The organism is Dietzia sp. 111N12-1, assembly GCF_001658045.1.
GTDB lineage: Bacteria > Actinomycetota > Actinomycetes > Mycobacteriales > Mycobacteriaceae > Dietzia > Dietzia kunjamensis.
The window spans coordinates 1-54891 of sequence record NZ_LSSV01000071.1; the positions used below are offsets into that span (position 1 = coordinate 1).

The window sequence follows — 54891 nt, forward strand, 5'->3', positions numbered from 1 at the left end:
TGTCCCACGCTAACGCCCCGCTGACTCCGACGGGAAGACTGCGTCTGGCTCGGTGTGTCGTCGAGGACGATTGGGTACCGCGGCGAGCGGCGGAGCGGTTCGGTGTCTCGGTCACCACCGCCCGCAAGTGGGCCCGCCGGTACCGGCAGCTGGGCAAGGACGGCATGGTCGACCGCTCCAGCCGCCCGCACCACAGCCCGACCCAGACGCCGCGGCGGCGGGAACGCCGCGTGCTCGGTCTGCGCGTATCCCGCCGGTGGGGCCCGGCCCGGATCGCCTACCACCTGGGCATGCAACCGTCCACGGTGCACAAGATCCTGTCCCGCTACGGCTGCGTCAGGTTGGCGTTCACCGACCCGGCCACCGGCGCGCCCGTCCGGGCGCACACGCGGCGCCCGCGTCGCTACGAGCACGAGGCGCCGGGGGATCTGGTGCATGTGGATATCAAGAAGCTCGGCCGCATCCCCGACGGAGGCGGGCACAAGGTCCACGGCCGCGCCAAGGGCAAACGTGACCGCAAACGCGGGATGGGCTACTGGTACATCCACAATGCCGTCGACGACCACTCACGCCTGGCCTACAGCGAGCTCCTAGAAGACGAGCGCAAGGAGACCGCCGCCGGATTCTGGCACCGGGCCCACGCCTACTTCGCCGACGCCGGGATCACCGTGCGGCGGGTGCTGACCGACAACGGCTCCTGCTACCGCTCCCACGCCTTCGCCGAGGCCCTCGGAGGCAATATCGCACACAAGCGCACCCGCCCGTACCGCCCGCAGACCAACGGCAAGGTCGAGCGCTACAACCGCACCATGCTCGAGGAATGGGCCTACGCCACCGCGTACGTCAGCGAATCCGACCGCGCGGCTCGCCTACCCGCATTCCTGCACCACTACAATTTCCACCGCGGCCACACCGCGCTACGAGGCGCCTCACCCGCAGACCGCGTACACAACCTGCGTGGGCAGTACATCTAGGTTCCGCACCGAGGGGCTGTACTCACCTGAGGCGGCGGGCCAACTGCGTGATGTCCGTGACCTCGAGGTCCGGGCTGGTGAAATGCTTCGGGTACATGCCGTGGGTGCGGTTGATCCATGCCGTTCGCATACCGATCCGGTGGGCGCCGTCGATGTCCCAGGGATGGACGGCCACGAGCATGGCGTCCGAGGGGGCAACGGCGCACTGCTCGAGTGCGAACTCGTAGGCAGGGGCGGCTGGTTTCCACGCGCCGGCGGAGTCGACCGACAGCAGCAAGTCGAAGTCGCGTCGCACACCGGCTGACGTGAGCAGCTTCTCGGCGACCTGTGTCGAACCGTTGCTGAGGGTGACCAATCGGATCCCCAGCTCCGTCAACGCCGAGACGCCGTCGGCGACATCGGGATGAGGATCGAGTCCGACGAACCCGCTCATGATGTGCTCGATCGCCTCGTCGAGAGGTCGGTCGAGCTCCACCTCCGACAGCATGACCTGCAGGAGCCCGGTGCCGATGTCAGCGAACGGGCGAGCGGCACCTGCGGCGGTGAGGGCGAAGCCGTCGCGCAGGAGGTCGGCGAACCACAGGGGATACATCGAGCCGGGTGCCCCGACGTCGGAGAACCGGGCCGCCATCGCCGTGGTGTCGGACAGGGTCTCGTTGACATCGAACACGATCACCTGCGGGCGGCGAAGTCCAGGCCCGTCGGCCTGGTGCTGTTCGGGATTGACTGGCGTCTCGGTCACGTAGAGACCTCCTGGTCACCGGGTTCGCACCATGCTATGCGCCAGCGGGCTGCGCGGCCGGAACACCTGGCTAGGGTGGGCGCATGGACGCCGACATCAACTTCTACTTCGACCCGGTCTGCCCCTTCGCCTGGATGACCAGCAAGTGGGTGCGCCAGGTGCAGGCGCAGCGCGACTACACGGTCGATTGGCGGTTCATCTCGTTGCGCCTGGTCAACGCCGGTGTCGACTACGACGCGCACTTCCCCCCTGAGTACGAAGCCGGCCACACCGCCGGGCTGCGGCTCCTGAGAGTGGCGGCTCGAGCGCGAGCCGAGCACGGCCGGGAGGCGATGGCGCCGCTGTACGCCGCCTTCGGGGCGCGCATCTTCGACACCGCTCCGGACGCCGGCGACGACCGCAGCGAAGGCGACGAGCGTGAGCGGCGCGGCACGAGCGAGTTCGCCAGGCTGGTCCTCGCCGACGCTGATCTGCCGCTCGAACTGGCGGACGCCGTCGACGACGAGTCGTGGGACGCCGAGATCCGCCGGGAGACCGACGAGGCGCTCTCGCTGACGGGCAAGGACGTGGGCACGCCCATCATCCACTTCGAACCGCCGACCGGCGTCGCCTTCTTCGGACCCGTGATCAGCCGGCTGCCACACGAGGACTCGGCGGCCGAGCTCTGGGACCACGTGGTGGGGCTCGCCCGCTTCCCGGGTTTCGCCGAGCTCAAGCGCAGCCTGCGCGAGAAGCCGCAGCTCGCCGCGTTCGGAGTCGACGCGGACACGGTCGGCACGCAGGAGGACTGGCACGGCGGAAGCCGTCGGCAGAAGAAATGATGATGGCCGTTCGCGCCACCGTCGCGGGACTGGCGGCGATACTCGCCTGATGGCTATCGATCCCCGCGGAAGAGGCCTCAAGCGCTACCTCGCCGACGACCCCGGCGGCCCGGTCGTGATGCTGAACCTGCTCCGGTTCGCCGATGGTGGGCGAGAGGACTACGCGAAGTACGCTGCGGCGCTGAACGAGACGTTCCTCCCCCGCTACGGCGCTGAGGTTCTCTACGCGGGTGACGGTTCCACAGCCCTGGTCGCCGAGACCGGCCAGGACTGGGATGCCGTTCTGCTGGTCCGATACCCCAGTCGCGCCGCGTTCAGCGAGATGGTCGCCGACCCCGGGTACCAGACCGTCACGGAACTGCGTACGAGCGCCTTGCAGGAAGCGGTGCTCCAGGCCACGACCCCCTGGGCCTGACTCCGACCCGCGGGGGCGGTCGATTCCGTCGCGCATGCCCGAGTGCGATCGCGCGCAGAATGCGGGACGCCGGGGCTACTGCTGGGCTCGTCGTCGTCGACCCGTGACGGCATGGAGCACCAACGCGAGCATCACTGTCGCGCAGCAGATCACACCCACGCCGAACGCCATGGTGATGCCCTCGTCGGTCGAGTACGCGGAGTCGGAGGGGTGCGCGGCGAGGACGGCGGCCGACAGGGCCGCGCCGACCGCGCCGCCGACCGTGCGGAGCACCTGGTTGAAGCTCACCGCGCTGCCGAGCTGGTCCACCGCCACGCTGCGGGCGATGAGCGCGGGCATCGCGGCGTAACCCGAGCCGATCCCGGCGCCGAAGAGGAACATGCCGATCGCCAGCGTCCAGAAGTCGCCGTGCCGCAACCACAACAGCACCGACGCCACTGTCATCACGGCCGCGCCGACGGGCAGGAACACCGCCATGTCGTAGCGGCGGGACAGGGCACGGACCGTGCGGTTGGCCACCAGGCTGCCCACCGACAGCGGCGCCATCATGAACCCCGCCCACATCAGTGGCACGGCCAGGCCGAAACCGGTGTCCGCGGGTGCCTGCGCCACGAGGCTCGCGATGGACAACCCAATGTACATCGCGGTGCCCAGGCCGATCGCGGTGGCGTTGGCCAGCAGGACCTCCGGCCGGCGGACCACGCGGAGGTTGACCAGGGGATGCAGGGTACGGATGCTGTGCACGATCCAGAAGAGCAGAGTGTTCAGCGCGACCACGAGGACGACGAGCGCCGTCGCGGACCCCCAACCCCAGGTCTGCCCCTCGGAGATCCACAGCAGCAACGCGGCCAGCCCGCCGCCCAGCAGCAGGGCCCCGCCGATGTCGAACGGCGTGCGGGGCGCGAGCGGATCGGGGCCCGCAGGGATGAAGCGCCAGACGCCGAACGCCGCGGTGGCCACGAACAGCGCCGCGAAGGCGAACGCGGCCCGCAGGTCGAACGTCGCCGCGAGGATGCCGGTGAGCGGATAACCCAGTCCCATCCCCACCGACACGGTGACCGAGAGCGTCGAGATGGTGGGCTGCGATTCGGTGTAGGTGAGGTGTCGGCGCGCCAGGGCGATGGTGATGGGCACCGTGCCGTAGAGCAGTCCCTGCAACGCGCGGCCGACGAGGAATACGGTGAAGTTCGGCGCGACGGTGGCGATGATCGATCCGAGGAAGATCACACCGAGGCTGGTCAGCAGCAGTTTCCGGGTATGGGGGCCGTCGGCGAGGCGGCCCATGATCGGGGTCGCGACCGCGCCGACGAGCAGGTTGGCCGTGAGCATCCACTGCGCCGTGCTCACGGGGATGCCGAACTCCGCGGAGACCGACGGCACCAGCAGCATGCCGAGGGAACTGACGATCGAGCTGGTCAGGGCGGCGTAGACCAGGGCCTGGACGAACCAGCGGGGCGCCGGGCGCCGGTGAGGGGTCACCGGGCGTCCTCGGAGTCGAGGCGGCGGAGCAGGGGGACCGCGGCCGCGAGACGGTCGCGCTCGGCGTCATCGAGGTGGTCGGCGATCGCGTGGGCCAGCCAGTCCTGGCCCGCGGCGCGCTCGGTGCGGAGCTGCTCGCACCCGCCTGCGGTGATGGAGACGAGGGTGCGTCGGCCGTCGGCGGGGTCCGGGCTGCGGGAGACGAGTCCGAGATTCTGTAGTTCGCGGACGGCGTTGGCGACGGCCTGGTGGCTGATCCGCTCGAGGCCCGCCAGGTCGGTCGCGGCCAGGGGTCCGCGATGTTCCAGGTGGGACAGGATCCCGACCTTGCCCATCGACAACGTCCGGTGGGAGTTGAACCGTCGCCACAGGGGGCGCAGCGCGTGGCGGAGATCGTCGGCCAGGGCGGCGACGTCGGGCGACGGGGTAGCGGTCGGGTCGGCGGGTGGTCCAGCGGGCGGGTCGGCGGGTGTCACTCCGACGAGTCTACAACCAGATTGCGCAATCTGCTTGCGCAAGGGTGGGGGTGCGCGGTGGGGCGCATCGACAAGAGCGTTCCGCACACCTGCCTCTCGGCGAATGTGTGCGGAACTGCCTTGTCGACGCCGGGCCCGGCGGGCCGGGCCCCCGGAGCAGTCGGCCTCAGTAGGTCCCGCAGTTGCTGGGCGCCGGGACGCCGCGCACGCGGTCGTCGAGGTACCGCAGGGTGCCCTCCAGGCCGGTGAGCATGGGTGCGGCGTGACCGATCACCAGGCCGGGCGCGACTGGGGGCATCGGGTCGATGACCATCTCCACGGTGACGCCCTGCGCGCACCAGTCGCGACCGAGCTGCTGGGACTGGTGGCCGGGGACGACGTCGTCGTTCACGGGCGAGAGAACGCGCACGGGTGTGGTGGGCGCGAGCCGGCCGATCCGCTGACGCTCGAGGAATCCCGTGAGTACCGGCTCGGAGCGCACGATGTCGCCGGCCGACCGGCCCGAGACCGTGTAGGCGGTGGTGCGCTGGTGGAAGAACTGGACGGCGGTCTCGCCGATGCACTGGTCGGCGGTGGTGGCGAGCATGGCCCGGCCCCGGTCGTTGAAGTACGGGTCGATCAGCGGGCCCATCTCCGGGTAGGCGTCGAGCAGGCTGTTGAGCGAGTAGCCGATCACGCCGGCGATCGCGGTCCCGTCGACCTGCTCGAGGGTGGCCAGCAGATCGGCCGGCGGAGAGCCCGCGGCGGTGCCGACGAGGTTGACCTCCGGCGCGTACTGCGGGTGCAGTTCGGCGGCCGCGGCGACGGCGCCACCGCCCTGGGAGTAGCCGGTGAAGACCGTGCGGGCGTCCGGGGCGATGTCGGCGCCCGGCACCGACGCCGCGACTCGCGCGAGGTCGAGGACGGCACGGGCCTGGGATTCGCGATTGATGTACGAGTGCAGGCCCGGCGTGCCGAGGCCCTCGTAGTCGGTCATCGCGACGGCGTACCCGCGGGCGAGCAGGGCGTAGGCCTGGATGAGCTCGTACCCGAACCCGACGCCCGGCGGGTCGGTGCGGACGGTGGCGAGGTTCTGGAACGTCTTGGATGGCGCGCAGTGGTCGGCCTGGCCCTGGGTGCCCGGCGCGACGACCGCCAGCGGACGCGACCCGGGTCCGGTCCACGGTGCGCGCGGCTGCAGGTAGGCGCCGGTGACCGCGATCGCCTGGCCGCGCGACCCGACGGAGGTGTACATGATGCGCTGCGCGTCGGTGGACAGCGGACCGGCGCCGTCGGAGATCGGTTCGGCGCCGGGGATCGGCGGGATCGCTCCGGCCAGCGGGAACGGCTCGGTCTTGATGAGCTCGCCGGAGGTCGCGGGCAGGTCTGCCGGCGGCTGGTAGAAGGCGGGCGCCGGGTCGTTGGACGATCCCTGCGCTCCGGCGGCGGGGGCGACCAGGGCCCCTCCGGCGACAGCGGTGGCGATGGCGGTGGCGAATGCGGCTGCGCGCATCGCGGTTCGACGAAGTGGCACGGTCCCCCCGGACTGATTGTGTTCTGGCTCACGAAGTTGAGCAGAGTCTAAGTGAATGCTGTGTGCGGCGGGCACTCCGGTCGTGCGTCGCCCGTCAGCGCGGTTGGTCACCGCGGCCGGGTGGCGGCGAGAATCACGTCGACCACCCGGTCCACGGCGTCCGGGGGCAGCGGGCGGCCGCTCATGAGCGGCGTCAGGAGTAGCGGTGCCACGAGCGTGGTCACGACGGTGTCCGGATCGAGGTCGGGGTTGAGGTCACCTCGCGCGCTCGCCAGCGACGCCATCTGCCGCCAGGCGTCCAGGGCGGGTTGGTAGCGCGCGGTGACCACGTCGGCGAGCTCGGGATGTGACCGAGTGGCGAGGAGCGCGCCCGTGGCGAGCTCCACCGGGTCGGCCGCGAACGCGGCCAGGGCGTGGGCGAAGTCCCGCACGTCGCCCTCCCAGTCCCCGGACGTCGGCACGGGAACCCGGAGGACGTGCTGGTCGAGGGCCTCGGCCACGAGGTCGGTGGTGGTCGGCCACCACCGGTACAGGGTCCGTCGGTTCACGTCCGCCCGTTCGGCGACCTCCACCATCGAGAACTGCCACCGCCCCTCGGCGAGGAGCGACAGGACCGCCTCCCCGACGGTGCGACGGACGCGGTCGCTCCGGCCGCCCTCGCGAACCCGGCGCCGTTCCGGTCTCGGCGCGGGCGGCCGGGTCGGCGGTTCCTGCTCCACGTTCGCGCCCCCGGATCCGGTCTGGTGGATTTCGATGAGACTACCTCGCCCTAAGTGCACACCGTGGTGACTTAAGTGTGATGCACTCACAGTAGTAGTCCACCCGCTCAACGACCTTCCAGGGGACCCATGACCGCCGATCCCACCTACGACCACATCGTCATCGGCGCCGGGCCGATCGGCGCCGCGACCGCCCGGCACCTGGCCGAGCGGGGGGATTCCGTCCTGGTGATCGGCCCCGAGGAGCCCGCGGGCTTCGCCGACCATCAGGGCACGTGGGCCGGGCACTATGACCAGGGTCGGATGTGCCACGTTCTCGAGATCCCCGTGGTCACCGGGATGCTCACCACGCGGTCGATCCGCCGGTTCCCCGAGCTCACGCGCCGCACGGGGGTCGAGTTCACGACCGGCGTCGAGTGCCTCTCGGTCAACCCCGCCGACGCCGCCGGTGACGCGGCCGGGGAGTGGTTCGACCGCGACGTCCTGGCCGCCAACGCCCGCGACCTGGGCGTCGACGTGCACCTTCTCGACGAGGAGGACCTACGTCGGCGGTACCCCGCGGTGCGGTTCGAACCGGGCCACGTGGGCGTGGTGCAACCCGGCGGGATGATCGTCAACCCGCGGGCGCTGGTCCGTGCCGAACTGGCCGCCGCGTCGGCGGCGGGGGCGGTACTCGTCCGGGACGAGGTGGTCGCGCTCGAGGGCGGCGCGGGGGGTGGCGATGACAGCGGCGATGACGACGACAACAACGACGACAACAACCACAACGACGACGACAAGGTGGTCGTCACGGCCGGGGGAGTGCGACTGCGAGGTCGGTCGATCGTGCTCGCGCTCGGCGCCGCCGTCAACGCCTCCGGCCTGCTGCCGCGGCCACTGCAGCTGTTCACCCTCGGGGCGACCGTCGTGCTGGTGGAGGTCGACGATCCGGGCGGGATCGACCTGCCCGCGACGATGTATCTCAAGCATCGCGACGGCGCGCAGCAGTTCGGCGGAGTGGTGATGTCGCCGGTTCGGTACCCGGACGGTCGCTGGTACCTCAAGGTCGCCGGCAGCAGTCTGCGCGAGACGCCCCTGGGCTCCGCCGAGGAGATCGCGTCCTGGGTGCGGACCGGCGGCGCCTCCGCGGACGTCGACGACGCGCTGGCGGTGTTGACCGATCTCCTGCCCGGCGTCCGCCTGGGGCGGGCGCACACGCGCCCGTGTCTGGTGTGCGCCACCAGTACCAACCACCCCTACATCGACCGTGTGGACGACCGCACCGTTCTGGCGGTCGAGGGAGAGCGGGGTGTCATGGCCGCGGACGAGATCGGCCGACTCACCGCGGATCTCGCCGCCACGGGGAGGTGGACGGATCCGCTGCCCCGGGACGTGTTCCGTGCCCGGTGGGCGGCGTAGCGGCGGGGAAGTCGTCGACTGTGGTCGGCCGGCGGGTCAGGCGTGCATGCCCACGGTGAACCACCGGGTCGCCTCGTCGACGATGTCGTCGATGCTCGCGCTGGTCTCGGATTGGAGCCAGGCGGTGATGAGCTCACCCAGGCCGCCCACCAGGAGGCGGGCGCTGATCTCGTCCCGGGGGGTGGGCAGGGCGCGGTCCCCGAACAGTGTCCGGGCCTGGGTCACGACGAGGGCCGCGAAGTCGCGGTACAGCTTGTGGCGGCGCTGGCGGAGGGTTGGGACGGTGGCCGACTCGATGATCGCGACCCGTCCCTTGCGGGGGTCGTCGGTGAGTAGTGCCGCGAAGGCGGCCAGGGCGGCGTGGGCTCTGGCCGCGGCGTCGCCCTCGGTGTCGGAGAGTGCGGCCAGGACGGAGGTGCGGACCTGGTCGGCGATCTCGTCGACGAGAGCGAGGAGCAGCTGGTCGCGGGCGGTGAAGCTCTCGTAGAAGTAGCGCTCGGTCAGGCCGGCCTCCGCGCAGATCGCCGTCATGGTCGTTCGCTCGACACCGCGGGTGCCGACGAGCTCGAGGGCCGCGTCGAGGAGTTGGCGCCGGCGGGATGCGCGCCGCTCCTCCGCGCTGACGCCTCGGTAGCGGCGCGGGGTCGCGTTCATCCCTCAATCTTGACAGGGCCCCCTGTCTGATTCAAACTCTATCCAAACTGACAGAGCCGTCTGTCAGACAGGTGGTGGGCCGTCCCGGACGGGCGTCTCCACCCGGAGGTCAGGGGATGCTCGTGACACGAACGCTGGCGAAGGCACCGACGGACAGTGGGCTGGCTCCGGTCCCGGGAGACGGTGGTCTACCGCTTCTCGGTCACGGTCTGGACTATCTGCGGGATCCCATGCGGCTGTGGGAGAAGCGCTACCACCGGTACGGCCCGGTCTCGTGGTTCCGCGCGTTCGGGACGAGGATCGTGGCGCTGCTCGGGCCGGAGGCGTCGGGAGTGGTCCTCCAGAACCGGGACAAGGCGTTCGCCAACGGCGAGGCGTGGCAGTTCCTCATCGGGCCGTTCTTCGACCGCGGCCTGATGCTCCTGGACTTCGACGAGCACATGGCCCACCGCCGCCTCATGCAGGAGGCGTTCACCTCCGACCGTCTCGCCAGGTACGCGGCAGCGATCGACCCGGCGGTCCGCTCCGCCGTCGAGCAGTGGCAGCCGGGGGAGCGCGTGGAGGTCTATCCCCGGCTCAAGCAGTTGACGCTGAACCTCGCGGTGGAGGTCTTCATGGGCGGCGCCCCCGGCGCCAGCCAGGCGCGTCTCGATCAGGTCAATTCCGCGTTCATCGACTGTGTCCAGGCGGCGACCGCTCTCGTGCGGTACCCCGTCCCGGGCGGGCGTTGGCACCGCGGCCTGGTCGGCCGACGTCGGGTGGAGGAGTTCCTCCGCGAGTACCTGCCGGCCAGGCGGGCAGGCGACGGCGACGACCTGTTCTCCGTGCTGTGCCGGGTGGAGGTCGACGGCGAGCGGTTCAGCGACGACGACGTCATCAACCACATGATCTTCCTGCTCATGGCCGCGCACGACACGTCCACGATCACCATCTCGACGATGATGCAGTACCTGGGCCAGCACCCGGAGTGGCAGCAGCGGTGCCGCGAGGAGTCCCTGGCGATTCCGGGCGACACGATCAGCTATGAACAGCTCTCGCAGTTGAGGTCGCTGGACCTGGTGATGAAGGAGTCGCTGCGCCTGGTGTCGCCGGTGCCCACGATCGCGCGCACGGCCGTCAAGGACACCGAGGTGCTGGGTCACTTCATCCCGGCGGGGACGATGGTGGCGATCGCCCCCTACTTCACCCACCACCTCGAGCAGTACTGGCCCGATCCGGGAGTTTTCGACCCCGGCCGGTTCTCCGACGAGCGCCGCGAGGACAAGGTCCACCGTCAGGCGTGGCAGCCCTTCGGCGGCGGCGTGCACAAGTGCATCGGCATGCACTTCGCCGGCGCCGAGGTCTCACTCGTGCTGCATCACCTGCTGCGCACCTTCGAGTGGCACGTCGACCCGGACTATACGGCCCCGATGGACATGAAGTCGCTGCCGTTCCCGAAGGACGGGCAGCCGATCCGTCTGCTGCGGCGGGCCGGAATTTCAGAGAACTCACAGCCGCAGGGGTAGCGAAAGGTGTCATATCAACATAGTCTGTGGTGTACCTCACATACCGCATGTGGGACAACACGGAAGGGTGATCATCATGGCTGCTCACGCGACCCACGCTCCCGAGCCGGTGGCCTCCACGGACGGCACGCCGGCCAGGAGGAAGAAGGCGATCCCGATCATCCAGAGCCGCATCGGCGCCCCGGTCGCCTTCGTCGGTCTGGCGATCGCCCTGCTCAGCCTCTACCTGCCGTGGGTGACCGGCGGCGGGCAGTCGCTCTCCGGCCTCGTGCTGCCCGAGGTGCTGGGGCTGAGGGAGATCACCCCGGTGAACTTCCTCGGCCTGGTGGCGCTGTCGTTCCTCACCGTGGTCACGCTCGTGGCCCGGCTCGGCATCTTCGCGATCCTCAACGCCGTGACGGCGGGGCTGGTCCTCATCGCCCACCTCGCGTTCATGTGGGTGCTGTACGGCTCCACGGGCACGGCGGACCCGATCCTGTCGGGGCTGTCCGCCGAGGCGTCGGTCGCCTATGGGCCGTACGTCGCCATCGTCGGATTCGTGCTGGTGATCGTGGGTTCCGCGGCGGCCGCCGTGTCGGCCGAGTATCTGCTGCCCGACCGTGCGGAGGCGAGGCACCGCGACCGCGACTGACGGGCGCGCCGTTCACGCCCCGGCGTGTTCGTGCTCGTCCCCCTCGCGATCGTCATCGCCGCGGCGCCTGACGGTGACCCACTGCGCGGCGAAGATCGCGAGGGCGACGCCCGCCGTCAGGGCGATGGTCAGCGGATCCGACCCCGCCTTGAGGGCGACGAAGGGGACCAGTACGGCCAGGTCGAGCACGATGGCGACGCACGGGATCCACACGGTGGCGTCGACCTCGTCCCGGAGTCGGCGGATGACGCCCAGGTGGATGGCGATGTCCATCGTCAGGTAGAGGATCGCGCCGAGGGCCGCGATCCTGGACAGGTCGAAGAAGGCGGCCATGAGGATCGCCAGGCCCGCGGTGATGTAGAGCGACTGGTGGCCTTCCCGGCCCGGCAGCCCCGGGGCCTGCCCCATGTCCCGGAGCATGTCGTAGAGCTTCGAGACGGAGAACAGGCTCGCGATGAGTCCCGACAGGGTCGCCACGACCGCCACGATCACGGTGAGGCGCACTCCCCACGGGCCGAAGAGCGGCGCGGCCGCTTCCGCGAGCGCGTAGTCACGGGCCTCGACGATCTGCGGCACGCTCAGGCTCCCGCTGACCGCGACGACGATCAGGAGGTAGAGCATCGTGCACAGGGCGATGGAGATGAGGATGGACCTGCCGAGGTTGCGTTCGGGCCTGCGCAGGTCGGCGCCGTGATTGGTGATCGTGGTGAAGCCCTTGTAGGCGAGGATCGTCAACGCCACGGCGGCCAGGAATCCGGCCCACCCGTGATCCGGCGGGGTGCGGTCACCGGCGTCGACCAGCCGGGACAGTGACCCCACGCCGGTGGCGAGGATCCCGGCGATGGCCAGCGCGGCGATCCCGCCGATCTTGACCGCGGCGGTGATCATGGCCGAGCGTTCCACCAGTCGGTTGCCCACCAGGTTCACGGCCGCGGCGGAGGCGATGGCGAGAACGGCGAGGACCGGCACCCATATGCCCGGGTCGCTGACGTCGAAGGCGCGCAGGAGGTAGGTGCCGAAGGTCCTGCCGAGGAGGGACTCGGCGAGGATCATCGACACGTACATGAACAGGGAGAACGAGCCGGCGACCACGCCGGGGCCGTACGCGGCCTTGAGCAGCATGGCGATTCCGCCGGACGACGGGTTGGTCGCCGAGTACCGGATGTACGAGTACGTGCTGAACAGCACGACCACCGCGCCGGCGAGAAACGCCCACGGCATCCACCCGCCGGCCAGCTCGCCGACCTGGCCGACCAGCGCGAAGATGCCGGCGCCGATCATGACCCCCGTGCCCAGCGCCACTGAACCGGTGAGTGAGAGTGATTTCCGGTCACTGGTGTGGTTCATTCTGTGGTCACATCCTCGGTGGGGCAGGGGCGGGGCGGTCCTCCTCCTGCCGGGCTCACGAGTCGTCTCGGCTCTCCCTCGTCTTCCGGTCGTTGGCCTTGCGCAGCGCCTCCACGAGCTCGTCCTTCGTCATGTCGGAGCGGCCCTCGATGTCGAGCCGCTGCGCCTGCTCGTAGAGGTGGTCCTTGCTGGCGTTGGCGTCCACCCCGCCCTTCGACTCTCCGGAGGGGTTCGGGCCGCCGCTCCCCCGAGCGTGAATCCGAGGGTCCCTTGCCGTCCTTGGGCTCCCAGTGGTCGCCCACCTTCTCGTGCGTGTGCTTGACGGCGCTCCAGGCGGTCCGCGCGACACGGGACTCGTCGCTGTACTCCTCCTCCGCCGAGTCATAGGCCTTGGCGAAGGTGTCCTTGGCCTTCTGATCGCTTCGCTGCAGCGTCGAGGGCAGCTCGCTGTCCTTCGCGTTCCCGTCGCTGTCTGTCTTCGGCATGGCGATTCCTCTCGTTTGTCAGCTCACCAGGATCTGGGTGGCGGTCTCTTTGAGCTTGGCCTGGGCCCATGTGGCCTGGCGCGTGGTCTGGGGTTGGCATTTCTCCGCGACTTCGAGAAGGTCGCGGTGCCGTAGGCCCTGCGCGGCCTGGGCGATGAGGAGCCAGTCCATGGCGACCCCGGAGGCCTCCATGTAGACGGTCCGTAGGTCCTCGAGCAGGAGCAGCTCCGGGGTGTGGTGTCTGCCGAGCAGTTCGCTGCCCTTCTCCCGCGCCCGTTCGGCCAGTCCGAGTTCGAGTCGGGGGGCGGGGTCGAGGTCCTGGCCGTAGTCGCCACCGATCCGGGCGATCTCGGCGAGGTGGCTGCGGGACCAGCCCACCAGGTCCCGTGCGACGTGGTAGATCTCATGATCGACCTTGTGGCGCTCGGAAACCTGCAGAAGTTTGTGCGCGAGCCCGACCTCGGAGCGGTGTAGTTCGCGGAGAACGGGTCCGAGCCTCATGTCGGGCCTCCTGTCGATACGCGTGTCGGGCGGCCACGGGAGGTGGTGTCGCGGTCGGCGACCCGGGCGATGCGTGCGGCGGCGGTCTTGAAGATCGGCTGTTTAGAGGCGGGGTCCCAGTCGGTGGGGGTGAGCTCGTTGGCCGCGGTCCCCACGGCGTCGCCCTCTGGTCCGGCACTGTCGCCGGTGTCCCAGTAGCCGTAATGGAACGGCAGGAAGATCACTCCCGGTCGGATCCCGGTGATCCGGGCGGCCGCCCGCACCCGTCCGCGGGGGGTGGCGATCTCCGTGAGGTCTCCCTCGGTGATGCCGGCGGCCGCGGCGTCGGCGGCGCAGATCTCCACCCACACCTGCGGAGCGGCTGCCTGCAACTCGGGGGCTCTGCCGGTCTTGGTGCGGGTGTGGAAGTGGTAGATGGTCCGGCCCGTGATCAGCTGCAGGGGATAGTGCTCGTCGGGCGGTTCGTGCGCGGGGAGGTATTCCGCGCCCTTGAGCATCGCCTTGCCCTCCGGATTCATCGCCGTGTACTCGGTGGCGTCCTTGGGGGCGCCGGTGACCAGGTCGCGACCGTAGTTCTCGCAGGAATCCGGGTCCGCCCAGAACTTCCCGTCCGAATAGAGCCGCTCGGTGCCGTCGGGGTTGTCGTCGTTGCACGGCCATTGGATACCGGAGCCGCCGCGCAGTCTGTCGTAGGTCAGCCCGGTGTAGTCGCACGGCCGGCCGGCGGTGCAGTCCTTCCACGCCTCGAAGGCGGATTCGGGGTCGTGCCACTTGATCAGCGGCTCGCCGTCCTTGTCCTTGAGCCCCAGGCGGTGGGCGAAGTCGATGAAGATGTCCAGGTCGGCCCTGGCCTGGCCGGGCGGATCGACGGCCTTCTCCGACAGGTGCACGGTCCGGTCGGTGTTGGTGAACGTGCCGGTCTTCTCGCCCCATGTGGCGGCCGGCAGGACGACGTCGGCGAGCCTGGCGGTCTCGGTGAGGAAGATGTCCTGCACCACCAGTGTCAGTCGCTCCTGGGACAGGATCGAGCGGATGCGTGTGAGTTCCGGCAGGGAGACGGCCGGGTTGGTGCCGCTGACCCACAACAGCCGGATCGAACCGTCCTCCACATACCGCATCATCTGCATGGCGTGGGTGGGTGCCGAGTAATGCGGGATGTCCATCGGGTCGACGTTCCACACCCGGGCCAGGTCCTGCACGTGCGAGGTGTTGGACCAGTTCCGGAAGGCCGCCAGGTCACCGTCGGCGCCACACTCACGGGTGTTCTGGGCGGTGGGCTGGCCGTTCATCTGCAGCACGCCGCACCCGGGCCGGCCGAGCATCCCGCGCAGCAGGTGGATGTTGTTGACCTGCACAGCGGCCGCGGTGGCCTGGTTGGACTGGTAGAAGCCCTGCAGCACCGTGGACATCAGCCGCTCGGCGCCCCCGATGAGCCGGGCGGCCCGGCGGATCTGCTCGGCCGGAACGTCACAGATCTCGGCCACCCGCTCCGGCGGGTAGTCGGCGACCTGCTCGGCCAGTGACGAGTATCCGACCGTGTGCTGGTCGATGTAGTCGCGGTCGATGTGGCCGGCGTCGAGCAGTTCGTGGATCAGGCTGTTCATCAGCGCCAGGTTGGTGCCCGGCCTCGGTGTCAGATGGATAGTGGCGTGTTCGGCGACCGGGGTGGGGCGTGGGTCCACGCACAGGATCGCGGGCGGGTCGTCCCCGGCCAGGCGATCCAGGATCCGCATCCAGGTCACGCTCTGCGTCTCGGCCATGTTGTGTCCGTAGAGGCAGATGACGTCGGCGTGGTCGATGTCGGCGTACGAGCCGGGCTGACCGTCACATCCGAAGGACGCCTTGAGCGCCGCGGCGGCCGTCGCGGTGCACAGCCGGGTGTTGCCGTCGACGTGGTTGGTGCCGATGCCACCGTGGGCGATCACACCGAGGGTGTAGTACTCCTCGGCGAAGAGTTGCCCGGTGGTGTAGAAACCGATCGCGCTGGGGCCCTGCTCGTCCAGCAACTCGGTGGTCCGGCCGACGACCCGGTCCATCGCCGTGTCCCAGTCGGTCTCCACCAATACGCCGTTCTCGCGTACCAGCGGGCGGGTCAGCCGGTCCGGTGAGGAGTTCGCCTGCCAGCCGTAGAGGTCCTTGACCCCCAGCCGGCCCCGATTGACCCGGTCCTCTGCACGTCCACGCACCCCGCAGATGCGGCCTTCGGCGACGGCGATGTCCAGCCCGTCGCCGTTGGAGTGCAGGATCGAGGCCGTCTGCACCCACCGGTCGACATCCGCCTCGGCCATTCCGTCGGCCAGGTGGGTGTCCACTCGGACGGGCCACTGCTCGCCGGGGCCGTACGGCGTGCGTTCGCCCCACGGGTGAGTGACCCGATCGGGCGTCGAGTCGCTGCCGGGTGTCATGGTGCTCCTAGGCTCGGCGCGGCTGCCCGCGGTGGAGGAAGGACAGGGCGACCATGGCGAGGCCCAGGATCAGGTGCAGCCAGTTGTCGGCCGTGTTGAGCGGCACGAAGTTGGCCGCCGAATCGTGGCCGATCACCAGGCCATAGACCCACAGGGCCAGGTAGACGATGCCGCCGGCCAGTAGGTAGATACGAGCCTGTGGGGCGGTCCGGGACATCAGGATCCCGACGACGCCGTAGAGCAGGTGGACGATGTTGTGGAGGATCGACACCTGGAACAGGCCCAGCAGCATGGCCTCGGATTCGTGGCCGGCGAACTGCATGGTGTCGTACGCGGTGGTGATCCCGGGGATGAAGCCGGCGATCCCCACGAGCAGGAACACCACGCCGAAGGCGAGGGCTGCGTACTGGACGGGGGAGCGGTGCCGGGCCGGGCGAGCGGTCTGGGTCGTGTCCGTCATGAGTCCATTCCTTTCTCGACTGATCGACATCGGAAGTGACGCTGCCCCGACCATAAACAGCAGGGGCCGGATTGAAAACCGGTGCCGGGGGTCGGAGCGCTCGTCGGAGAACGCGATCCACCGTTGCGGCACTTACCCTAGGGGGGTACCGTATGCGCCATGGCCGAGCATGGATACACCCCGCATAAGGAGGACCACCTCAAGCGGCTGCGCCGCATCGAGGGTCAGGCCCGCGGGCTGCAACGGATGGTCGAGGAGGACAAGTACTGCATCGACATCCTCACGCAGGTCTCCGCCATGACCCGGGCCCTACAGTCCGTCTCGCTGAGCCTGCTCTCCGAGCACCTCGGACACTGCGTCGCCGGCGCCATCGAGAACGGCAGCCCGGAGGAAGCCGAGGCCAAGCTCGCCGAGGCCAACGCCGCCATCGCCCGCCTGGTCAGGTCCTGATCACCGCGCCGACCGATCGCGGGCCCCGACAGTCACCGCACACCCACCACCCGAACGAGGAGAACACCATGTCCGCCACTGCCACCTACACCGTCTCCGGCATGACCTGCGGCCACTGCGTCGCCTCCGTGACGGAGGAGGTCTCGGAAATCTCGGGAGTCACCGAGGTCGAAGTCGATCTGGAGTCGGGTCGCCTCGTCGTCGTCTCCTCCGACCCGGTCGATCCCGCGGCGGTCCGCGCCGCCGTGGACGAGGCCGGGTACACAGTCACAGCGCAGGAGTGAGCACACCATGACCACCACCGACAGCCGGGACACGGCGCCCTCCGCCGGGACCACCTTGGTCGAGCTGCAGATCGAGGGAATGACCTGCGCCTCATGCGCCAACCGGATCGAGCGCAAACTCAACAAGCTCGACGACGTCACCGCCGAGGTCAACTACGCCACCGAGAAGGCGCGCGTGCGGATCCCCGAGGGTCTGCAGCCGCAGCTGCTGCTGGACACGGTCGAGCAGGCGGGGTACCACGCACAGCTGCCGCGTCCCCGGAACACTCAGCCCCGCACGTCCGCGCCCGGCGCTGACGGTGCCGCGGCCGACGCCGGGCAGTCGACCGGCCACGCCGGCAACGCCACCGACGACACCGCCGCGCCCGACCGGGTCGACGAGCTGCGCCAGCGTGTCATCATCTCCGCCGTCTTGTCGATCCCCGTGATCGCGATGGCCATGGTCCCGGCGCTGCAGTTCACCAACTGGCAGTGGCTCTCGCTGACGCTGGCCGCCCCGGTCATCGTGTGGGGCGCGTGGCCGTTCCACCGCGCCGCCGCGATCAACCTGCGCCACGGCGCGTTCACCATGGACACGCTCGTCTCGCTCGGCACGTCCGCGGCGTTCCTCTGGTCGCTGTACGCCCTGTTCTTCGGCCACGCGGGCATGCCCGGGATGACCCACGGGTTCGAGTTCAGCCTCTCGCCCAGTGACGGCGCCGGCGACATCTACCTCGAGGCCGCGGCCGGGGTGACCACGTTCATCCTGCTGGGCCGCTACTTCGAGGCGCGGTCCAAGCGCACGGCAGGCGCCGCATTGCGATCACTGCTCGAGCTGGGCGCCAAGGACGTCGCCGTGCTTCGCGGGGGTGTTGATGGCGGGCGTGTGGAGACCCGCATCCCGGTGGAGGATCTGCAGGTCGACGACGAGTTCGTCGTCCGCCCCGGCGAGAAGATCGCCACCGATGGCGAGATCGTCGACGGTGCCTCCGCGGTCGACACCTCGATGGTCACCGGCGAGTCCGTGCCCGCCGAGGTCGGTCCCGGCGACGCCGTCGTGGGCGGCACCGTCAACGCCAGCGGCCGCCTGACCGTGCGCGCCACCCGCGTCGGCTCCGACACCCAGCTCGCGCAGATGGCGCAGATGGTGGAGGACGCCCAGTCCGGCAAGGCCGCCGCACAGCGCCTCGCCGACCGTATCTCCGGGATTTTCGTCCCCGTCGCCCTGGTGCTGGCCGTGGCGACCTTCGCGTTCTGGATGCTCACCGGCGGCGGCGCCGCCCTGGCGTTCACCGCGGCCGTCGCGGTGCTCATCATCGCCTGCCCGTGTGCGCTCGGCCTGGCCACGCCGATGGCGCTGATGGTCGGCACCGGCCGCGGCGCGCAGCTGGGCATCCTCATCAAGGGCCCCGAGGTCCTGGAGTCCACCCGCAAGGTCGACACGATCGTCCTGGACAAGACCGGCACCGTCACCACCGGTCGGCACGCGTTGGTCTCTACGACTGTCGCGGCCGGTGAGGATCGCGCCGAGGTGCTGCGCCGCGCCGGGGCCGTCGAGGACGCCTCCGAGCACCCCATCGCCCGCGCCATCGCCGCCGGCGCCCGCGAAGAGGTCGGCGATCTGCCGGGCGTGGCGGACTTCGCCAACCACGAGGGTCTGGGGGTGTCGGGGCGCGTTGTCGCTGGTCCCGGGCGCGCGGCCGCGGAACCCGCTGTCGATGGTTCCTCCGGGGCCGACGACGACGAGGTGGTCGTCGTGGGCCGTCCCGCCCTACTGGCTGAGCGGAACATGCCGCTGGCGCAGGAGCTGGACAGTGCGATGGCCGAGGCCGCCCGGGCTGGCCAGACCGCGGTCGCGGTGGGCTGGGGCGGGAAGGCCCGCGGGGTCCTCGTGGTGGCCGACCAGATCAAGGACAGCTCCGCCGAGGCCATCAAGAAGTTCCGCGAGCTGGGTCTCACCCCGATCCTGCTCACCGGGGACAACGCCGCGGTGGCCGCCTCGGTGGCCGCCGAGGTCGGCATCGACCCGGGCCCTCACACTGTGATCTCCGAGGTCATGCCCGCCGACAAGGTCGACGTGGTCCGCCGGCTGCAGGCCGAGGGGCGCGTCGTGGCGATGGTCGGCGATGGCGTCAATGACGCTGCCGCCCTGGCCACCGCCGACCTGGGCCTGGCGATCGGCACCGGCACCGACGCGGCGATCGAGGCCTCCGACCTCACGCTGGTGCGCGGGGACCTGCGCTCGGCGGCCGACGCGATCCGGCTGTCGCGCTCCACGCTCGGCACCATCCGGGGCAACCTCTTCTGGGCGTTCGCCTACAACGTCGCGGCGCTCCCGCTGGCCGCGGCGGGGCTGCTCAACCCGATGATCGCGGGTGCCGCGATGGCGTTCTCCTCGGTGTTCGTGGTGGCCAACAGCCTGCGCCTGCGGAGGTTCCGCGCGACCGTCTGACCGAACCCGCCCGGCCGCCCCTCCCCTCCAGATCCGCTACTCCGAATCGGCATCGGCTAGTCCAATTGGGCTCGCCGATCCGATTCGGAGTAGCCGATTTCGCGGCTGGGGGCGGCCGGGGTGCGTCGGCGACCGGCTGCACCGTCGGGTGTCGCGTGGTTCGGTGGAGTTATGAGCTCTCACATGACTCCCGCGAGCGACAGCCGGGCGAGCGGTAACCCCGCTAGCCGTGGCCGAGCGACAGGCCCCGGGCCCGCCGGTGTGCCGGGCGGGCCCGCCGACGCTGGCGGACCCGGTGAGCTGGGCGCCCCCACCGGCTGGGCGCTGCCCATCATCACCCTGCTGGGGACCGCCGCCGCGATCGTCGCGGCGTTCATCGGCAGCGGAGCGCTGGGCGGGACCCCGATCGCCGAGGCCGCCGGCGGGGTGCTGTCCGCCGACGCGACCCCGGTGGCTCCCGCCGGGTCGGCGTTCAGCATCTGGAGCGTGATCTACCTCGGGCTCGCCGCATACGCGATCTGGCAGCTCACGCCGGTGGCCCGCCGCTCGGCCCGGCAGGCGGCGCTGCGACCGTGGGCTCTGGCCTCGGTGCTGCTCAACGCCGCGTGGATCTGGTCCGTGCAACTGGGGTTGATCCTCGGCTCGGTGATCGTGATCGTGCTGCTGCTGGCGGTACTGATCCGCATCATGTTCATTCTTAGCGCGCCGCGCATCGGCGGGGTGGTCGAGACCGTTGTCACCGACGGCACGTTCGGCCTGTACCTCGGCTGGGTGTCGGTGGCGTTCTTCGCCAATATTTACGCGTGGATCGCGAGCGAAGGCATCGAGGTCGTGACCGAGGTGCCCTTCGGAATCGTCGGCATCATCGTGGCCGCGGCTGTCGGTATGGCTACCGCACTCATCAGCGGCGGGCGGATTCCGCCAGCGCTGGCCACCGCGTGGGGCCTGGCGTGGGTCGCGTACGGCCGTACCGAAGGCGCCCACGAATCGGCCGCGCTGGTGTGGACGGCGTTGATCGCGTCGGTCGTGGTGGTCGTCGTTGCCCTCGTCCGGCGACTCACGGTCCGCAAGCGTCAGCCGGCGGGTAGGGCCCCCGAGCGCACGGCCCAGTAGGCGGCGCCCACGACTGCGCCGATCACCATGGCCGGGCCGAACGCGATGCCGCTCTTGGCCCCCACCCGACCCGCGGCCAGGAGTACGAGCGCGACAACGGCATTGATAACGAACGCCGCCAGGGTTCCGGCGAGCACGGCTGGCCAGCCGAACCACCCCAGGAACGCCCCGAGCACGCCGGAGAGTTTGACGTCCCCCAGGCCGAGGCCGGACGGATTGATGAGCGCCAGCACGAAGTAGAACGCGAGCAGCGCGGCCGCCGCCGCCGCGGCCCGGCCGAACGAGCCCCAGACATCGAACATCGCCGCAGTCACGGCTAGACCGCCGAACACCACGGGGTACAGCGGCAGGACGATCTTGTCGGGCAAGCGAAAGACCGCGAGGTCGATCGCGATCAGTAGCGAGCACCCCACGGCCAGTGCAGCGAACGTCACCAGGTCGGCCCAGCCCAGAGCCAGGTACGCGGCGCCGAAGCCTCCGGCCGCCGCCAGCACCACATGCAGGCCGCTGCGCAGCCACTGTGAGTCCGACTCGGCGAGGGAGCGCATCCACCGCCCGAGCACCGTGGCCACGGCCCCGGAAACGACGGCCGTGGCCACGGCGATCACGAAGAGCATGTCAGGAGAACGCCTCCATCATGTTGATCGCGGTGGGTCCGAGCAGCACGATGAACAGTACGGGCAGGATGCAGACCATGAGCGGGAAGATCACCTTCACCGGAATCTGCTGAGCCTTCTCCTCAGCGCGCTGGCGGCGCTTGAGTCGCATCTCGGCGGCTTGGGTGCGCAGGACGTCGGCCACGGAGATGCCGTAGGCGTCGGCCTGGATGATCGCTCGAACGAACCTGCGCAGGTCGGGCACGTCGGTACGAACGGCGAGATTCTCATAAGCCGCGCGGCGCAGCTGACCGACCTGGATCTCCTGCAGGGTGCGGATCAGCTCCTGGGCGAGTGCACCAGTGCCGTTGCGACCGGCGCGTGCCATGGCGGCATCGAAGCCGAGGCCCGCCTCTACGGCAATGGTCATTTGATCGAGGGTGTCGGCCAGTTCGAGCTGAATTTGATCGTTGCGCTCCTGGCTGCGGCTGCTCAGGAGTAGCTCGGGCAGGAAGTAGCAGACGATTACCGTGCCGAGCACCATGAGAAGAAGCAGTGGCGCCGGATGAGCACCCAGCAGCATGACTCCAAGCAAGAGCGCAAGCAAAGGCAGTGCTAACTTGGCGACCACCAGCCGTTGAAGCGACCAACCCTGGGGCCGGCCCGCGCGAATGGTCAGTCTCTCGAGCCTGCGGATGGTCCCCGTCGGCGTCAGTCGGCGCGCGAACTCGTACAGGCGACTGCGGGAGTCGTCGTCGGCTACGCCGGTCAGGTCGATTGGCGCGGCGTACCCTTCGTCGATCCCCCGGCGGAGGTTGGCGACGGTGCGCGCGCGGACGGTGTCGCGGCCGGCGAATACAGCGAAGGCCAGCATGAACATCGAAGCTGTCAGCACGACCACGGCCACACCGGCGGGCAGTGAATTCACGCGGAGCTCCTTTCGAGGGGCGACGGAAATTAGGTGGAAAGGGGCAACCGGCCGGGGGACCGCGTGTCGCTGTCAGAACTTGATCTTTACAACCTTGCTTAGCCAAATTCCGCCGATGATCAGCATCACCACGCCGGCGGCGATCATCCCCCAGCCCAGCGGGCTCTGTGTGAGCACCCCGATATACGACGGGTTAGTCACGAATAAGAAGCCGCCGATGCCGATCGGCAGCGACATGAGGACGTACGCGGAAATTTTTCCCTCGGCGGCCAGGGCCTTGACCTGACGACGGATCTGGTTTCGCTCGCGGATGGTATGGCCGACGGCGTCGAGGACCTCGGCCAGGTTGCCGCCGACCTCGCGATTGATGGCGATCGCCTGGGTCACCCATACGAAGTCCTGGCTGCCCATCCGGTTGGCGGTCTCATCCAGCGCGGAGGCGAGGTCGCGTCCGACGCGGGTCTCGTTGATGATCCGTGCGAATTCCTCCGACGTGGGTTCCTCGGCCTCGCGGGCGACGGACGCCAGCGCCTGCAGCATGGAGTGACCGGCGCGCAAGCTGCTCGACATGAGCTGCAGGGAGTCGTCGAGTTGGTCGGCGAACGCGGCCCGGCGCCGGGCGGCGAGAACCTGGAGCAAGACATACGCACCCGCAGGGGCGAGGAGCGCCATAAGCACGCCCATCAGTGGACCGCTGATTAACAAGCCGAGCGCAAACGCGACGACTGCGGCCACGATGACGAGGAAGACGTAGTCTTGGGGCCCCATGCGGATGCCTGCGCGCTCGAGTTGGCTGGCTCCGGGGGTTCCGCGACGGCGCAGGAGGGAATCGATCGCCTCGGTGGCGGCGGTGGCCGCGCGGCTGATCGGACCGGGCCCCTCGGCCATGCCGGGCCGCCGGCGCTCGCGGGGGATCCGCCCCGGCACGGGGGAGAAGATGAGGTAGCCGCCCGTGAGCAGCGCGAGCGTGAGGGCGGCGATCGCGAACCCTGCGGGGGACAACAGCGTCTGGCTCATCGGATGGATCCGGGGTTCTCGGTGCTCGCGCCGAACACCCGTGGGGACAGGGTGATGCCGAGTTCGGCGAAGCGGTCGGTAAATCGGGGCCGGACGCCGGTGGCCTGGGGCTTGCCGAGGAACTTGCCGTCGGGACCGAGGCCGGCGGAGTAGTCGAAGAGGAAGGCGTCCTGCAAGGTGACGGTTTGGCCTTCCATTCCCTGCACCTCGGTGACGGCGGTGACGCGGCGGGTGCCGTCGCGGAGCCGGGTGAGCTGGATGATCACGTCGACGGCGGAGGCGATCTGCTCGCGGATGGCCCGCAGGGGGAGGTCCATGCCGGCCATAAGGACGAGGGTCTCCAGTCGGGCGATAGCGTCACGTGGCGAATTGGAATGGACGGTGGAGAGCGACCCGTCGTGGCCGGTGTTCATGGCCTGGAGCATGTCGAGGGTCTCCCCGCCGCGGACCTCGCCCACGACGATGCGGTCGGGCCGCATACGCAGCGAATTGCGCACGAGTTCGCGAATGCTGATCTCACCGCGGCCCTCGGTGTTCGCCGGGCGGGACTCGAGGCGGACCACATGGTCCTGCTGGAGTTGCAGCTCCACGGCGTCCTCGATGGTGACGATCCGCTCGCCCTCCGGGATGTAGGAGGACAGGACGTTGAGCAGGGTGGTCTTACCGGAGCCGGTACCGCCGGAGACGATGATGTTGAGCCGCGCCTCCACGCAGGCCTGGAGGAGTTCGGACATCTCGGGGGTGAGGGTGCCGAACCGGATGAGGTCGTGCACCTTGAACGGGTCCTTGGAGAACTTCCGGATGGTCAGCGAGGAGCCGTTGACGGCCAGTGGCGGGATGACGGCGTTGACGCGCGAGCCGTCGGCGAGTCGGGCGTCGACCAGCGGGGACGACTCGTCGACGCGGCGGCCGATGCGGGAGACGATCCGCTCGATGACCTGACGGAGGTGTTCCTCCGAGGCGAACCTGGAGGGATGGCGGGTGAGCTGGCCCGCGCGCTCGACGAAGATCATATCGGGGCCGTTGACCATGATCTCAGTGATCTCCGGGTCGTCGAGCATCTTCTCGAGCGGACCGTGACCCAGCACGTCGGCCTGCACGTCGGTGATCAGACGCACCCGTTGGTCGCTGGTGAGTGGGATGGTCTCATCCTCGACGACCTTGTTGAGCTCGCTCCGCACCATGGCGTGGAGCTGCTCCTCGGTGAGCGAGGGGTTGTTCAGGCGAGCACCGATGCGCTCGAACAAGGCGCTGGCCGCGCGTTCCTTGAGGGCGACCAGCGGATCGACAATGGGATCGTCGGCGGATGCGCTCCCGGCGGTCTTCGGCGACGGCGTGGTTGTGGCAGTGGCCGGCTTCGTCGTCGTCCCCGTTGGAGCGACTACGGTCGGCGTCGAAGGTGGCGCAGGGGGGGCCGACGATGCAGTGTCGGACGCGGTCGTGTCGGTGCCCGTGGCTCCTGGGGCGACGCGCGCAGCGCGGAGGCGTTCGGACAGGCTCATGCCTTCACCCGCTTCCGGCGGAGTCGGTGCCGACCACCCTCGGCGGTTAGTACGGCCGTCGCGGTGGGGCGCATGGGGGCCGGGGTGAACCGGTCAACTAGCTTGCGAAGTTGCTTGGCCATCGCATCGCGGCCGTCGCTCTGCAGGAGGGGGACCCCCTGGTTGACCGACACGAGAACCGCCTTGCTGCGGGGGAGCACCAGATCGACGCCGGTGCCGATGGTGGCCTCGACGTCGGCCTTGGTGAGCCCGCTGCGGGGGTCGGCGAAGTTCACCACGACGTGTCGCTTCTCGAGGTTCAGTCCCAGGTCGCGCAGGATGTTCAGCTCCTTGCGCAGCCCACGGACCCCGGGCACGTCGAGGCTGGTCAGCGTGACCAGTTCGTCGGCCTGGTCGATCGCGGCGAGGGCGTGGTCGTCGAGCCCGGGAGCCGTATCCACCACGACGTACCGGAATTCCGAGGCGAGGGTCTGCAGGAGCTGGGCCACATCGGCGGCGGTGATGTCATCGGCGTCGGCGGGCGAGGTCGGCCCGCACACGGCGTAGAGGCCGGTCTGGTGCTGCGTGAGGAAGGTCTTGAGCACCATGGAGTCCTGGACGGCCGGGCCGCGGACCACGTCGAGGAGGGTGTGCTCGGGGTCCAGGTTAAGGGCGCTGGCCACGTCGCCGAACTGGACGTCGAGGTCGACGATGACGGTCGAGAGTGGGGCTGTCCGGGCCAGGCCTACCGCCAGATTGGTGGCGACGGTCGTCTTGCCCACTCCACCCTTGGGTGAAACGACGCTGATGACGCGGCCGCGCGTGCTGGCGCTGCCGTTCATGGCGGGGTCACCAGGACCCTGAGGTGCGGTCGAGGCTGCGACCTGGGCGGCCCGTCCGAGCACAGCGGCGAGTTCGGCGACCTCGGCTTCGGGGTGCACCACATCGCACGCGCCGGCCCGGAGGGCGGCCAGGGCGAAAGTGTCGGGGTGCTCGCTCACCAGCACAACGGCCATGCCGGGGCACTCGGCGGCGAGGCGGGCCGAGAGCCCTAGTGCCTCGTTTCGGCCGGCAGCGACGTCGATCACCACGACCTGGGGGATGGCGACGCCCGGCCCGAGCTGCTGGAACAGCTGCGACGGACCGGTCGGCAGGGGGCTCCCGGCGATCACCGAGATCGGCTCGCCGGTGGCGGTGGCGACCCTCCCGCGAAGGCCGGCGGAATCGGTGGCGATCAGTATGCGGCTCATCAGTAGAAATCCCTTGCATCGACCCGGCCGGTGCCGTCCTGCGGAACGGTGGAATCCTCGAGGGACAGCCAGATGCTCCCGTGCTCGACTGAAAACGCGACCGTTTGGGCCTGGTCAGTGGTGAGCGCCATCGTGATCATGGCACCGCCCTCTGGGACGGGTGCCGCGTCGGGGTTCTCGACTCCCTCGTTCGGTTGAGTCGCACCGAGCCCGCCCTGGACGCGGGTGACGAGGATCTTCCGCAGGACCAAGTGGGTGGATCCGTCGCCGAGGGTGACGAACACGCCGACCGTGTCCCCGGGAGTGACGGTGCCGCCGACGACTCGCGGTGCCTCGAGGGGGATGGTCACCTGGTGGTAGCCCTCCGGGACCGGGATGCCTCCGAACCGCTCTAGCGACTGGCGGGTCACGAATCGGGCGCCAAGGACCTGCTCGCCGGGCTGGAGGTCGGTCGCGGCAACGCGGCCGGCCACCTCGGCGAGTGAGCGGACAGCATCGGGTCCGACCGCAGCCTTGGGCAGTCGCTCGGTGGTCACCAATGCAGCGACCTCTTCGGCAGGGGTCCCCTGGGCTATGGGTGCGGACACGACGAGGACCTCGATCGGGTCCATGTTCGCCATCGCGCGACTGTCGGCATTGTTGACGTAGCTGACGAGCAGGACGGCGCCGAGGATCGCGAGTACGCCGGCTGCGATGGCCGAGACAAGACGTCGGTTCATTGGTCTCTCACTAGTCGGGTAGTAGGACGACGGCGGCGGCGCCGAGATCGGGCCCACCCGGTCCGTAGTCGAAGTCAGGGTCTTCCTGCAGCATGGTGGTGAAGTAGCCGCTGATGCACCGTTCGCTTCCTCCGCATGGCGGGTTCCAGCTCTGGCCGGAGAAGTGGTACCCGGTCACCGTGAACGCCGCGTAGCCGTACACCATGTACCAGGCGCCTCTCCCTTGACCACCCTTCTCATCCGGGTCGGCGTCGTCGAAGATCGGCACGAGGATCGTTCGGTCGCGGATCGTCGAGAGATCGCAGTGCTTTGCGGTGTTGCCCGGTTCGCTCTCGGCTCGGGTGCCTATTCGCGTTGTGGCGTTGCAGCTCTTCTTGACGTCGGTCTCCAACCAACCGAAGCCGCCCGGGAGGTACGTGGGGGAGCCGTCCACAGAGTCTGTGCACGTTCCAGCCGGGGTTGTGACGATGACTTGTTCTTGCCCCGACGGGCGCCCGTCCACCGAGTACTTATTGAAGTCACACAGGGAGAAGATCATCGGCAGTGCTGATGTTCCTCCTGTGGGGGAACCCCAGCCTGCGGTGGCAGAGGTTGTGAGCTCTGTGGAATCGACCCCCAATACCGGAGCGAACCAATGTTGCCGAACCGCCGAGGTGCGAACGGTGACCCGCCCGGAGTCTTCTGTAGGAACCGGGTCGACGTCTGCCATGGCGGCCCCCGAGTTGCTGTTGAGCAAGGCAAATGATTGCGCAGTGTCGGCAGGCGCGCCGCAGTTCTTACGAGCGCAGTCCTGGGCGATCGCGAGCGCAGCAGCGTCCGCGCCGGTCTGGAGCTGCTGCCTCTCGGCATGGGTGGCTGCTATGTCGAGCGAGATGGCGGCGAACCCGAGTAGGGGGACCATGAGGATCGCGATTACAACGGCGATCGCGCCCTTATCGTCATTTATCCGAAGCACCGCATGGTCCCCTTCCCTGTGAGGGTGAAGGCGTCGATGGGAAAGAACCCGGAGACCAGGGAAAACGGGTACTCGATGGTGACCGACGCTAGTCCTGCGCCCGTCAGAGCTGACGAACAGCCCGTGGTCGGCGTGACGGTGATTCTGGCGCTGGCGAGGTTGAGGGGGCTAGCGGAAGTCTCAGCCGCTGCGATAGCAGCAGAGGCGCTGTCCTGCAGCGCCATCACTCGGACTCCGTCGCGGGCGGCGTTAGAGAGGGTGGTCTGAACGTGGTAGGCGCGTCCGAACTCCACTATGCCTAGGACTAGAAGGAGGAGGATCGGGAGTACGAGGGCGAACTCGACGGCTGCGGCCCCACGATCACGTGAGGGCGTGAGCATCGTGGTTCCTGAGGGGAAGAGTGAAGGTCGGGATATCGGGAGGAAAGAGCAGGGTCCTGGTGCGATGCCGTGATCAGCACCGCACCAGGACCCAAACCAATTACGGGGTGGTCGGCGCAGCGGGGGGCGTGGGGAGCTTGGCGTTGACGTCGGCGAAGAGAGCGTTCAGCTTGGGGCCGAGAAGAACGAGCGTTGCGATGATTGCCACTGCGATGAGGCCAATCATCAATCCGTACTCGACAGCCGTAGCACCGCGATCCTTGCGGTTGTCCAGACGCTCCGAGAAGAAGGCCTGGAGAGTGACATATGCGTAGTACGCCTGGTTCATGATGAACCCTTTCTTGCGAGGGATTGAGCCGGTGGCTCGAGGGGGAGGGACGCCCCCTCGGCTGTCGGAACAGTCTGTGATGGGGCTGAGAAGAGTATGCACCCGCTTCTCAGGTTGTGCAAGCGTTCAGATATGTTTGCGTGATGAACTTCATAGGAGGCGCGCATTTGCCGTGTTCGCGGGCCTGCGCCCCGCGAGATATTGACCAGCGCAACGGGTCTCGGATGCGCTGGTCTGCCCGCTCGAGCGCGGAATCAGGACGTCGGTCCGTTAGTGTGGCTGGGAGGTGAACGGCACCTGAGTAAGAAGTGCAAGTGACTTCTTACTTTGTGGTAGGGGCTGCCGGTGTGTGATCTGCCAGCGAAAACGCCTGCCGCATACGCGGTTGCGCGTCGGGTCCGCCTCGGTACCGTCACCCTCACGACGCCGTCCGAGGAGGTTTGTGATGACCGCACGCACCGTGTCCACCGCCCGCCGCGCCCGGAGGAGTTCGAGCTTCGTGGCCCTGTCTGCAACCGCGCTTCTGCTGGCCGCATGCGGAACCGGAGAGGACTCTCCAGCGGCAGGAGGTGACGTCACTCCCCAGGACGGCGCGGGCAACACGTCCGAGACCAGCACCTCCGACACCAGCACCTCCGAGACCACCACGCAGACGTCCGGGCAGAATGCCGGCGGCGAGGCGTTCGCGACCGCCGAGTTGGTGAACCCCGAGGGTGAATCGCGGGGTATGGCCGAGTTCGCCGAGGCCGATGGCGGCACGCTCGTCACCGTCAATGCGACCGATCTCGAACCCGGCTTCCACGGCCTGCACATCCACGGCGCGGGCCTGTGCGAGCCCGACAGTGAGAACCCCACCCAGCCGGGCGAGCGGGGGGCATTCCTCTCCGCCGGCGGCCACCTGGCAGGACCGGGCGGCGAAGCCGGCCATCCCGAGCACGCCGGGGACCTGCCGACCCTCTACGTGACCGAGGACGGCACGGCCCGGATCGTCACGCTCACCGACCGCCTGGACCGCGACCTGCTCCTGGACGAGGACGGCTCGGCCGTCATGATCCACGAGAACTCCGACAACCTCGCCAACATCCCCGAGCGCTACGCGCCCGAGGGAGCTGACGAGGAGACGCGCAACGCCGGCGACGGCGGGAGCCGCGCGGCCTGCGGGGTCGTCACCGAGCAGGGCTGACTACTTCTGCCGCGGCACCCGGCCCATGAGGTAGAACTCCGGGTTCGGGCGCATGTCGGTGGCGTTGGCCAGCCGGTTGCTCAGCCCGAACAGCCCGGTGATCGCGGCGATGTCCCAGGCGTCCTCGTCGTCGAGGCCGTGCTCGTGCAGGGCGGCGAAGTCGGCGTCGCCCAGTTCGTCGGAGTGCAGGTTGACCTTGGTCGCGAAGTCGCAGATCGCCCGCTCGCGCGGCGTGAGGTCGGCCTTGCGGTAGTTCACCGCCAGCTGGTCGGCGAGCATCGGCGCCTTCTTGACAATCCGCAGGATTGCCCCGTGCGCCACCACGCAGAACAGGCAGCTGTTCTGCCCGGAGATGGTCACCACGATCATCTCCTTGTCCGCCTTGGACAGGTTGCCCTCGCGCTCCATCAGCGCATCGTGATAGGCGAAGAACGCCCGCGACTCGGCGGGGCGGCGCCCGAACATCAGGAACACCTCGGGCACGAACCCGGCCTTCTCCTGCTCGGCGAGGATCCGCTCGCGCAGGTCATCGGGCAGGTCGCTGAGCTCGGCGAGGGGATAGCGGTCCGACATGGAGGTCTCCGGGGCGTAGACGGGCGAGGGGTCGACTCAGCGTAGGACGCGCGCCCCACCCGCGCTCAGGACTCGCGGAGCTGCCCCCACACGTGGACGTGGTCGATCTCCACCCACGCGTCCACGCGGGCGCGGTCGCGCACCGGGTACGGCTCGCCGGTGTAGTGCGTGCTCAGGGCGTCGATGCCGGACAGGTCCGGGTCGTCGGCGATCTCCACGACCCGCCCCTGGATGCTCGCGTGGGTGTACCAGTCCTCGGACGCGATGACGGACAGTGCCACCCGCGGGTCGCGCCGGAGGTGCTGCAGTCGCACGCGGCCGGCGTCGAGGTTGAGGTGGATCCGGTCACCCTCCACGAGTCGGTACCAGGTCGGCACGGTGACCGGGGAGCCGTCCTTGCGCAGCGTCGCCATGACGGCCGGGTTGGGTGCGAGCAGGACGGCGCGGGTGTCGTCGTCCAGGTGGGAATCGGTCACGGCGGGGATCCTTCCATCGGCGTTGCGGTCCGTTCCCAGTGTGCGCTGCCCGACCGCGACGGCGCACGAACCGACCGGTAGCCAGATACCCCGCAGGGTTTTACGGTGGCGGATGTACTAGTTCCCCCAAGGAAAAAGGACGCAGCACAATGCTTTTCGAACGCATCTATGACTACGACCTGGCCCACGCCAGCTACTTCATCGGCTGCCAGAGCAGCAGCGAGGCGATCGTCGTGGACCCCAGCCGCGACCTGCGGGCCTACTTCGACATGGCCGACCAGCACGGCATGAGCATCGTCAAGGTCACCGAGACCCACATCCACGCCGACTACCTGTCCGGCACCCGCGAACTGGCCGCCGCGACCGGCGCCACCGTCTACCTCTCCGACGAGGGCGGTGACGACTGGCGCTACGGCTTCTCCGGTGAGCGGCTCCGCGACGGCGACACCATCGAGCTCGGCAACGTCCAGCTCAAGGCCGTGCACACCCCCGGCCACACGCCCGAGCACCTGATGTTCCTCGTCACCGACGGCGCGTTCGCCGACGAGCCCGGCTACGCGCTGACCGGCGACTTCGTGTTCTGTGGTGACCTCGGCCGACCGGACCTGCTCGACGAGGCCGCCGGCGGCAGCGATTCCGACGGCGAGGAGACGCGCTTCGAGAGCGCCAAGCAGCTGTTCGCCAGCCTGCGCGAGCGCTTCCTCACCCTGCCCGACCATGTCCAGGTGTTCCCGGCCCACGGCGCGGGCTCGGCCTGCGGCAAGTCCCTGGGGGCCTTGCCGTCTAGCTCGGTGGGATACGAACGGAAGTTCGCGTGGTGGCCGACGTACGTGGAGAACGACGACGAGGAGGGCTTCATCTCCGAACTCCTCGACGGCCAGCCCGACGCGCCGGCGTACTTCGGGCGAATGAAGCGCGAGAACCGGGACGGCCCCTCCGTGCTCGGCAATCCCCTACCAGAGCTGCGGGAGCTGCCCGCCGAGGAGGTGGCCTCCGGCATCGAATCCGGTGACCTCGTCGTCGTCGACCCCCGCCCCGCCGACGACGTCCACGACGGCACCGTCGACCGCGCCATCAACCTCCCCGCCGGCCAGGCGGGCACCTACGCCGGCTGGGCGATCGACCCCGAGAAGGACACCCGCGGCCTGGTGTTCCTCGCCGAGGACGCCGAGGAGGCCGACGAGCTGCGGCGCCACGTCATCCGCGTGGGCGTCGACACCACGCGCGGGTACGTCACCTCCACCGACGGGCTGCCCACGTTCCGCCCGGAGACCGTGGACCCGAAGGACCTGGAGTCCCACGAGCACGCCATGGTGCTCGACGTCCGCGCCACCTCCGAGTACTCCGACGGCCACGTCCCCGACGCCACCCAGCTGCACGGCGGCCAGGTGATGTGGGAGCGCGACGAACTGCCCGACTCCGGAAAGATCGTCACCTACTGCCAGTCCGGCACCCGCAGTTCGGTGGTCGCCAGCTCACTGCGCAGCGTCGGCTACGACGTCACCGAGCTCGAGGGCAGCTACTCCGCCTGGGAGGACGCCGGGATGCCCACCGAGTGACCGGCAGGCCGTGGCGCCGCCATCGGGCGCGGTGCCACGGCCTCGCCCGAGGGCAGGAACCGGCCCGCCGCGAACTCCCGGCCGTAGCCCTCGGCGAACTCCCCGTTGCTCCAGACAACGCGGCCGCCGATGATCGTCGCCGCGACCGCACGGTCGTTGCGGTTGACCATCCGGCGAATTCCGCCGAACGCCTCCATGGCCTCCTCGTGGTACTCGAGGGACTCGCCGTCGAGGCCGGACGGATCGATGACCACCACGTCGGCGCGCGCGCCCACCTGCAGGCGCCCGGCGTCGAGGCGATAGAAGTCCGCCAGTTCGCCGGTCAGCTTGTGCACGGCCTCCTCGGTGGTGAGGAACGGCTTGCCGCCCAGCTGCGCCTGGTGGACGCGCTCGAGCAGGCGGATCCCGAAGTTGTAGAAGGCCATATTGCGCAGGTGCGCCCCGGCGTCGGAGAAGCCGATGGTCACGCCCGGAGTGTTGACCAGACGGTTCGCGACCTTCTCCCGGGCGTTGGCGATGGTGGTGGTCCAGCGGAAGTCGGTGCCGAACTCCACCACCAGGTCGAGGTAGGCGTCCGCCGGGTGGAGCTTGCGGGCGCGGGCCACGTCGCCGACGGTCTGCCCGACCAGCGACTCGTCGGGACAGGCCACGATGAGGGCGTCGTCGAAGTCGCGGTGCCACACGCGCGGGCTGAACCGCTTCTCAAAATCCTGCCGGAACCAGCGCCGGTAACTCTCCTGCTCCAACAGATCCGTGCGGGCCATCTCGTCCACCAGATGCAGGGCCTCGCGGCCGGAGCCGAACTCCTCAAACACGACCAGGTCGATCCCGTCGGCCCACACCTTGAACGTGGTGGGCAGGTGCTGCCACACGAACTTGCCCTTACCGACGGTGTTGGCCAGCCACGCGATCGGCCGGAAGATGCGGTGCACCCACGGCTCGGCGAGGGTGTCCGCGGCGGAGAGCAGCGAGACGCGCAGCGGCTTGCGGAACAGACCGGTGCTGGTCGCGGCGTAGAACGCCACGTCCACCTTGGTGTTGAGGTTGGGTACGCCCTGCAAAACCCGGTCACGACGACGAAGAAGTCGACTGATCCGACGGAATTCACCCCACGAGGCGTGCGTGGAGGGCAGGGTCCGCGAGCGGTAGCGGTCACCGTCCATCTTGTCCCACGGATTGGTCATGGTGGACACGCCCAGGAAACCCTCGTCGAGAGCAGCGTTGATGCGGCGGTCGATCTTCCGCAACTCGTCGCGGCTGGGGGACTGCTTGGGGTCGGTCGCCCGGCCCAACCCCATCACCGAGGCGCGGACGTCGGAGTGGCCGAGGAACGACGCGACGTTGGGCCCCAGCGGCAGGTTCTCGACCGTGCGCCGCCAGTCCGCCGGGCCCGACCAGGTCTTCTTCTGCTCGAGCGCCGCCAGCACCGAGTCGCGGGGCAGGGCCTCGACGCGGCTGAACAGGTCGGCGACGTCGACGGCGCCCGAGTACACGCCCGAGATGGAGCAGTTGCCCACCAGGACCGTGGTCACCCCGTGCCGGACGGATTCGCCCAGGCCCGGGGAGACGAGCAGTTCGACGTCGTAGTGGGTGTGGGTGTCCACGAACCCGGGCGTCACCCACCGACCCTCGGCTTCCACGACCCGCGTGCCGGAGGAGACGGGCAGCGGCGCAGGGCTAATCGCGGCCACGACGCCGGCCCGGATCCCGACGTCGGCACGGACGCCCGGGGCGCCGGTGCCGTCGAAGACCGTGCCCCCGCGGATGACGACGTCGAAGTCCGTCCCGCCCGGGCTGGCGTTCTCGGCGTTCTCAGCGCTCTCGGCGCGATCGGCGTTCTCGGTGATGCTCACGAGGAGCTCCTCTTGTTGTGATGTGTAACACAGCTACCCACAGGTTACTCGGACATTCGTCCACGTCCAGCCCAGGTTGGCGCCGGGCTGTGTCGGGGTCGCCGAGTAGCGTGGCCGCCATGACGACCCGCACGGAGCGCCTGGACGGCCTGCCGTTCACCCGCAAACACCGCAAGCTGCTGCTCGGCTCCGGCGTGGGCTGGGCACTCGACGCCATGGACGTCGGCCTCATCTCGTTCGTCATGGCGGCATTGGCGGTCCACTGGTCGCTCTCGCCCACCGAGCTGTCCTGGGTCGGGTCCATCGGGTTCGTGGGGATGGCGATCGGCGCCGCCCTCGGCGGACTGCTCGCCGACAAGATCGGTCGACGCCAGGTCTTCGCCGCCACCCTGCTGGTCTACGGCCTCGCCACCGGCGCGGCGGCCCTGTCGACCGGCATCGCCATGCTCATCGTGCTGCGCTTCATCGTCGGCCTGGGCCTGGGCGCCGAACTGCCGGTGGCGTCTACCCTGGTCAGCGAGTTCGCGCCGCGGCGGATCCGTGGCCGGGTGGTGGTGATCCTCGAGGGGTTCTGGGCCGTCGGCTGGATCTTGGCCGCCCTCATCGGCTACTTCGTGGTGCCGGTCGGCGACGACGGGTGGCGGTGGGCCCTGGCCATCGGGGTCATCCCGGCCGCGTACGCGCTGGTCGTGCGATTCGGACTGCCCGAATCGGTGCGCTACCTGGAATCGACGGGCCGCGTCGACGAGGCCGAGCGGATCGTCCGCGACTACGAGGCGTCCGCAGGGGTCGAGCCGCCGGCCGCGCCGTCCACGGCCGCGCCCGCTCATGCCGGCGCCGACGCGGCCGCGCCCGTCGCCGACGGCGTCGGACCCGCATCGCCCGCCGAGACCGCCGAGACCGCCGAGCCCGGCGAGCCCGGCGAGTCCATCTGGTCCGCGCGCCTGCGTAGGCGCACCGCCGCCCTGTGGATCGTGTGGTTCGGGATCAACTTCTCCTACTACGGCGCCTTCATCTGGCTGCCCAGCCTGCTCGTCTCGCAGGGCTTCGATCTGGTGAAGTCGTTCGGCTACACGCTCATCATCACCCTCGCCCAGCTGCCGGGGTACGCGGTGGCGGCGTGGCTCATCGAGATCTGGGGTCGGCGGGTCACGCTCGCGGTGTTCCTCACCGGTTCGGCGGTGGCGGCCGGACTGTTCGGCCTGGCGGACTCCCCGGCCACGATCATCGCCGCGGGCATGGCGCTGTCGTTCTTCAACCTCGGCGCGTGGGGCGCTCTGTACGCGATCGGCCCGGAGCTCTACCCCACCGCGACCCGCGGGTCCGGCACCGGCGCCGCGGCGGCGTTCGGGCGGATCGCCTCGATCATCGCGCCACTGCTCGTGCCGCTCCTGCTCGATCTGGGCGACACGGTCATGGTCTTCGGGGTCTTCGCCGCGGCCTTCGTCGTCGCCGCCCTCGCCGCCTTCACCCTCCCGGAGCGCAAGGGTTACGCACTCGAGGACACCTGACCGCAGACGCCTGGCGCCCGCACCACACGCCCCGCCCGCGCCCGGAGGGACGGATCAGCCCCGGTTCTCGCGCCCGTCACCCAGCTCGCGGATGCGGTCCTCCGCTGCGCGCAGCCGGTCTTCGCGCGCCTTCTGATCAGCCTTCTTGATCTTCTCGTAGGTCTTCTCGTCCGAATCGGTGAAGCGCAGGATCGCCCGCGGTGCGCCCAGCGTGACGATCATCGTCGGCCACACCATCCATGCGTACTGCCAGCCCACGATGAACTGCAGGACCAGGAACGCGATCATGGTGACGCCAAAGACGATCCCGTCGAGCGACTCGACCAGCTTGCCGCGCTTACGGAGGTCGTCCAGGTCGGCGTCGGGGTCGCGGGTGGCGGGAGCCGAGGACTGCGTGGGAGATAAAGACGACGACGACGAGGCAGGCATCAGCTCGCCGCGCCCGGCGGCCGCCGACTGGACGATCATGCCGTCGACCGAGGTCAGGGGGGTGCCGCCGGGCAGATCGCGAAACGAGCCGTGCAACTGACCCAGCGTGCGGGCGGCAGCCACGTCGCCGGAGCGGGCGTGGAAGTCGGGATCGTCGAGTCGGCCGGACGCGTAGTGGTCCCCGAGCGCAGTGAGGGCTTGCAGCCGCTCGGCATCGGAGAGCAGGAGATCGTCCGGGTCGGTCATGGGCTCAGGGTAGAAGGGAACGACGCCGGGCGCGACAGGGGATCGTCCCGATCCGCATCATCGGGCTACTGCCCCGAACCCGCTCGACGCGGCGGGGCGGGGGGCGCATCAGCTCCCGAGGTCGGCGATGTCCCAGGCCCACATGGTCAGAGACGTGATCGTCTCGACCGGGGCGTTCATCCGGGACAGCCCGTCGACGAGGTTCATCACGGCCGTGGAGATCGGGTCGAGGAAAGCAGGGTGTGGCATGACGATGCTCCTGACGTGAGCGAGTCGGGTCCGGGGTTACAGGCCGAGACCGAGTTCCATGACGCCGATGGCCATGTCGTACAACACATGGGCGAGCGGCTCCGCGGGGGTGTCGACGAGGAAGTCGATCGGAGCCATGAGCGAGCCGGAAACAGGGCCGAGAACTGAGGGATCCATGGGGGCCTCTCGTGCGGGTAGGGGGACGCGGAGCGTATAGACGACAACCGCCTTACGGTCCACCACACCACAGATTTCGAAGGAAACTATTACATTCGCATCACACTTCCCACCGTGTCTGTCACATCGGGCCGGCCTCGTGCGTCGACGAGACATGAGCACACCACGACGCAGTACCGAACAGCGCAAACAGGTCAGCGCGGGAGCGATGGCACCCATGCTGGCACTCGAGGCCTACTCGCGGGCGCGGGTGTCCCGGGAGGACAGCCACCTCATCCGGCTCCGCGTCTCCGCGGTGAACGGCTGCCGCTACTGCCTGGCCATGCACCGACGCGATGCCCGCAAGGACGGGTGGAACGAGGCCCGGATCGCGGTCTCCGAGAACTGGCCCGCCCACGCCGAGGGGCTGTCCCCGGCCGAAAGGGCGGTCCTGGCATTCGCGGACGCCGTCACCCACATCGACGGCGAGGACTCCGTGCCCGACGAGCTGTGGGACGAGGTGGTCCGCCACCGGGGCGAAGGTGGGGCTGGACAGCTGGTCATGGAGATCGTCACGATCAACGCATGGAACCGGATAGCGATCGCCACCCGCAAGGACCCGGCGACGCTGCGCGGACTCGTCCCGAGCGACCTGGAACCGGCGACCCGGCGATGACCGTGGCCCCACCCGCGACCCCCGTGGCCGATGGGGCGGCGCCGGTGGCTGACCGTGCCGCGGCCAGCACGGCCGGCACCGTGCTGCCGGACCGCGCCGCGCTGGAGCGGGTGCGGGGCCGACTTCTCGGCGTGGGCTACCGCATCACCGGGACCTGGGCCGACGCCGAGGACGCCGCCGACGAGGCGCTCGCGCGATGGGTGGCGCTCGATCCGTCGTCCGCGCCCCGGAATGTCGACGCGTGGCTGACCACTGTCGCGACCCGGCTGTGTCTGGACCGGCTGCGCAGGCGCAAGCGGGAGGACTACGTGGGCGAGTGGCTGCCCGAGCCCGTCGACACCGCCCTGCTGCCGGCGGACCGGGCCGAGCGCCGCGACGATCTGCGGATCGCCGTGCTGCTGGCCTACGAACAGCTGGGCCCGGATGAGCGCGCGGCGTTCGTCCTTCGTGAGGCGTACGACCTTCCCTACGCGGAGATCGCCGACACCCTGGGCGCGGCCGTGGCCACCGTCCGCCAGTGGGTGAGCCGGGCCCGGCACCGCCTGGCGTCCGACCTGCGTCCACCCGAACCCGCCTCGGACGCGGTGATCTCGACGCTGGTGGAGGCCGTCCTGGCCGGCGATCTAACGCAGACGATCGCCGCCCTCACCGCGGACGCCCGCGTGATCTCGGACGGCGGTGGCAAGGTCAACGCCGCCCGGCGTGACATCGTGGGGGCCCGCAAGTGCGCCTACTTCCTCATCAAGGCCACGGAACTCTCGGGCGGGATGATCGCGCCCGTCGAGGTCAACGGCGAGGTCGCGCTGGCGGTCCTCGCCCGCGGGGTCCTGCGGGTGGCGCAGGTCGGTGTGGTCGACGGCCAGATCTCACGCCTCTACTTCCACAGCAACCCGGACAAGCTCACCCGGCTCGCACTGCCCGAGGGGTTCGCGCCGGCCGGACGGTCCTAGACCGGCGCCGGCACCCACATCGCCATCTCGCTCCCGCCGGGCTCCCGGAAATGGAAACGACGGCCACCGGGGAAGTCGAACGGCCCGAACGTCACCACGCCGCCGGCGGCCTCGACCCGCTCGCGGGCCTCGTCGAGGTCCGGCACGCGGATCACCATGAGCGGGGCGGGGGACTGCTCGTCGTCGTCCCCCTGCACGCCCACGTCGATGCCCCCGCCGGCCAAGCAGGTGTACGACCCCCCGTACACGGTGGGTTCCCAGCCGCAGACGGTCGCGAGGAAATCGCTCGTGGCGGACATCGAGGTACTGGGGAACTCGACCAGCGTGATTTCGAGAGGGATCCGTGGCATACCGCCGACGTTACGAGTGTTGACGCCGTTCAGTAATGACTTCCCGCACCAACTGTGGCCGACGCGGCGGCCGGGATTACCCTCTCGGCATGGTCTCGACGATTCCGGGGGTCCTGTCCTCGGGCGCGCAGGCAGCCCGGGCGTTCACCTACAGTTCCCCGGCGCGCTCGGCGCTCCTGGCGTTCGCCGCGGCGATCGTGGTCTTCACGGTGCTGCTGATGATGCCCTGGGCCACCTCCTCGGGAGAGCACGCGCACCTGCACGACGCGGTGTTCACCGCCACCTCCGCCGTGTCGGTGACCGGCCTGACCACCGTTGACACCGCGACCCACTGGTCCACGGCCGGGCAGGTGGTGATCCTCGCGGGCATCCAGCTCGGTGGCCTGGGGATCGTCACGATCTCCTCCCTGTTGGCGCTCTCGGTGACCCGGCAGTTCGGGGTGCGTACCCGGCTGCTCGCCCAGACGGGCGTGTCGGCGGGTGGGCTGGGCGAGGTCCGATCGCTGATCAAGACCATCGTCGTCTCGTCCGCCCTGGTGGAACTCGTGATCGCGCTCATCCTCGCGCCCCGGTTCATCGCCCAGCAGGGCACGTTCGGGGACGGGCTGTGGCGCGCGGTGTTCTACGCGGTGTCGGCGTTCAACAACGCCGGGTTCGTCCTCCACCCCGACGGCCTGGCCTCCGTCGCCGACGACCCCGTCGTGTTCTGGGCGCTGATCTGCGCCGTGTTCCTGGGCAGTCTGGGCTTCCCCGTCCTGTTGGTGCTGTGGAAGCACCAGTGGCACCTGGGACGCTGGAACCTCCACACCCGCCTCACGGTCGAGGTCAGCGTGCTGCTCATGCTCGTCGGCGCACTCGGGTTCGCCGCGCTCGAGTGGAGCAACGGGGCCACCCTCGGTGGCGAGGGCGTGGTCGACAAACTGCAGCACTCGGTGTTCGCGTCGGTGATGATGCGCTCCGGGGGATTCGCCATCATGGACCCCGTCGACACGACCGCGTCGACCATGCTCATCACCGACGCCCTGATGTTCGTGGGGGGCGGTTCGGTCTCGACCGCCGGCGGCGTCAAGGTCACCACCCTGGCCGTCATCTTCCTGGCCTTCCTCGCCGAGGCCCGGGGCCGGGAGGACGCCACGGCACACGGGCGCGCGCTGCCCACCTCGTCGATCCGGGTCGCGGTGTCCGTGGCCGGGATGGGGCTCACGCTGGTCGCCGGATCCGCCCTGGCCCTGATGATCCTCACCGGTGAGGATCTCGGACGCCCCCTGTTCGAGTCCATCTCCGCCTTCGCCACCTGCGGGTTGAGTTCAGGTCTCAGCGCCGAACTCGAGCCGGCGGGGGTGTACCTTCTGTCCGGGCTGATGTTCGCCGGACGAGTCGGCATCATCACCTTCGCCACCGCGCTGACCATGCGAGCAAAGCGGACCAGGTATCGCCTACCCACAGAGAGGCCGATCATTGGCTGATCGCACCCGCCGCCAGTCCCCAGTCCTCATCATCGGCCTGGGCCGGTTCGGCGTCTCCCTCGCCACCCAACTCGTCGGCCAGGGCCGGGAGGTCCTCGCGGTCGAACGCGACCACGGACTCGTCCAGAGGTACGCCGACTCCCTGACCCACGTGGTGGAAGCCGACGCCACCGACCTCGAGGCACTCCAACAGCTCGGGGCCCAGGACTTCTCCACCGCCGTCGTCGGCGTGGGCACCTCTATCGAGTCGTCCGTGCTGGTCGCGGTGAACCTCGTCGACCTGGGGATCGAGCAGGTCTGGGCCAAGGCGATCAACCAGGCCCACGGCAAGATCCTCACCCGCATCGGATGCGACCACGTGGTGTTCCCCGAGCACGACGCCGGCGTCCGCGTGGCCCACCTGGTGGCCAACCAGATGATGGACTTCATCGAGTTCGACGAGGACTTCGCCATCGTCAAGATGCGGCCACCACGGGACGTCATCGGCAAGTCGATCGACTACTGCCACCCGCGCAAGCGTCACAAGGTCAACATCGTCGGCATCAAGGCCCCGGGCAGCCCGTTCCAGTACGCCCAGCCGGAGACCATCATCGGCCCGGACGACGTCATCATCGTGTCCGGCCACGTCCGCGACCTGGAGCGGTTCGCGGACTTCTCCGAGCGCAAGAGATAACCAGCGCCACGCGCCCGGAAGGCCGGGCCGGGTCGGACCTGAGCCCCGGGCCCGCATCCTGCACCCGTGCCCGGATCAGCGGCGTGCGGCGTCCCAGCGGGCGAGCAGGTCGGCGGCCGCGGCCCGCGGGTCGGGGGCGGCCATGATCGACGAGACCACGCAGACCCCGTCCAGCTCGGTGGCGGCCAACCGCGCGACGGTCAGGGGCGTGACCCCGCCGATGCCCACCGCGCGGATGCCCGCGTCGGTCCCGCCGGTGACGCCCCCGGCTCGACGGTACGAGTGCGCGGCCCGGGCCAACCGGTCCGCACCCTCGGGACCGAGCGCCTCGGCGGTGTCGGTCTTGGTGGCCGTCGACCACACCGGGCTCACCCCGATCACGTCCGGTGCCGGTCCCGGCCCCGTCATCGCCGCGGCCAACTGCGCGTCCGACTCGATCGACAACCCCAGCATCAGCCCGCCCGGCAGCGCCGCGCGGGCCGCCGCGAACGGCACGTCCCGCTGGCCGATGTGCAGGTGCAGTCCCAGCTCCCGCGCGACGTCGAGACGATCGTTGACGAACACCGGCACGTCACGGCCCGTCTCGGTGCACGCCCGCGCGACGGACTCGGCGACGGCGGCGGCGTGTGTGGCGAACTCGTCGTCGTCGCACTCCTTGTCCCGCACCTGGACCACACCCACCCCGCCCAGCACCGCCTCGTGGACGATCCACGGCACCGCGTCGCGCCCGCCGCCCAGGTGGGGGTCGGTCACCAGGTAGAGCCGCCAGTCGACACCGGCGCCGCTCACGCCTCCGACACCGTGACCAGGCCCGCGATCTCCTCCGGGGTCAGCGTGTACAGGGCGTCGAGCCACGCCACCGCGAAGCTGCCCGGGCCCGCGGCGGCGCGCGCGGCGACCGTCCCCGCGGCGCCCGCGTGGGCGTGAGCGGCGACCACCGCGTCGTGGTCCGCGATCCCGGCCGACCGCGCCGCCCCGAGATAGGCCGCCGTGAGCGCGCCGAGGGCGCAGCCGGTGCCGATGACCTTCTGCAGCAGCGGGTGACCCGACTCGACCCACGTGGTGCGGGTGGGAGGCGCGGCTTCGCCGCGGTGGCCGGGGTGATGGGTGACGACGAGGTCCCGCGGCCCCGTCACGGCGACCACGGCCCCCGACCGGGCCGAGAGGTCCCGGGCAGCGGACTCGGCGGCGACGACATCCTCCGTGGAATCCACGCCCCGGCCGCCCGCCCCCGTGCCGGCGAGCGCGATGGTCTCCGACGCGTTCGCCCGGATCGCGGCCGGCCCGGCCTCCAGCCAGTCGGTGGCCAGCCCCGTCCGCAGGACCAGACCGCCGACCGCCACCGGGTCCAGCACCCACGGGGTGCCGGCGGCGCGGGCGGAGGCGATCGCGGCGTGCATGCCCTCGACCTGCTCGGCCGTCGGGTTGCCGACGTTGATGAGTACGCCGGAGGCGATGGCGGCGAAGTCGGAGGCCTCGTCGGGGTGGTCGACCATCGCGGGCGCCGCCCCGGCGGCGAGCAGCACGTCCGCGGTGATCTGCCGGACCACCGAGTTGGTCAGGCAGTGCACGAGCGGGCCGGTCTCGCGCATGACGGTCACGAGGCGGGCGAGGTCGACGGGACGGCCGGCGGGGCTGTCGGGGCCGTCGGTGGGGTTGTCGGTGGGGCGGTCAGCGGCGGGGGACATGCCCCCCAGTCTGCCGCCCCCGCCCGGGCGCCAACAGGAATAGCCTGCCGGGGGACCGGGTTGCACGGGGCATGACCTCCCCCCAGTCCGGTGCTGCCCTGCCTCTGTCCGTCATCGACTTCGCGACCGTCCGCCCCGGCCAGAGCATCGGGGAGGGACTGCAGGATTCGGTGGCGCTGGCGCAGAAGGCGGAGGAACTGGGCTACGAGCGGGTCTGGTACTCCGAGCACCACAACATGCCGTCCATCGCCTCCTCGGCGCCGGCGGTACTCATGGCGCACATCGCCTCGCAGACCGAGCGGATCCGGCTCGGCTCCGGCGGCGTGATGCTGCCCAACCACTCCCCGATCGTGATCGCCGAGCAGTTCGGCACCCTCGCCGAGCTGCACCCCGGACGCATCGACCTCGGCCTGGGGCGCGCCCCCGGCACCGACCCGCAGACCCTGCGTGCACTGCGCCGCGAGCCGTCGGCGGCCGAGAACTTCCCCGACGACGTCCGCGAGCTGCAGGCGTTCCTCGGCGACTCGCCCTCCGACTTCGCCCGCACGCGCGGGATCGCCGCCATTCCCGGGCGGGGCACCAAGGTGCCGCTGTACATCCTGGGCTCGTCCCTGTTCGGCGCGCAGCTCGCCGCCGCCTACGGGCTGCCGTACGCGTTCGCCTCGCACTTCGCGCCCGACGCCCTCGAGCAGGCCTCGCAGGTCTACCGCGAGCGCTTCCAGCCCAGCGAGCAGCTGGCAGAGCCGTACATGATTGCCGCCGTCAACGTGGTGGCGGACGACGACACCGAGCGGGCCGAGCGCGAACTGCAGTGGTACCGCCGCCAGCGGGTCAAGCTCATGGCCGGCCGCGGGCGAGAGTTCTCCGACGAGGAACTCGACATGATCATGGAGTCCGCCGGCGGTCGCCAGATTCTGCACATGATCCACTACACGGCGGTCGGCGACGGGCCGGCGGTGCGCGAGTACCTCACCGACTTCGCGCGCACCGCGGGGGCCGACGAACTCATGATCGCGCCGGTGGGATCGACGGTCGAGCGGGTCCACGGCTCCCTGGAAGTGTTGCGGCGCGCCTGGAGTGACTGACGTGGTCGGATCGGGTGCCCTTGATCACGAAAGCAGGGCTGCCGGACCCGCAGCCGTAGCCGCGGGCACCCGAACCGGCCTATCCTGGATGTATGGCGATCTCCGATGTCGGCGAATACGCCCACCTCAGCTCCGACCAGATAGAGGAGCTCGGGCGGGAGCTCGACGCTGTCCGCGCCGAGGTCATCGCCTCCCGCGGTGAGCGCGACTACCGCTACATCCACAGCATCATCAAACTCCAGCGAGGCCTGGAGTTCGGTGCCCGCGCGCTGCTGTACCTCGGCGCCCGCAACCGCACCGTGTGGGCCCTCGGGACCGGCACACTCGCCGTGGCCAAGATCCTCGAGAACATGGAACTCGGCCACAACATCATGCACGGCCAGTGGGACTGGATGAACGATCCGGAGATCCACTCGACCAACTGGGAGTGGGACCTCGTCGGCAGCTCCGCCGACTGGAAGCACACCCACAACTACCTGCATCACAAGTACACCAACATCGTCGGCATCGATGACGACGTCGGGTTCGGTGTCCTGCGCGTGACCCGCGACATCCCCTGGGAGCCCCGGTTCGCCGGGAACGTCCTCGTCAACGCCGTCCTCATGCTCGGCTTCGAGTGGGGGATCGGCCTGCAGGCTGTCGACACGGCCGACGCGTTCGACCGCGAGGCGTCCCCTGCCGACCGCCGCCGCGCCCGCGCGTTCCTGCGCAAGGCCGGCCAGCAGATCCTCAAGGACTACATCCTGTTCCCGGTGCTCGCCGGACCGAGCGGCCGCCAGGCCCTCACCGCCACGATCACGGCCAACATCATCCGCAACATCTGGACCAACGCCGTGATCTTCTGCGGGCACTTCCCCGACGGTGCCGAGAAGTTCACCATGGACGACATCGAGACCGAGACGCAGGCGGAGTGGTACCTGCGGCAGATGCTCGGCAGCGCCAACCTCGACGGCGGCCCGGCGATGAACCTCATGTCCGGCAACCTGTCGTTCCAGATCGAACACCACATGTTCCCGGACCTGCCGTCCAACAGGTACTCGGAGATCTCGCTCAAGGTCCGCGAACTGTGCGAGCGCTACGACCTGCCGTACGTCAGCGGGCCGCTGTGGAAGCAGTACCTGCAGTCATGGCGCACCATCGCGCGGCTGTCACTGCCGGACCGTTTCCTCCGCCGCACCGCCGACAACGCCCCGGAGACCCGCAGCGAGAAGATGTTCGCCCTCGGGCCGCGCATGCCCGGCCTGGCCACCGCGCTGGCCGGGGTCCGGAAGGGACGCGCCCACCAGAGCCGCTGACCCCCGGTGACAGAATGACCGCATGTCGCTGACGAGCATGTTGGAGGCCGCCGCGCGCGGCGGGACCGTCGAGGTCGAGCAGGGTTGGACGCAGGGCAGGGCGATCTTCGGGGGCCTGACCGGCGCCCTGCTGCTGGCCGCGATGAAGGGGTGCCTGCGTAGTCGGGATACCGGAGACGGCTCGGCCCCCGTCGTCCACCCGCTGCGGTCGATCACCGTGTCGTTCATCGGCCCCGCGACGACCGGCCCCGTTGAGGTCGACGCCGAGATCCTGCGCGTGGGCTCCAACGTCGTCCAGTGCCAGGCGACCGTTCGGCAGGAGGGCGCGATCGTCGCGACCGCGCTGGCCGCCTTCGGCAAGCACCGGCAGTCGTCGATCTCGGTCGCGCCCGCCCATCCGATGCCTGCGCTGGGCGATCCGACGGCGATCGAGGCGTTCCCCTACATCGAGAAGCTGACTCCGGAGTTCTACCAGTTTGTCGAGCTGCGGCAGGTCGGCGGCCAGTTGCCGTTCTCCGGTTCCGAGACGGCCGACCTGTCCGGGTGGGCGTCACTGCGCGAGGCCCCGGAGCGGTTCGAGGAGGAGCACCTGGTGGTGTTGGCCGACGCGTGGCCGCCGGCTCCCATCCAGATGCTCGACGGCTTCGCGCCCGGCAGCAGCCTGACGTGGACGCTGGAGCTGATCGCCGAGGTGGGCCCGGAGGCGTTCCCGGCCGAGTCGATCCTCGGCTACGCCGCCGCCACCGATGCCGCCCGCGACGGCTACGCGCACACCCACGCGATGCTGTGGCGGCCGGACGGCGAGCTGGCGGCGATCAGCCGGCAGACCATCACCGTCTTCGGCTGACCGGCGCCCCAACGCCAAAATCCGCTACTCGAAATCCGGATCGGCTAGTCCGATTGGAGTAGCCGATCCGGATTCCGAGTAGCGGATTTCCGGGAGGGGAGGGGAGGGGAGGGCGGCTCCCCTCGGGTCAGCCGGCGGTGCGGGTGGAGCGGCGACGCTGGTCGCTGCGGGGCCGCCCGGCCGCCTGGCCGACCGACTGGCGTGCGCCGGAGCCCTGGGTCGCGGAACCCTGGCCGCCCGAGCGCTGCCCGCCCGAGCCCCGGGTGCCGGAGCCCTGACGTGCGGAGCCCTGGCGGGGCGCACCGTGGGCGTCGGCGGTCTGGGGACGACGACGACGAGCGCCGCCGGTGCCGGAGCCCTGTTGATCACGGCCACCGCGTTCTGAACCACCGCGCTCCGAACCACCGCGTTCTGAACCACCACGGCCGGCGCCGTCCCGGCTCTGGCCGCCGTCGCGACCCTGCCCGCCGCTGCGGCTCTGCTCGCCGTCACGGCCCTGACCGCCACCGCGGCCCTGACGCTGCTGGTTCTGGTTCTGACGGCCCTGGCCGCGGCTGCGACGGGCCTGCCCGCGAACGGACTGGCCCTCGGCGCCGTCGTCGGACGGCACGTGCGCGGGCGGCTCCGGGGCGTCGGCCAACGCGACGGCGGCATCGGCGCCGATGGGCAGCTCGATCTCGCCGGCGGTGACCCCGGCCGCGCGCAGCAGCGACCGCACCTCGCGCACCTGGTCGGAGGTGGCGACGGTCACGACGGTGCCGATGGCGCCCGCGCGGGCGGTGCGGCCCGAACGGTGGACGTAGGCCTTGTGCTCGGCCGGCGGATCGGCGTGGACGACCAGCCCGACGTCGTCGACGTGGATGCCGCGGGCGGCGATGTCGGTGGCCACGAGCACGGTCGCGGCACCGGAGGAGAACGCGTCGAGGTTACGCACGCGGGCGTTCTGCGACAGGTTCCCGTGCAGGTCCACGCTCACGACGCCGCGGCCGGTGAGCTGCTTCGCGAGACGCTTGGCACCGTGCTTGGTGCGGGTGAACATCACGGTCCGCGGGTGCGCCACGGCCAGGTCGGCCAGCGCGCGGACGCGGTCGTCGGCGTCGACGCGCACCACGTGGTGGGCGGTCGGGCCGGAGGTGGCGGTGCCGTCGTCGACCGAGTGGTCCACGGGATCGGTGAGGAACTTGGTGACCAGCTTCTGGACGCCGGAGTCCAGGGTCGCGGAGAACAGCAGTCGCTGCGCACCGGACGGGGTCGCCGCGAGGATGCGGGTGACGCCGGGCAGGAAGCCCAGGTCGGCCATGTGGTCGGCCTCGTCCAGCACGCTGATCTCGATCGAGTCCATGCGGCAGTGCTTCTGTCCCATGAGATCCTCGAGTCGACCCGGGCAGGCCACGACGATGTCGACGCCACGATTGAGCGCCTCGACCTGACGGCCCTGGGAGACGCCGCCGAAGATGACGGTGGTCTTCAGGCCCATGGAGGTCGCCAGCGGCTCGAGGGTCTCGTTGATCTGCCGGGCGAGCTCACGGGTCGGCGCCAGGATCAGCCCACGCGGGGAGTTGCGGGCGCGGCGGCCGCCGGACGCGGCGAGGCGGGCGACCAGCGGGATGCAGAACGCGTAGGTCTTGCCGGAGCCGGTGCGGCCCCGGCCCAGCACGTCACGGCCGGTCAGTGCGTCCGGCAGCGTGGCCGACTGGATGGGGGTGGGGGTGGTGATCCCCGCGCTGCCGAGAACGTCGAGCAGGGGGGAAGGAACGCCGAGATCGGCGAAAGAACGTGACAAGGGAGAAGGCTCCGTACATAGAGAATGGCGTCTTGCCCGGCGCGCTCGCGGGGAGTCGCATCCACTTCGGTGAGCGATGCGCCCGGTGCGCGACCACGGGGAGGTCGACAACCGCACGGCCCGAGGCAAGAGTGGTGCGGGCCGTCCGAGGACCACCCTACGCGTAGCGGGCCCCACACCCCAGCCCCGCGGCCCGGGTGTGACGAGGGCATCACTATCGCCTCCCCGTGGTGGCACGATACGAGGCGTGCGAATAGACCTGTCCCTGCTGCGTCGACCGGAACTGGGGTCGGTGCTTCTCGGCCGGGAGGAGGAGTCCGCCCGCCTTCGCGCGCTGCGCGTCCGGATCCTGCTGGTCCTGACCCTGCTCGCCTCCAACCTGGTGGGCGTCGCGGTGGCCGTGGTGCTGGTCTTCTTCGTGCTGCCGGGCCCGGCGGTGCTGTCGCGGGAGTTCCTCGTCCCCTCGGTGATCGTGGTGCCCGTCTACGTGACGATGGCGATCATCGTGGGCACGATCTGGGTGACCGGCGCCGTCTACCGCCGGGTCCGGTGGTTCCTCGACGGGCGGGACCCCACCGATCGCGAGCGGGTCGCGACGCTGCGCCTGCCCGGCCGCGTCACCGTCATCCAGGCGTTCCTGTGGCTGCTCGGCGCGGCCGTGGTCACCCCCGCGTACGGCGTGGTCGACCCGTCCTCGATCCCGGTGGTCGGGTTCACGATCGTCTTCGCCGGGATGGTCGTGTGCGGCGCCGCGTTCCTGCTCGCCGACTTCGGCCTGCGGCCCGTGGCGGCGGTCGCACTGTCCACGGGCCGCGCACCGCGGACCCGGCTCCTCGGCGCCATGACGCGGCTCCGGGTGGCGTGGGCCCTGGGTAGCGGGGTGCCCGTCACGGGCCTGATCATCGTCGCGATCTACACACTCGCGGGTCGCGCCCTGTCGCTGGAACGCCTCGCCGTCGTCGTCATCGTCCTGGGCGCCACGTCCCTCCTGGCCGGGTTCCTCCTCATCTCCCTCGCGACGGGCTCGATGATCGCCCCGCTGCGCAGCGTCCGGTGGGCGATGCAGGACATCAGCGACGGCACCCTGTCACGGCGGGTGGTGGTCTACGACGCCACCGAGCTCGGTGAGCTGCAGCGCGGGTTCAACGAGATGGCCTCGGGGCTGCAGGAACGCGAACGGCTGCGCGACCTGTTCGGTCGACACGTCGGTCGCGACGTCGCGGAGGCCGCGGAGCTCGACGATCCCGAGCTGGGCGGGCGCGACTCCCGCGTCGGCGTGGTGTTCGTCGACCTCATCGGCTCGACCGAGATGGCCGTGCGGTCCGAGGCCGGCGAGGTGGTGGACGTGCTCAACCGGTTCTTCTCCGTGGTCGTGGAGACCGTGGAGGAGTACGACGGCATCGTCGACAGTTTCCTCGGCGATGCCGCGCTCGTCGTGTTCGGCGCGCCCCGGTCGATGGCGGACCCGGCGACCGCGACCCTGGCCTGCGCGCGGGTGCTGGCCGAGCGCCTGCCCGCGCGGGTGCCGGACTGCCGCGCCGGCATAGGGGCGTCCTACGGGGACGTCGTGGCCGGGTACGTGGGCTCGGACGACCGCTTCGAGTACACCGTCATCGGCGACGCCGTGAACGAGGCCTCGCGGCTGTGCGAGCTGGCCAAGGAGCAGCCCGGCCTGGTGCTGGCCTCCGGCGTGGCGGCCGACGCCGCCGCGGAGTCCGAGCGTGGCCGCTGGCAGGAGGTCGGGTCCGAGGTGGTGCGCGGCCGCACCGAGCCCACGCGGCTGTGCGCGCCGGCGACCGACTGACCACCCCTAGCGCAGCACCACGTCACGCCCGCCGAGCATCACCTCGAGGCCGTCGTCCACCACGCGCGCGTCCTCGATCACCACACCCTCGGGCAGTGAGGCCATCGTCGTGTCGACGGTGCCGGTGATGCCGGAGAACAGCCCGTCCGGCAGCGGGAACCCCAGCAGCGAGGTCTGCTGCGGCGTGAGCGTGAGCTGCCCGTCGTTCACCCCGGGCTGCACCCCGATCTCCGCGATGCCGCCGATGTCGGCGCGCAGCAGGCCGGCCGGTGCGTCGGGGCGCACCGAGCGCACCTCCGTCATGCCCGCGATCGGCGAGCCCTCCGCTGGGTTGCCCTCCGCGGCGGCCGCCGCGAGCTGGTCGGCGCTGAGTGTGGCGGTGCCGTCCGCGGACTCGGCGCGGATACCGCCGTCGACCTGCGAGACCGAGTAGCCGGTCACGTCGATCCGCGGCACGGTGGCGTCACCGGGGGAGGTCAGGCGGACCGTGCCCACGGCCTGCTGCGTGGCCAGGTCCCACAACACGGGGCTGGTCCCGAACTCCACGGACACCGGCGCCCCGAGCTCCGCCGACGCCTCGCGCTCGGCCCGGTCCGACAGGTACCAGCGCGCGCCGAACTCCGCGGCCACCACCAGACCCGCCAGAAGCAGGAGCAGCAGGACCAGCGAGCACCCGCACCCGCACCCACCGCGCCTATTGTCGCGACGCCCTCTGCGGTCCATCCGATCTCGTCTGCCCATGGGGGTATCGTGCCGGACCGGAGAAGCCGGGTCTACCGTCGCCGGACCGGTTGCGGCGCGGCGGGCAGGACCTCACGATCGGGATCATGACCGAGACACAGGATGCACTCACTGACACCCGTACCGTCGCCTTCCTCGTGGCCTCCGAGGGGATCGAGCGCGTCGAGCTCACCGAACCGTGGGACGCCGTCTCCGACGCCGGCTTCCGGCCGGTCCTCGTCAGCACGGAGGACGGCGAGGTCGGGCTGGTCGATCACCTCAGCCCGGCCGGCACCCGGCCCGTGGACCGCACGAGTGCGGACATCTCCGCGGCCGACGTGGACGTGCTCGTCCTGCCCGGCGGCGTCGCGAACCCGGACGCCCTGCGCGGGGACCAGCACGCGGTGACCCTCGTGCGCGAGATGGTCGAGGCCGGCAAGCCGGTGTTCGCGATCTGCCACGCGCCGTGGGTCCTCATCGAGGCGGACGTGGTGCGCGGCCGGAAGGTCACCTCCTTCCCGAGCCTGCGGACCGACCTGGTCAACGCCGGCGCGGAGTGGGTCGACTCCGAGCTCGTCAGCGACGACGGGGTCTTCACGAGCCGCCGGCCCGACGATCTCCCGGCCTTCTGCGAGGCGCTCGTCGGCGCCGCCCGGGGGTCGGCCTAGGGGCGACCGGGCGATGATCGGCGTGTACGTCCACAACCGTGGACGGGGGCACCTGCACCGGGTGCTGCCGGTCGTCGCCGCGCTCCGCGACCGGGGCGACGAGGTCACGATGCTCGTCACCGGCCCCTTCGACGACACCCAGCGTCCCCCCGGGACCCGCGTGGTCCACCTGCCGACAGAGCCGGACGCACGGACCGGGCCCGCCGCCGCGCACGCGGCCGGACCGCCGGCGCGGGACGAGATCACCCTCGCCGCCCGTCGTGCCGCCGTGGCGTGGATGGACCGTGAACGCCCCCGCGCGCTGTGGGTCGACGGCTCCCCGGCGATGTCGCTGGCCGCCCGCATGACCGGTACACCCATGGTGAGCACCCTTCCCCCGGGCGTGCGCGACGACGAACCGCATCTGCTGCGGTGCCGGGCGGCCGAGAGGCTCATCGCCGCCTGGCCGCCGGGCGTGCACCGCGAGACCGTGGCGCGGGCGGAGAAGCGGGTGAGCGAGATCGGGGGCGTCTCTCGGTTCGAGCGACGCGGACGCGAGGAGCGGGCTCGTCGTCGCCCCCGTGTCGTCCACCTCAACGCCTCCGGCACCGGCGGTGACCACCGCTTCTGGCGCGCCGTGCGGGCCACCGCGGCGGAGCTGGGCGTGACGGACTGGGTGGAGTTGGGCGGGCCCGACGGCGAGTGGCACTCCGACCCCTGGCCCGTGCTGAGCTCTGCGAACGTCGTGGTGACCGGCGCGGGTCAGGCGTCCGTCGCCGACGCGGCCTGCGCCGATGTGCCGCTGGTCGTCGTCCCCGGGAAGCACGAGTACGGCGAACACGACGCCACCGCCGAGGCGCTCGGCTCCATCCCCGGCGCGTCGGTCCTGCGCTACGGCGACGGCCCGACGGCGGTCGCGCGCGAGGTGCGCGCACAGGTGGACCGCGCCCTCGACGGCGAGGCCGCCGGGATCCGGTCGTGGTGGGGGGTGGACGGGGCGGCACACCGCGCCGCGGAGGTAATCCGGGCGACGACGACGACGAAGTAGGCCCCTTTTCGGGTGATCCACGCCACCCCACCACGCCTAGGCGTTTTCTCACGATGCCATCACGAAGGCTGATAACTGCTGCACACATGCCGTCCCCGGGGGCGATACTTCATCTCACGACCCCGAAAGTGCGGCGCGACGTCCCCGGAACCCTGACAGTATTGCGTCATCGACTGCGAACGACGAACTTTCAGGGCTCGAGGCAGGGCACTTCGCGAGGCGCAGGGACGGAGGATGAATGCCGAGATACAGGAACCTCGAACCCACCTCGGACTTCTGGTCCTGGCGTGACAACGCCGCGTGCATCGGGCACGAAGACCTGTTCTACAGCCTGGAGGAGGAGTCGAAGGGGGAGCGGCGCAAGAAGGAGGAGCAGGCCAAGTCGGTCTGCGCCACGTGCCCGGTCTTCGATACCTGTCGGCAGTTCGCCCTCAATTCCGGTGAACTCTACGGAGTGTGGGGCGGACTCACCGAGGCCGAGAGGCACAGGATCTCCGGCCGCCACCGCACCGGCTGACGACCCGGGCGGCGAGTCGGCGGCCGTGTACCCGGGTGGCAGGCTGGCGGTCCGCGGGACCTAGTTGCGATCCCGCGGGGTGGCCTCGTGCCCCCGGCGGCCGCCGCTCCGGTTGGCCTCCTTCATCTCCGCCTCGTGGACATGCCGTCGTCCTCCGGTGAGCTCGTCGCGCACCGCACTGTCCAGGGCGCGGGCCGTGCTCCAGAACCCGTCGTCGAACTCCTCGACGATCTGGAACGTCCAGCGCCCGTGCAGGACGTTGACCCCCACCATCTCCTCACGGATGCGCGCGGCGAGCTCGGACCGGCCGGCATCGTCCAGCTGGTCGGCGGCCTCCTGGAAGAGGATGTCCGCCCGGCCGATCAGCTGGTGCAGGTCGTACAGGTGTCCGCGGGCGCGCTCGATGTACTCCATCGCCTCGCCGACGGTCCCGGCCGCCTCGATCTCGGCGTCGGTCGCGCCGTCGGGTCGGCGATGCGTCCCGTCGACGCTCGGGGTCCGGTCGCCGGGTCCCGGGCCTGCCACGCTCAGACCGTCCGGGTCAGACGGCGGAGCTGGTCGGGGTCGGTGTGGTGCTTGAGCGCGGTGACCAGGCCGGAGCGCGGACCCACGGCGTCGTCGTAGGTCGTCGGCTCGCCGGCGAACATCTTCTCCGAGCGGGTCTCCGGCGCGTCGTCCGGCGTGGCCTTGAGGAACCGGTTCGGGAGCGAGAGCTTGGCGATGGTGCGCCAGGACTGCCAGTACTGCTTGTACAGCGGCCCGGTGGTGTACGGCAGGTCCCACCGCCGGCAGACGTCCTGGACCTTCTCCGAGAGCTCCGCGTACCGGTTCGACGGGAGCGTCGGGAAGAGGTGGTGCTCGATCTGGAACGACAGGTTGCCGGACATGAAGTGTGTGAGCTTACTGCCGGTGAAGTTCGCGGAGCCGAGCATCTGGCGCAGGTACCACTGCGCCTGCGTCTCGGACTCGAGATCGTCGAGCGTGAACTTGTCGGCGCCGTCCGGGAAGTGGCCACAGAAGATCACGGCGTTGGACCACAGGTTGCGGATGATGTTCGCGGTCATGTTGGCGCTCATGGTGGACTTCCAGTTGGGCCCCGACAGCAGCGGGAACCACACGTAGTCCTTGCCCACCTGGCGCCGGGCCTTGCGGAGGAACTGGCCGATCCGCTTCTTGCGCTCGGCCCGCCCGGAGGAGTTGATCGTCGCCGGCGCGATCTCCAGGTGCTGGACGCCGACGCCCCACTGGAAGGCGAGGGCGAGGATCGTGTTCCACACCAGGTTGAGCGAGTTCGCCGGGTGCCACGGTTGGTCGCGGGTCACCCGCACCACGCCGTACCCGACGTCGTCGTCCATGCCGACGATATTGGTGTACTTGTGGTGGTGGTAGTTGTGGGTGGCCTTCCAGTGCTCGGACGTGCCGACGATGTCCCACTCCCAGGAGCTGGAGTGGATGACCGGGTCGTTCATCCAGTCCCACTGCCCGTGCATCACGTTGTGCCCGAGCTCCATGTTCTCGATGATCTTCCCGGCCGCCAGTAGTCCGGTGCCCACCAGCCACGCGGGTCGGTACCCGGAGAAGAGGAGGACGACCCGGCCGCCGGTCACCAGTCCGCGCTGCAGGCGGATGGTGTTCTGCACGTAGCGGCGGTCGTCGTCCCCGAGGGAGTCGACGACCTCCTGGCGGATCGCGTCCAGTTCCTCACCGATGGCATCGACGTCCTCGGCGGAGAGATGGGCGTATTCCCTTACATCAGATATCGCCATGTAAGAACGGTACGTAGCGGTCAGCGTCATGTCGACCGTTCCGGGAAACCCGAACCGCGAACAACTACTGCCGAGTTGGCCGGTAAGTGTTCACCGGACCTTTATGATCCCACCATGGCTCTCGTCGAGATCTCAGGCGTCAATAAGCACTTCGGTGACTTCCACGCGCTCAAGGACATCAACCTGTCCATCGAGCAGGGGGAGGTCGTCGTGGTGATCGGGCCCTCGGGCTCCGGGAAGTCGACGCTGTGCCGCACGATCAACCGGCTCGAGACCTTCGAATCCGGCTCCATCACCATCGACGACAAACCGCTGCCCGAGGAGGGCAAGGCGCTGGCGAGACTGCGGGCCGACGTCGGGATGGTGTTCCAGTCGTTCAACCTGTTCGCGCACAAGACGATCCTCGAGAACGTGACGCTGGGCCCCATCAAGGTCCGCAAGCAGTCCAAGTCGGAGGCCGAGAAGCGCGCGATGGAACTGCTCGAGCGAGTCGGTGTCCACGAGCAGTCGTCCAAGTACCCGGCGCAGTTGTCCGGTGGCCAGCAGCAGCGGGTGGCGATCGCCCGGTCGCTGGCGATGGACCCCAAGGTCATGCTCTTCGACGAGCCGACGTCCGCCCTGGACCCGGAGATGATCAACGAGGTCCTCGACGTGATGACGGGGCTGGCCAAGACCGGTATGACCATGGTCGTGGTGACCCACGAGATGGGCTTCGCCCGCAAGGCGGCCGACCGCGTGATCTTCATGGCGGACGGGGAACTGGTCGAACAGGCCACCCCGGAGGAGTTCTTCACCAATCCGCAGAGCGCCCGGGCCAAGGACTTCCTGTCCAAGATCCTCACCAACTAGTCGGGCCCGTCCGCGGACCCGAACGAGACCCATCC

General features: G+C 70.0%; 57 protein-coding genes and 1 pseudogene. 25 read left to right on the forward strand and 33 right to left on the reverse strand.

Annotated elements, in window-relative coordinates:
- A partial coding sequence (locus tag AYO52_RS14345) for an IS481 family transposase (protein WP_067718759.1) occupies positions 1 to 974 on the forward strand: 974 nt, incomplete at its 5' end.
- 22 nt (positions 975 to 996) lie between these two features.
- Here AYO52_RS14345 and AYO52_RS14350 read toward each other — a convergent pair.
- Positions 997 to 1716: a haloacid dehalogenase type II gene (locus tag AYO52_RS14350; protein ID WP_067718764.1), complete on the reverse strand. Its 720-nt coding sequence runs from the start codon at positions 1714 to 1716 to the stop codon at positions 997 to 999.
- Positions 1717 to 1799: 83 nt separating this feature from the next.
- On the opposite strand from AYO52_RS14350, the gene AYO52_RS14355 reads away from it, so the two are divergent.
- Complete coding sequence (locus AYO52_RS14355) at positions 1800 to 2537, forward strand: hypothetical protein (RefSeq protein ID WP_067718766.1); 738 nt, start codon at positions 1800 to 1802, stop codon at positions 2535 to 2537.
- Between the two features lie 49 nt (positions 2538 to 2586).
- A complete protein-coding gene (locus AYO52_RS14360) occupies positions 2587 to 2952 on the forward strand; it encodes a DUF1330 domain-containing protein (protein ID WP_067718768.1) in 366 nt (121 codons plus the stop codon).
- Positions 2953 to 3027: 75 nt separating this feature from the next.
- Here AYO52_RS14360 and AYO52_RS14365 read toward each other — a convergent pair whose 3' ends face one another.
- The 4 genes from AYO52_RS14365 to AYO52_RS14380 form a co-directional block, all read right to left on the reverse strand.
- Positions 3028 to 4431: an MFS transporter gene (locus AYO52_RS14365; RefSeq protein WP_067718771.1), complete on the reverse strand. Its 1404-nt coding sequence runs from the start codon at positions 4429 to 4431 to the stop codon at positions 3028 to 3030.
- Positions 4428 to 4907: a MarR family winged helix-turn-helix transcriptional regulator gene (locus AYO52_RS14370; protein WP_253702185.1), complete on the reverse strand. Its 480-nt coding sequence runs from the start codon at positions 4905 to 4907 to the stop codon at positions 4428 to 4430. The genes AYO52_RS14365 and AYO52_RS14370 overlap by 4 nt, the downstream gene beginning before the upstream one ends.
- Positions 4908 to 5073: 166 nt before the next feature.
- Entirely contained in the window at positions 5074 to 6399 is a 1326-nt protein-coding gene (locus AYO52_RS14375; protein ID WP_067718773.1) for a lipase family protein, read from the reverse strand.
- A gap of 128 nt (positions 6400 to 6527) precedes the next feature.
- Positions 6528 to 7139, reverse strand: coding sequence for a TetR/AcrR family transcriptional regulator (locus tag AYO52_RS14380; protein ID WP_067718776.1), 612 nt, complete (start codon positions 7137 to 7139; stop codon positions 6528 to 6530).
- A 129-nt stretch (positions 7140 to 7268) separates the two neighbouring features.
- Here AYO52_RS14380 and AYO52_RS14385 point away from each other — a divergent pair, with 129 nt between their 5' ends.
- Positions 7269 to 8537, forward strand: coding sequence for an FAD-binding oxidoreductase (locus AYO52_RS14385; protein WP_067718779.1), 1269 nt, complete (start codon positions 7269 to 7271; stop codon positions 8535 to 8537).
- A gap of 36 nt (positions 8538 to 8573) precedes the next feature.
- Here the strand turns inward: AYO52_RS14385 and AYO52_RS14390 are convergent, their stop codons facing one another.
- Positions 8574 to 9191 carry a TetR/AcrR family transcriptional regulator gene (locus tag AYO52_RS14390; protein ID WP_067718782.1) on the reverse strand — a complete coding sequence of 206 codons (618 nt, stop codon included), beginning with the start codon at positions 9189 to 9191 and terminating at the stop codon, positions 8574 to 8576.
- 122 nt (positions 9192 to 9313) lie between these two features.
- Here AYO52_RS14390 and AYO52_RS14395 point away from each other — a divergent pair, with 122 nt between their 5' ends.
- Positions 9314 to 10696, forward strand: coding sequence for a cytochrome P450 (locus AYO52_RS14395; protein WP_067719121.1), 1383 nt, complete (start codon positions 9314 to 9316; stop codon positions 10694 to 10696).
- A gap of 76 nt (positions 10697 to 10772) precedes the next feature.
- Positions 10773 to 11327, forward strand: coding sequence for a hypothetical protein (locus tag AYO52_RS14400; RefSeq protein WP_067719124.1), 555 nt, complete (start codon positions 10773 to 10775; stop codon positions 11325 to 11327).
- A gap of 12 nt (positions 11328 to 11339) precedes the next feature.
- Here AYO52_RS14400 and AYO52_RS14405 read toward each other — a convergent pair whose 3' ends face one another.
- From AYO52_RS14405 to AYO52_RS14425, 5 genes and pseudogenes are all read right to left on the reverse strand, one after another.
- Complete coding sequence (locus tag AYO52_RS14405) at positions 11340 to 12674, reverse strand: APC family permease (protein ID WP_067718784.1); 1335 nt, start codon at positions 12672 to 12674, stop codon at positions 11340 to 11342.
- A 55-nt stretch (positions 12675 to 12729) separates the two neighbouring features.
- Positions 12730 to 13159 (reverse strand): annotated as a pseudogene (locus AYO52_RS14410) (ChaB family protein).
- Positions 13160 to 13177: 18 nt separating this feature from the next.
- Positions 13178 to 13660, reverse strand: coding sequence for a hypothetical protein (locus AYO52_RS14415; RefSeq protein ID WP_067718787.1), 483 nt, complete (start codon positions 13658 to 13660; stop codon positions 13178 to 13180).
- The gene (locus AYO52_RS14420; RefSeq protein WP_082924046.1) at positions 13657 to 16065 is read right to left on the reverse strand and encodes a molybdopterin oxidoreductase family protein; all 2409 of its coding nucleotides are present in this window, start codon (positions 16063 to 16065) and stop codon (positions 13657 to 13659) included. Before AYO52_RS14420 ends, AYO52_RS14415 begins: the two co-directional genes overlap by 4 nt.
- Positions 16066 to 16072: 7 nt before the next feature.
- Positions 16073 to 16525: a DUF4383 domain-containing protein gene (locus AYO52_RS14425; protein WP_067718789.1), complete on the reverse strand. Its 453-nt coding sequence runs from the start codon at positions 16523 to 16525 to the stop codon at positions 16073 to 16075.
- A gap of 159 nt (positions 16526 to 16684) precedes the next feature.
- Between AYO52_RS14425 and AYO52_RS14430 the strand changes: the two genes are divergently transcribed.
- The 4 genes from AYO52_RS14430 (at position 16685) to AYO52_RS14445 (ending at position 20803) form a co-directional block, all read left to right on the forward strand.
- Positions 16685 to 16975, forward strand: coding sequence for a metal-sensitive transcriptional regulator (locus AYO52_RS14430; protein WP_067718792.1), 291 nt, complete (start codon positions 16685 to 16687; stop codon positions 16973 to 16975).
- Between the two features lie 68 nt (positions 16976 to 17043).
- Positions 17044 to 17259, forward strand: coding sequence for a heavy-metal-associated domain-containing protein (locus tag AYO52_RS14435; protein ID WP_007633030.1), 216 nt, complete (start codon positions 17044 to 17046; stop codon positions 17257 to 17259).
- A gap of 7 nt (positions 17260 to 17266) precedes the next feature.
- A complete protein-coding gene (locus AYO52_RS14440; RefSeq protein ID WP_067718795.1) occupies positions 17267 to 19690 on the forward strand; it encodes a cation-translocating P-type ATPase in 2424 nt (807 codons plus the stop codon).
- A gap of 183 nt (positions 19691 to 19873) precedes the next feature.
- Positions 19874 to 20803, forward strand: coding sequence for a TspO/MBR family protein (locus tag AYO52_RS14445; RefSeq protein ID WP_253702187.1), 930 nt, complete (start codon positions 19874 to 19876; stop codon positions 20801 to 20803).
- On the opposite strand, the gene AYO52_RS14450 is transcribed toward AYO52_RS14445, so the two are convergent.
- The 9 genes from AYO52_RS14450 to AYO52_RS14490 form a co-directional block, all read right to left on the reverse strand.
- Positions 20764 to 21420 carry an A24 family peptidase gene (locus AYO52_RS14450; RefSeq protein ID WP_067718798.1) on the reverse strand — a complete coding sequence of 219 codons (657 nt, stop codon included), beginning with the start codon at positions 21418 to 21420 and terminating at the stop codon, positions 20764 to 20766. The two genes, AYO52_RS14445 and AYO52_RS14450, sit on opposite strands and share 40 nt — an antisense overlap.
- Before the next feature lies 1 nt (position 21421).
- Positions 21422 to 22327 (reverse strand): type II secretion system F family protein, encoded by a 906-nt coding sequence (locus tag AYO52_RS14455; protein ID WP_253702189.1) that lies wholly within the window; start codon positions 22325 to 22327, stop codon positions 21422 to 21424.
- A gap of 72 nt (positions 22328 to 22399) precedes the next feature.
- Positions 22400 to 23344 (reverse strand): type II secretion system F family protein, encoded by a 945-nt coding sequence (locus tag AYO52_RS14460; RefSeq protein WP_067718801.1) that lies wholly within the window; start codon positions 23342 to 23344, stop codon positions 22400 to 22402.
- Complete coding sequence (locus AYO52_RS14465; RefSeq protein WP_253702191.1) at positions 23341 to 24591, reverse strand: CpaF family protein; 1251 nt, start codon at positions 24589 to 24591, stop codon at positions 23341 to 23343. The genes AYO52_RS14460 and AYO52_RS14465 overlap by 4 nt, the downstream gene beginning before the upstream one ends.
- A 251-nt stretch (positions 24592 to 24842) precedes the next feature.
- Positions 24843 to 26075, reverse strand: a complete 1233-nt coding sequence (locus AYO52_RS14470; protein WP_067718806.1) for an AAA family ATPase — start codon at positions 26073 to 26075, stop codon at positions 24843 to 24845.
- Positions 26075 to 26794: a Flp pilus assembly protein CpaB gene (gene cpaB / locus AYO52_RS14475; RefSeq protein ID WP_067718809.1), complete on the reverse strand. Its 720-nt coding sequence runs from the start codon at positions 26792 to 26794 to the stop codon at positions 26075 to 26077. The genes AYO52_RS14470 and cpaB overlap by 1 nt, the downstream gene beginning before the upstream one ends.
- Positions 26795 to 26804: 10 nt before the next feature.
- Entirely contained in the window at positions 26805 to 27749 is a 945-nt protein-coding gene (locus AYO52_RS14480; RefSeq protein ID WP_067718811.1) for a pilus assembly protein TadG-related protein, read from the reverse strand.
- Positions 27737 to 28129, reverse strand: a complete 393-nt coding sequence (locus AYO52_RS14485; RefSeq protein WP_067718814.1) for a TadE/TadG family type IV pilus assembly protein — start codon at positions 28127 to 28129, stop codon at positions 27737 to 27739. Before AYO52_RS14485 ends, AYO52_RS14480 begins: the two co-directional genes overlap by 13 nt.
- Positions 28130 to 28229: 100 nt before the next feature.
- Positions 28230 to 28457, reverse strand: coding sequence for a Flp family type IVb pilin (locus tag AYO52_RS14490; protein ID WP_067718816.1), 228 nt, complete (start codon positions 28455 to 28457; stop codon positions 28230 to 28232).
- A gap of 445 nt (positions 28458 to 28902) precedes the next feature.
- On the opposite strand from AYO52_RS14490, the gene AYO52_RS14495 reads away from it, so the two are divergent.
- Positions 28903 to 29640 (forward strand): superoxide dismutase family protein, encoded by a 738-nt coding sequence (locus tag AYO52_RS14495; RefSeq protein WP_067718819.1) that lies wholly within the window; start codon positions 28903 to 28905, stop codon positions 29638 to 29640.
- Here AYO52_RS14495 and AYO52_RS14500 read toward each other — a convergent pair whose 3' ends face one another.
- Positions 29641 to 30213 carry a peroxidase-related enzyme gene (locus AYO52_RS14500; protein WP_067718821.1) on the reverse strand — a complete coding sequence of 191 codons (573 nt, stop codon included), beginning with the start codon at positions 30211 to 30213 and terminating at the stop codon, positions 29641 to 29643.
- Between the two features lie 65 nt (positions 30214 to 30278).
- Positions 30279 to 30689 (reverse strand): PPOX class F420-dependent oxidoreductase, encoded by a 411-nt coding sequence (locus AYO52_RS14505; RefSeq protein WP_067718824.1) that lies wholly within the window; start codon positions 30687 to 30689, stop codon positions 30279 to 30281.
- A gap of 149 nt (positions 30690 to 30838) precedes the next feature.
- Here AYO52_RS14505 and AYO52_RS14510 point away from each other — a divergent pair, with 149 nt between their 5' ends.
- Positions 30839 to 32248, forward strand: a complete 1410-nt coding sequence (locus AYO52_RS14510) for a rhodanese-like domain-containing protein (protein WP_067718828.1) — start codon at positions 30839 to 30841, stop codon at positions 32246 to 32248.
- Here AYO52_RS14510 and AYO52_RS14515 read toward each other — a convergent pair.
- Positions 32209 to 34101, reverse strand: coding sequence for an amidohydrolase family protein (locus tag AYO52_RS14515; protein ID WP_371517877.1), 1893 nt, complete (start codon positions 34099 to 34101; stop codon positions 32209 to 32211). The two genes, AYO52_RS14510 and AYO52_RS14515, sit on opposite strands and share 40 nt — an antisense overlap.
- Positions 34102 to 34220: 119 nt before the next feature.
- On the opposite strand from AYO52_RS14515, the gene AYO52_RS14520 reads away from it, so the two are divergent.
- Positions 34221 to 35612: an MFS transporter gene (locus AYO52_RS14520; protein WP_067718831.1), complete on the forward strand. Its 1392-nt coding sequence runs from the start codon at positions 34221 to 34223 to the stop codon at positions 35610 to 35612.
- A 54-nt stretch (positions 35613 to 35666) separates the two neighbouring features.
- On the opposite strand, the gene AYO52_RS14525 is transcribed toward AYO52_RS14520, so the two are convergent.
- From AYO52_RS14525 to AYO52_RS18415, 3 genes are all read right to left on the reverse strand, one after another.
- The gene (locus AYO52_RS14525) at positions 35667 to 36287 is read right to left on the reverse strand and encodes a DUF1707 domain-containing protein (protein ID WP_067718835.1); all 621 of its coding nucleotides are present in this window, start codon (positions 36285 to 36287) and stop codon (positions 35667 to 35669) included.
- A 108-nt stretch (positions 36288 to 36395) separates the two neighbouring features.
- Positions 36396 to 36536, reverse strand: a complete 141-nt coding sequence (locus tag AYO52_RS18410; protein WP_156523630.1) for a hypothetical protein — start codon at positions 36534 to 36536, stop codon at positions 36396 to 36398.
- A 36-nt stretch (positions 36537 to 36572) separates the two neighbouring features.
- A complete protein-coding gene (locus tag AYO52_RS18415) occupies positions 36573 to 36713 on the reverse strand; it encodes a hypothetical protein (RefSeq protein WP_156523631.1) in 141 nt (46 codons plus the stop codon).
- A gap of 154 nt (positions 36714 to 36867) precedes the next feature.
- On the opposite strand from AYO52_RS18415, the gene AYO52_RS14530 reads away from it, so the two are divergent.
- Positions 36868 to 37368 carry a carboxymuconolactone decarboxylase family protein gene (locus AYO52_RS14530; protein WP_067718837.1) on the forward strand — a complete coding sequence of 167 codons (501 nt, stop codon included), beginning with the start codon at positions 36868 to 36870 and terminating at the stop codon, positions 37366 to 37368.
- A 44-nt stretch (positions 37369 to 37412) separates the two neighbouring features.
- Complete coding sequence (locus AYO52_RS14535) at positions 37413 to 38318, forward strand: sigma-70 family RNA polymerase sigma factor (RefSeq protein ID WP_253702195.1); 906 nt, start codon at positions 37413 to 37415, stop codon at positions 38316 to 38318.
- On the opposite strand, the gene AYO52_RS14540 is transcribed toward AYO52_RS14535, so the two are convergent.
- Positions 38315 to 38668, reverse strand: a complete 354-nt coding sequence (locus AYO52_RS14540; RefSeq protein ID WP_067718840.1) for a VOC family protein — start codon at positions 38666 to 38668, stop codon at positions 38315 to 38317. The genes AYO52_RS14535 and AYO52_RS14540 overlap by 4 nt on opposite strands.
- An 89-nt stretch (positions 38669 to 38757) precedes the next feature.
- Between AYO52_RS14540 and AYO52_RS14545 the strand changes: the two genes are divergently transcribed.
- Entirely contained in the window at positions 38758 to 40134 is a 1377-nt protein-coding gene (locus tag AYO52_RS14545; protein WP_067718843.1) for a TrkH family potassium uptake protein, read from the forward strand.
- Entirely contained in the window at positions 40127 to 40807 is a 681-nt protein-coding gene (locus AYO52_RS14550; protein WP_067718846.1) for a TrkA family potassium uptake protein, read from the forward strand. The genes AYO52_RS14545 and AYO52_RS14550 overlap by 8 nt, the downstream gene beginning before the upstream one ends.
- A 75-nt stretch (positions 40808 to 40882) precedes the next feature.
- Here the strand turns inward: AYO52_RS14550 and AYO52_RS14555 are convergent, their stop codons facing one another.
- The gene (locus tag AYO52_RS14555) at positions 40883 to 41596 is read right to left on the reverse strand and encodes a thiamine phosphate synthase (protein ID WP_067718848.1); all 714 of its coding nucleotides are present in this window, start codon (positions 41594 to 41596) and stop codon (positions 40883 to 40885) included.
- Positions 41593 to 42495, reverse strand: coding sequence for a hydroxyethylthiazole kinase (thiM, locus tag AYO52_RS14560; RefSeq protein WP_082924050.1), 903 nt, complete (start codon positions 42493 to 42495; stop codon positions 41593 to 41595). The genes AYO52_RS14555 and thiM overlap by 4 nt, the downstream gene beginning before the upstream one ends.
- Before the next feature lie 71 nt (positions 42496 to 42566).
- Here thiM and AYO52_RS14565 point away from each other — a divergent pair, with 71 nt between their 5' ends.
- The 3 genes from AYO52_RS14565 (at position 42567) to AYO52_RS14575 (ending at position 45722) form a co-directional block, all read left to right on the forward strand.
- Positions 42567 to 43580 carry an LLM class flavin-dependent oxidoreductase gene (locus AYO52_RS14565; protein WP_067718851.1) on the forward strand — a complete coding sequence of 338 codons (1014 nt, stop codon included), beginning with the start codon at positions 42567 to 42569 and terminating at the stop codon, positions 43578 to 43580.
- A 92-nt stretch (positions 43581 to 43672) separates the two neighbouring features.
- Positions 43673 to 44875, forward strand: coding sequence for an acyl-CoA desaturase (locus AYO52_RS14570; protein ID WP_067718854.1), 1203 nt, complete (start codon positions 43673 to 43675; stop codon positions 44873 to 44875).
- A gap of 22 nt (positions 44876 to 44897) precedes the next feature.
- A complete protein-coding gene (locus AYO52_RS14575) occupies positions 44898 to 45722 on the forward strand; it encodes a thioesterase family protein (RefSeq protein WP_067718856.1) in 825 nt (274 codons plus the stop codon).
- Between the two features lie 127 nt (positions 45723 to 45849).
- On the opposite strand, the gene AYO52_RS14580 is transcribed toward AYO52_RS14575, so the two are convergent.
- Positions 45850 to 47505 (reverse strand): DEAD/DEAH box helicase, encoded by a 1656-nt coding sequence (locus AYO52_RS14580; RefSeq protein WP_067718859.1) that lies wholly within the window; start codon positions 47503 to 47505, stop codon positions 45850 to 45852.
- A gap of 247 nt (positions 47506 to 47752) precedes the next feature.
- Between AYO52_RS14580 and AYO52_RS14585 the strand changes: the two genes are divergently transcribed.
- Complete coding sequence (locus tag AYO52_RS14585) at positions 47753 to 49309, forward strand: adenylate/guanylate cyclase domain-containing protein (RefSeq protein ID WP_082924051.1); 1557 nt, start codon at positions 47753 to 47755, stop codon at positions 49307 to 49309.
- 6 nt (positions 49310 to 49315) lie between these two features.
- Here the strand turns inward: AYO52_RS14585 and AYO52_RS14590 are convergent, their stop codons facing one another.
- Positions 49316 to 50050, reverse strand: a complete 735-nt coding sequence (locus tag AYO52_RS14590) for an LmeA family phospholipid-binding protein (protein ID WP_067718862.1) — start codon at positions 50048 to 50050, stop codon at positions 49316 to 49318.
- A gap of 86 nt (positions 50051 to 50136) precedes the next feature.
- On the opposite strand from AYO52_RS14590, the gene AYO52_RS14595 reads away from it, so the two are divergent.
- From AYO52_RS14595 to AYO52_RS14605, 3 genes are all read left to right on the forward strand, one after another.
- Positions 50137 to 50697, forward strand: coding sequence for a type 1 glutamine amidotransferase domain-containing protein (locus AYO52_RS14595; RefSeq protein WP_067719144.1), 561 nt, complete (start codon positions 50137 to 50139; stop codon positions 50695 to 50697).
- A 13-nt stretch (positions 50698 to 50710) separates the two neighbouring features.
- The gene (locus tag AYO52_RS14600) at positions 50711 to 51724 is read left to right on the forward strand and encodes a glycosyltransferase (protein WP_067718865.1); all 1014 of its coding nucleotides are present in this window, start codon (positions 50711 to 50713) and stop codon (positions 51722 to 51724) included.
- A 238-nt stretch (positions 51725 to 51962) separates the two neighbouring features.
- A complete protein-coding gene (locus AYO52_RS14605; RefSeq protein WP_067718868.1) occupies positions 51963 to 52241 on the forward strand; it encodes a WhiB family transcriptional regulator in 279 nt (92 codons plus the stop codon).
- A gap of 60 nt (positions 52242 to 52301) precedes the next feature.
- On the opposite strand, the gene AYO52_RS14610 is transcribed toward AYO52_RS14605, so the two are convergent.
- A complete protein-coding gene (locus AYO52_RS14610) occupies positions 52302 to 52766 on the reverse strand; it encodes a hypothetical protein (RefSeq protein WP_067718870.1) in 465 nt (154 codons plus the stop codon).
- 2 nt (positions 52767 to 52768) lie between these two features.
- Complete coding sequence (locus AYO52_RS14615) at positions 52769 to 54007, reverse strand: fatty acid desaturase (protein ID WP_067718873.1); 1239 nt, start codon at positions 54005 to 54007, stop codon at positions 52769 to 52771.
- A gap of 114 nt (positions 54008 to 54121) precedes the next feature.
- Here AYO52_RS14615 and AYO52_RS14620 point away from each other — a divergent pair, with 114 nt between their 5' ends.
- Positions 54122 to 54856: an amino acid ABC transporter ATP-binding protein gene (locus AYO52_RS14620; RefSeq protein ID WP_067718874.1), complete on the forward strand. Its 735-nt coding sequence runs from the start codon at positions 54122 to 54124 to the stop codon at positions 54854 to 54856.
- The last annotated feature ends 35 nt before the right edge of the window (positions 54857 to 54891 follow it).

What these genes read in the sequence shown, in the direction of transcription:
- AYO52_RS14525 (WP_067718835.1), bottom strand. Translation starts at nt 36,287, where the DNA reads ATGACCGACCCGGACGATCTCCTGCTCTCCGATGCCGAGCGGCTGCAA.
- AYO52_RS14435 (WP_007633030.1), top strand. Translation starts at nt 17,044, where the DNA reads ATGTCCGCCACTGCCACCTACACCGTCTCCGGCATGACCTGCGGCCAC.
- AYO52_RS14575 (WP_067718856.1), top strand. Translation starts at nt 44,898, where the DNA reads ATGTCGCTGACGAGCATGTTGGAGGCCGCCGCGCGCGGCGGGACCGTC.
- AYO52_RS14420 (WP_082924046.1), bottom strand. Translation starts at nt 16,065, where the DNA reads ATGACACCCGGCAGCGACTCGACGCCCGATCGGGTCACTCACCCGTGG.
- AYO52_RS14595 (WP_067719144.1), top strand. Translation starts at nt 50,137, where the DNA reads ATGACCGAGACACAGGATGCACTCACTGACACCCGTACCGTCGCCTTC.
- AYO52_RS14360 (WP_067718768.1), top strand. Translation starts at nt 2,587, where the DNA reads ATGGCTATCGATCCCCGCGGAAGAGGCCTCAAGCGCTACCTCGCCGAC.
- AYO52_RS14620 (WP_067718874.1), top strand. Translation starts at nt 54,122, where the DNA reads ATGGCTCTCGTCGAGATCTCAGGCGTCAATAAGCACTTCGGTGACTTC.
- AYO52_RS14400 (WP_067719124.1), top strand. Translation starts at nt 10,773, where the DNA reads ATGGCTGCTCACGCGACCCACGCTCCCGAGCCGGTGGCCTCCACGGAC.
- AYO52_RS18410 (WP_156523630.1), bottom strand. Translation starts at nt 36,536, where the DNA reads ATGCCACACCCTGCTTTCCTCGACCCGATCTCCACGGCCGTGATGAAC.
- AYO52_RS18415 (WP_156523631.1), bottom strand. Translation starts at nt 36,713, where the DNA reads ATGGATCCCTCAGTTCTCGGCCCTGTTTCCGGCTCGCTCATGGCTCCG.
- AYO52_RS14495 (WP_067718819.1), top strand. Translation starts at nt 28,903, where the DNA reads ATGACCGCACGCACCGTGTCCACCGCCCGCCGCGCCCGGAGGAGTTCG.
- cpaB (WP_067718809.1), bottom strand. Translation starts at nt 26,794, where the DNA reads ATGAACCGACGTCTTGTCTCGGCCATCGCAGCCGGCGTACTCGCGATC.
- AYO52_RS14530 (WP_067718837.1), top strand. Translation starts at nt 36,868, where the DNA reads ATGAGCACACCACGACGCAGTACCGAACAGCGCAAACAGGTCAGCGCG.
- AYO52_RS14540 (WP_067718840.1), bottom strand. Translation starts at nt 38,668, where the DNA reads ATGCCACGGATCCCTCTCGAAATCACGCTGGTCGAGTTCCCCAGTACC.
- AYO52_RS14440 (WP_067718795.1), top strand. Translation starts at nt 17,267, where the DNA reads ATGACCACCACCGACAGCCGGGACACGGCGCCCTCCGCCGGGACCACC.
- AYO52_RS14385 (WP_067718779.1), top strand. Translation starts at nt 7,269, where the DNA reads ATGACCGCCGATCCCACCTACGACCACATCGTCATCGGCGCCGGGCCG.
- AYO52_RS14605 (WP_067718868.1), top strand. Translation starts at nt 51,963, where the DNA reads ATGCCGAGATACAGGAACCTCGAACCCACCTCGGACTTCTGGTCCTGG.
- AYO52_RS14590 (WP_067718862.1), bottom strand. Translation starts at nt 50,050, where the DNA reads ATGGGCAGACGAGATCGGATGGACCGCAGAGGGCGTCGCGACAATAGG.
- AYO52_RS14600 (WP_067718865.1), top strand. Translation starts at nt 50,711, where the DNA reads ATGATCGGCGTGTACGTCCACAACCGTGGACGGGGGCACCTGCACCGG.
- AYO52_RS14565 (WP_067718851.1), top strand. Translation starts at nt 42,567, where the DNA reads ATGACCTCCCCCCAGTCCGGTGCTGCCCTGCCTCTGTCCGTCATCGAC.
- AYO52_RS14510 (WP_067718828.1), top strand. Translation starts at nt 30,839, where the DNA reads ATGCTTTTCGAACGCATCTATGACTACGACCTGGCCCACGCCAGCTAC.
- AYO52_RS14415 (WP_067718787.1), bottom strand. Translation starts at nt 13,660, where the DNA reads ATGAGGCTCGGACCCGTTCTCCGCGAACTACACCGCTCCGAGGTCGGG.
- AYO52_RS14520 (WP_067718831.1), top strand. Translation starts at nt 34,221, where the DNA reads ATGACGACCCGCACGGAGCGCCTGGACGGCCTGCCGTTCACCCGCAAA.
- AYO52_RS14460 (WP_067718801.1), bottom strand. Translation starts at nt 23,344, where the DNA reads ATGAGCCAGACGCTGTTGTCCCCCGCAGGGTTCGCGATCGCCGCCCTC.
- AYO52_RS14485 (WP_067718814.1), bottom strand. Translation starts at nt 28,129, where the DNA reads ATGCTCACGCCCTCACGTGATCGTGGGGCCGCAGCCGTCGAGTTCGCC.
- AYO52_RS14570 (WP_067718854.1), top strand. Translation starts at nt 43,673, where the DNA reads ATGGCGATCTCCGATGTCGGCGAATACGCCCACCTCAGCTCCGACCAG.
- AYO52_RS14615 (WP_067718873.1), bottom strand. Translation starts at nt 54,007, where the DNA reads ATGGCGATATCTGATGTAAGGGAATACGCCCATCTCTCCGCCGAGGAC.
- AYO52_RS14500 (WP_067718821.1), bottom strand. Translation starts at nt 30,213, where the DNA reads ATGTCGGACCGCTATCCCCTCGCCGAGCTCAGCGACCTGCCCGATGAC.
- AYO52_RS14545 (WP_067718843.1), top strand. Translation starts at nt 38,758, where the DNA reads ATGGTCTCGACGATTCCGGGGGTCCTGTCCTCGGGCGCGCAGGCAGCC.
- AYO52_RS14425 (WP_067718789.1), bottom strand. Translation starts at nt 16,525, where the DNA reads ATGACGGACACGACCCAGACCGCTCGCCCGGCCCGGCACCGCTCCCCC.
- AYO52_RS14355 (WP_067718766.1), top strand. Translation starts at nt 1,800, where the DNA reads ATGGACGCCGACATCAACTTCTACTTCGACCCGGTCTGCCCCTTCGCC.
- AYO52_RS14375 (WP_067718773.1), bottom strand. Translation starts at nt 6,399, where the DNA reads ATGCGCGCAGCCGCATTCGCCACCGCCATCGCCACCGCTGTCGCCGGA.
- AYO52_RS14445 (WP_253702187.1), top strand. Translation starts at nt 19,874, where the DNA reads ATGACTCCCGCGAGCGACAGCCGGGCGAGCGGTAACCCCGCTAGCCGT.
- AYO52_RS14405 (WP_067718784.1), bottom strand. Translation starts at nt 12,674, where the DNA reads ATGAACCACACCAGTGACCGGAAATCACTCTCACTCACCGGTTCAGTG.
- AYO52_RS14450 (WP_067718798.1), bottom strand. Translation starts at nt 21,420, where the DNA reads ATGCTCTTCGTGATCGCCGTGGCCACGGCCGTCGTTTCCGGGGCCGTG.
- thiM (WP_082924050.1), bottom strand. Translation starts at nt 42,495, where the DNA reads ATGTCCCCCGCCGCTGACCGCCCCACCGACAACCCCACCGACGGCCCC.
- AYO52_RS14490 (WP_067718816.1), bottom strand. Translation starts at nt 28,457, where the DNA reads ATGAACCAGGCGTACTACGCATATGTCACTCTCCAGGCCTTCTTCTCG.
- AYO52_RS14390 (WP_067718782.1), bottom strand. Translation starts at nt 9,191, where the DNA reads ATGAACGCGACCCCGCGCCGCTACCGAGGCGTCAGCGCGGAGGAGCGG.
- AYO52_RS14470 (WP_067718806.1), bottom strand. Translation starts at nt 26,075, where the DNA reads ATGAGCCGCATACTGATCGCCACCGATTCCGCCGGCCTTCGCGGGAGG.
- AYO52_RS14430 (WP_067718792.1), top strand. Translation starts at nt 16,685, where the DNA reads ATGGCCGAGCATGGATACACCCCGCATAAGGAGGACCACCTCAAGCGG.